Origin of the sequence: Mesorhizobium loti, assembly GCA_014189435.1 — a bacterium.
Lineage (GTDB): Bacteria > Pseudomonadota > Alphaproteobacteria > Rhizobiales > Rhizobiaceae > Mesorhizobium > Mesorhizobium loti_G.
The window spans coordinates 1-57,671 of sequence record CP050294.1; the positions used below are offsets into that span (position 1 = coordinate 1).

Below are 57,671 nucleotides of genomic sequence, written 5' to 3' on the forward strand. Positions count from 1 at the left end.
GATGTGGTGGACGGCCTCCGCTCCCGGCATCGCAATGTGCCAAAGTGTGGCTGTCGAAAATCACATGAGGGAGAGCCGTCCATGGAGAAGATTACCACAATTGGTCTGGATATCGCCAAGCACGTCTTTCAGATTCACGGTGTAGGCGCGTTGGGCGCAGTAGTCGTCCGCCGAAAGCTGCGTCGTGACGATGTAGCTGGCTTCTTCAAGGCATTGCCGCCGTGCCTGATCGGAATCGAGGCGTGCGCGACCGGACACCACTGGGCTCGGGTCCTCATGGCGCTGGGTCACGAGGTTCGGCTAATGCCGGCCTCCTACGTCAAGCCCTTTGTGAAGATATGCTCACCTGACCATATCTTCACAAAGGGCTTCACGTATTGCGGCGCAATCAGGCGCACGTTGTGGCCCAGTTTGCCGATCTCACGCGCCCAATAATGCGCACCACCACACGCTTCCATAGCGACAATACATGGCGATTGCCCGGCGAAAAATTCAAGGAGTTTGTTCCGGCGAAGCTGTTTGCGCAAAACAACCGCGCCAGATGCATCAGCCCCTAACTTCCATTGCGGACGCCGGCGCTGTCACATTGTTTGAAGCGTGGACGCGCGGAAGCCCACAGCTGTTTTCAGGCAATCTGCAACGCCTCGGCCTTCCATTCTGCCATGGCATTGAGGCGGTGAGTTCGGATCTGCGTGGCGGACCTGTTTGAGCGGGAGGGGACAAAGAGATTGCGTATGGCGGAGAAGACGGAGACGAAATGCTGAAGGGAGCCAATGCTGCGGAAGCCTTGCCGAATTCGCTCCCGCTTTCGAAACGGCAGGTGAGAGTTCTCCGCCCGGTTGTTGAGGCCCTTGTGCGACCGGTGCTCGATATCGGGCATGACCTGACGTCTTGCCGCTGAATAGGAGCGCAGCTTATCGGTGACGATACGCTTCGGCGACAGGCCTTGCTTCTTCAGCAGACGAATGAGCAGACGCCTGGCCGCCTTGGTATTGCGGCGGGTCTGCACGATCTCATCCAGCACATAGCCGTCCTGGTCGACGGCGCGCCACAGCCAGCACCGCCTGCCGTTGATGCGCACGGCTACCTCATCAAGATGCCAGACATCGTCTTTCGATGGCGCCTTGCGGCGCAGGCGACGTGCATAATCGGGACTGTGCTTCTTTCCCCAGCGGCGGATGGTCTCGTAGGAGACGACGATCCCCCGCTCCAGCAGCATTTCTTCAACATCGCGCAGGCTCAGCCCGAACCGGTAATAAAGCCAGACGGCATGAGCAACGATTTCGATCGGGAAGCGATGGTTCTTGTAGGTGGCGCATGCTTCGACCATGCCAACCTGACTTATCGTCAAACCGTTAAGCCAAAATCAATGTGACAGCACCCCTTGGCATTGCGACGGCTTTGCACCAACACGTCGAGAACAAACCCGTCCTGATCAACGGCGCGCCAAAGCCAGTGTTTCTTTCCACCGATGGTGATGACAACCTCATCGAGAATGCCATTTGTCGCCGAGCTTGCCGGCCGATCGCTTCCGGATATCATTGGCAAAGTGTCTGCCAAATTTCTCAGCCCAAAGTCGCACGGTCTGGTGAGAGACGATGACGCCACGAGCTGCCAGCATATCCTCGACCATCCGCAGGCTGAGCGGAAACCGGAAATAGAGCCAAACGGCATGGGCAATCACCTGCGCCGGAAATCGGTGGCGACGATAAAGAGGATCACGGGAAATCTGGTCATGCCGCCAGATCCCACATTTTGATCGATGCCCGGTTAACGTTACGGTGCCCGCCCTACGCATAGCTAAAAGCGCTCTGCAGGGTAAGCAAACTTTCCTGTGTCGGATGCTGAGCAAGAATGTCGGAAGCCCGACCAAAAGAGACGAGGACCGGGCCGCCGGTGCGGAGAAGTGGTGCAGCGTATACGGCATGCAAATTCGGCACGCATTTTGCTTCGACTATTCTGTTCACGGCGGGCGGCAATGGCAGATTTCCGATTGGCCTGCAGAGCGGTTCGAGTCGAAGCCCCTCGTGCGGCAGCAAGACAGGCTTGGTCGCCGGATAGAGTCAGCGGCGGTGAGGACAACATGGTGGAGAGATATTCTGATGCGGAAGTCCGTGCGATTCCGGGCCGCGATGCGTCGCGCTGCGGAAACGATCGCCCACGTGACGGTCAGCGCGAGCAAAAATCGCAGGGGCTTGACGGCCATCCCTTTTTGCAGTGCGTCGGATGTCCGCCGGCGCTTTCTTATGTGTGAACAAGCTCACAGCGCTTCACGACATCCCACCGGAACGCAAGAGGCGAGCAAGTACCCGTCCTTGTGTATTGGCGTCCTCTCAATACCGAACCGACGGATTAACACTAGCGCTTAACTTGATGAAGGTCTTGTCATTACAAGCTTAAAGGTGCGTGATGTCGAACCATTTAGTAATTGTCGGATTCGGTCCCGTCTCTGGGTACAAGTATTCTCGGTGCATTCACGCTGCGATAAATTCAGGGATGATCATTGGGTATTCCGTCGTCGATCTGGAGTCGCAACGGGAAACCGTTCTTCAAAGGTTGGCCGGCCTGCCCGCCCAGCCAACGCATACGGTATTTGTTCCCGACGGCGCCGTGCGGGATGACCCTGGGGCCGGCATCGGCTGGGCTGCTCCGTTTCTCGAAGAACGAAACAACGAAAGCGCCGGTACGCTGAAAGTCGTTATTGCAACGGAGCCCCAGGCCCATGAAAGTTATTTACGTCATTGCATATTAGCGAGCTACGATACGCTAACAACGAAACCGCTTTTGATACCCATGTGTGACGGGGTCTTCGATGGCAGCTCTATCTACCAACGCACAAAGGATCTAATTGCATACGGTGAAGGCGGAACTGGGCACCACAGTCTTATTGTTTTGGACCGCCACCACGACGTTTATGAAAAGAGATTTCGTTCGCAACTTGGGATAATGATGGAGAAACTAAACGCTCCCATCACTTCGATCAATTTCAAAACCGCGTCAGGTGTCTGGAATTTGCCCTACGAGTACGCTTTGCGAGAAGATCATCCTTATAAATATGGTTATGGCATGCTCATGCATGGAGCCTACCATTACGTGGATCTCGTAACTCGTCTCTTACAGATGAATCGACGCATATACCCGCACGATGAGCTCGTTTTGCGCATTTCTGGATATTCCGCTTTTCCAGAGGATCAGGGAAAACGAGTGCCTACCAGGCTCATGGAACCATTGCACGGATATTCTGGACATATGGCGGAATTCAATCCGGCCTTCCGATATGGCGAGACAGACGTAGTGGCGACTTTCGCGTTGACTTTCCGGCAATGCAACACCGTGCTCTGCCTGGGCACCATCGCACTAGAGCAGACAACACCAAGCATGCGATCTTGGGGAGACTTCCCTCATATCCCGTACAATATCAATGGGAGATTGCATTGTACCGATGTTGACGTCCGGCTCGGAACACTTTTCTCGATGAATGGGCATGTTGTCAAAATACCAATCTCCTCCAGGAAGGACCAATCGGATCTCAGGGGAAAAAATATCGGTGTCATCACTTCCCGTTCCAATGCACTGGTAACTGGCACACAGGATTTCCTAACCGAAGAACGCGTCACCGCTCCTTATGGGAACTCATTCTCGTACGCAGCTGAATCCGCGCTCTTTCAAGACTGGGTCGAAGGAAACAAGACCCATAGCGAGCTTGACTCCCATTTGGCCACAGCAGCAGTAATGGACGCCCTTGCGCGAGTGATACACAACAACAGCGAGCAGACCGTGATTGACTTTAATTTCGCCGAGCCGGATTGGCCCCCCACGACATATATTTCGGATGCGATCGTCCCCGAGGACAAAGTCATGCAGTTTGCCGCATACCGATAGCCTCACTTGGGACGTGTGAGGGCTATTCGATGCGTAGCGCCTATGGCGTCATCTCCAGATGGGTCAATTCTTCCGTTAGCACACCTGCGACCGCAACGGACCGTATAAAAAAGATTGGAGTTGGCATGCTTGTTACAAGTTCCGACAACGGAATCTCAATTGCGGTGGCGTGTTACAATAGTGGCGCTTATCTGGCCGAGTGTGTTTCATCAATTCTTCATCAGCCATATCGAATTCCGTACGAGGTGATCATTGTCAACGACGGAAGCGACGATCCAACGACCCTAAGAATTCTAAGCGGATACGAGAAGCATGAATTCGTGCGCGTGATCCATCACGACCGGAATATGGGCCTCCCGACGGCACGCAATACAGGTTTGTTCTCCGCTCGCTATGCCTACGTGATGTTTGTCGACGGGGACGATTGCATTAATACGAATGCGGAGGTGCTGAAGAAAGGGTCGTATCTGGACCGTGCTGTGAATGCGCTGAAGTCCAATTCCAGCCTTGCATTTGCGCATTGTGCAACCCTCATGATCGGGGACTGTGGTGGCTTCACGAGTTCAGCCTATCCGCTGACAGAGGCACTAGTGGCAGCAAAGCATCATGTTTCATCATCGATCGTTTTTCGTCGAAATGATGCTGTCGCGTTCGGCGGTTTCGACCCAAAAGTGGTAAAGTGGACCGATTGGTCGTTCGGTGCGTCATTGCTGTCATACAGGATTGGCAATGATCAGGCGAACAAGATCGTGTATTTCTCTGGTCCATATTATTTGTATCGCACGTACACAGATCCACACCGGCTTTCCCAGCAGCCGATCTCCGAGTCGGAGATGGTTCGAGTGACAGTCGAAATCTGTCGGCCGCTGTTCGATAAGTACTATCCAGATGTCAATGAGGGCGACATTGCGGAGGCTGTTATGGCAAAAAAACCAACGCTGCTTGACTGTCTCACACACATTGCGAAGTCGGATTTGATCCGCGCAAGGCAATTCATCCGCGATCGCGATTTGCACTGTTTGACAGGGACTCGAAGCGTCGCGTTGGCGCCGTAAGCGAAGCGAGCAAGAAAAATGGCAAGGGTCGCAGTCGTCGGCGGTGGGATTTTTGGCTCAACCGTTGCACTCTACGCTGCACGCAATGGGCATAACGTTGTTCTCATTGAATCGAGGCATAATTTGTTGGAAGCGGCGTCGGCAATCAATCAATACAGATTGCACAAAGGCTACCACTATCCACGAAGCGTCGAAACTGCGAAAGCGGCGGCACGGGCGTATTCGTCGTTTGTCCGCGAGTATGCTGCTGCACTCGTTGAGCGCGACTGCCACTATTATGCAATTGCAAAAGAAAACAGTTTGACCACGGATCAGCAATATGAGGCATTTTGCCAAGTCGTTGGCCTGTCGTATAAACGCAACAGGGACAATCCCCTCCTAAATATGTCTAACATAGCGGCCGTGTATCTGGCTTGGGAGGCGCGTTATGACCCAGTACTTCTGCGGGATCTCATCTATCGAAAACTACGAACCGCCGGGGTGCAGCTGGCACTTGGCAGTGCCGTCGATCACGATATTCGCAACGACTACGACATCGTGGTTGTTGCTGCCTATGCAAAGAATAATGAATTGTGCGTACACTTTGATGTTCCAACGTGCCTCTATCAGTACGAAATATGTGAGAAACCCGTTGTGCGATTACCAGCGATGTTCGCCCGTCAGAGCATCGTGGTATTGGACGGGCCCTTCATGTGCCTGGACCCGTTCGCCAACACGGGCTTGCACGTATTGGGAAACGTGACCCATGGCATACATCACTCAAACATAGGCTATGCCGCAGCGGTTCCTCCGTTACTGGAGCCGCTACTGAACCGTGGTGTCGTGTCCACCCCAGACGTGACAAATTTTGCGCGCTTTATCAGTTCTGGAACCCCCTACATTCCCGGCTTGGCCGAAGCAGAACATGTTGGGTCCATGTACACTATTCGTACCGTACTTCCGCATCGAGACTCGGACGATGCGCGGCCGACGGCTGTGGACAAAGTTGCCGACAATGTGCTGCGGGTGTTTTCTGGCAAGATTGTCAACTGCGTTGATGCGGCGAACACAGTCGTTGGGCTTATCGCTGGGAAGCACTGAGGGTCCCCATGCGAGCGCTGATAGGTTGTACCGGCTTCGTGGGTCAAAATCTCCAGTCTACAATGGAGTTTGACAGACTGTATAACTCCAGGAACATAGCGGAAATTCGGGGCGAGGCATTCGAGCTGATCGTCTGTTGTGGTGCACCGGCGGAGATGTGGCTGGCCAATAATTGGCCAGATGCCGATCGGTCAAATATCGCGGGTCTCATTGGCCACCTTAGGAGTTGCAGCTTTCGCGATCTTGTCCTCGTTTCAACCATAGCCGTTTTAACGAATCCCGCTGCAGGATACGACGAACGTACCGCTCGATACGGGTCAGAGTCGCCGTATGGTCAGAACAGGCGCTTCCTAGAGGAGGCACTTTCAGCAGGTCCGGGTAATATTCATATCGTTCGTCTTCCCGCTCTGTTCGGCCGCGGGCTGAAAAAGAACTTTCTATTCGACATTCTTAATCCAATTCCTTCATTTCTGAAGAGAAGTGCCTTCACTGCCTTGTGGGAGCACCAATCGAAGCCGATCTCAACCCTTCTTGATCACTATTTCATTTACGACGAGGGTCTTGAAATATACCGTTTCCGTCGAGCGAACGCTGACGCGGGAGACTGCCAGCGGCTCGTCGACGTGCTGCAGCAATCGCGTCTTACTGCAATTCATTTTACCAACAGCGGCAGCGTTTTCCAGTACTACGACCTCAATTCGCTGTCTGCCGACATCGAGCGCGTGCTGGCTGAGGGTATACCAGTCATGCATTTAACCTCCGAACCGATGGAGGCCACAGGCATTCACCTCGCGTTAACGGGACGCCAGTTTGACAACCCCCTTCCGCGCATACATGTCGAAGACATGAGGACCCGTCATGGAGCGGCATGGGGCGTGGGCGGATCGTATATCTATTCAGCTGATCAAACACTTAAAGCCCTCAGGAAGTTTTTCGCCGAGAGAGGACGGTTAAGTGAAGCTCGCAGTCTCTAATATCGCTTGGACCGCAATGCTAACTCTAGATGCCTACCGTATCCTCGCGGAGGCAAATATTGGCGGGTTAGAGATCGCCCCCGGTGTTCTATTTCCACAGTGCCAAAATCCCCGCATTCCGGATAATGACACATTGGCTGCCGAGGTGGAGCGGATGCACGAATACGGATTGGCGCCGATATCTATGCAATCGCTGCTATTTGGAGCGACGGATGCGCAGTTATTTGGATCGCCGCCTGCACGGGAGCAATTTATGAAAGCCATATTCGACGCAATCCGGCTTGCGGAGAGAATGGGCATTTCCAACTTGGTGCTCGGGTCACCCAAGAACCGGTCTATACCGCCTGCCCTTGAGCACTGCGAGGCATGGACATTAGCCGCAGAGGTCTTTTCTTTGTTGGGAGACTATGCAAAGGAGCGCGGTTGCTGGATTGCTCTCGAGCCGCTACCGCCTGGATATGGAACGAACTTCCTAAATAATATTGAAGAAGCGCTGAATTTCATCAACTTCGTTGGAAATTCCGCGATCACTCTGAACTTCGACATCGGCGCGACGCGGTTGTCAAATACGCTCATGGAGGTCGAGGAAATGCTTTCCCATTCGCGAAGCCGTATCTCCCACATCCACATGAGCGAGCCGTACCTAGCGCCCGTTGGAAGCGACAAACAGGAAGTGCGAGACCGGTTCGAAATGCTCAGGCGGGCAGGCTGGAAAGGCTATGTTTCTATTGAAATGCGATGTAAAGCGATGGACATGGCTTTGGAGAATCTCCGCTGCGCTGTACTGAACTGCAGTCAGGCAATGACCTAAAAGGCTTCTCTGCTTGGGTTCGCCGAGGTCGACATCATCGGGGTGACAAAGCCAGGAGACGTCCAATCGGTGCTACGGCCTGACTATGTCCAGAACCCTCAAGGGCAACGAAAGGGGCAGGTTCAGAAGCAGCGTGTAGATCGTACGCGATCCCCAATAGGGCAGCCTTCGCCGTCGAACTGCACGCCGCATGCGCTCAGCACGACGTGACGGCCGCGCTGCCCCGGCCACTGCGCGATCTTCTTTCTGAGAGGTGGATGCAACACCCACGATCTTTTCAGAAAGGATGCGTCTTACGCGACCTCGTGTTTCACTCCCCGCCCGCGGCTTCGTTCAATCCACTTGGTCAACATAGCCTAATCGCGTACCAAGAACCCGTGCCCACAGTTGATGTCTCTAAAAATCACCAGAGAAGAAAATTAGCCCAAAAATGCTCGACAAAACCTATGATTCCGCCACGGTCGAACCGAAGATCGCCCAAAAATGGGATGAGGCCGACGCTTTTCGCGCCGGTGTGAACGCCAAGCCGGGCGCGGAAACCTTCACCATTGTGATCCCCCCGCCGAACGTTACCGGTTCGTTGCACATGGGACATGCGCTGAACAACACGCTTCAGGACATCATGGTGCGGTTCGAGCGCATGCGCGGCAAGGATGTGCTCTGGCAGCCCGGCATGGATCATGCCGGCATCGCCACGCAAATGGTGGTTGAGCGTCGGCTGGCCGAGAGGCAGCAGCCGGATCGCCATAGCATGGGCCGCAAAGCCTTCATCGAGAAGGTCTGGGAGTGGAAGGCGGAATCGGGCGGCGTAATTTTCAAGCAGCTCAAGCGTCTCGGCGCCTCCTGCGACTGGTCGCGCGAGCGCTTCACCATGGACGAGGGCCTGTCGAAGGCCGTCCTGGAAGTCTTCGTCACGCTTTACAGGGAAGGCCTGATCTATCGCGACAAACGACTGGTCAACTGGGATCCGAAGATGTTGACCGCGATTTCGGATATCGAAGTCGAACAGCACGAGGTTCACGGGAACCTGTGGTATCTGCGCTATCCGCTGGAGCCGGGCGTCACCTATCAGCACCCGGTTGCTTTCGACGAAAACGGTAAGCCCACCGAGTGGGAGATGCGCGACTATCTCGTCGTCGCGACCACCCGTCCTGAGACCATGCTCGGCGATACCGGCGTTGCGGTAAATCCGGATGACGAGCGCTATAAGTCCATCGTCGGCAAGCATGTGATCCTGCCGATCGTCGGCCGCCGCATCCCGATCGTCGCCGATGAATATCCGGATCCGACGGCTGGAACGGGCGCAGTGAAGATGACGCCGGCGCATGATTTCAACGACTTCGAGGTCGGCAAGCGTCGCGGCCTGCGCGTCGTCAACGTCCTCACGCCGGATGCGCGCATCGCCATCAAGGACAATGAGGATTTCCTCGAAGGTCTCGATCGTCCCGCCGCCCTGCATGGCGCCTGGGATGAACTGGAAGGCAAGGACCGTTTCGAGGCTCGCAAGATCATCGCCCGCATCTTCGAAGAGGCGGGCCTGCTCGACAAGGTCGAGCCGCATAAGCACACGGTCCCGCATGGCGATCGAGGCGGCGTGCCGATTGAGCCCAGGCTGACGGAACAGTGGTTCGTCGACAATAAGACTTTGGGACAGCCTGCCCTGGAATCGGTGCGCGAAGGAAGAACCAGGTTCGTACCCCGCAACTGGGAGAACACCTATTTCAACTGGCTGGAGAACATAGAGCCGTGGTGTATTTCCCGCCAGCTTTGGTGGGGTCACCAGATCCCGGCATGGTATGGACCGGATGGCCACGTCTTCGTCGAGAAATCCGAGGAAGACGCGTTGAGTGCCGCGATCGAATATTATCTGGCGCTCGCAGGGCCGTGGAAGACCTGGGTCGAGGATAGGCTCGAGAATTTCAAACCGGGCGAGATCCTGACGCGTGACGAAGACGTGCTCGACACATGGTTCTCGTCGGCGCTCTGGCCGTTCTCGACGCTCGGCTGGCCGGATCAAACGCCGGAACTCGCGCGCTACTATCCGACCAACGTGCTCGTTACCGGCTTCGATATCATTCCCTTCTGGGTCGTTCGCATGATGCAGATGGGTCTGCATTTCATGAAGGACGAGAATGGCAGACCGATCGAGCCTTTCAACACGATCTATATTCACGCCCTGGTGCGCGACAAGAATGGGCAGAAGATGTCGAAGTCGAAAGGCAACGTCATCGACCCGCTCGATCTCATCGACGAGTACGGCGCCGATGCGCTGCGCTTCACGCTGACGGTGATGGCGGCGCAAGGCCGCGACGTGAAGCTCGATCCGGCGCGCATCGCCGGTTATCGCAATTTCGGCACCAAGCTGTGGAACGCGACACGCTTCGCCGAGATGAACGAAGTCGCCCGCAATGACGATTTCTGGCTGAACGACGCCAAGCTTGCGGTCAACCGCTGGATCCTCACCGAACTGACGCGGGCCGCGCGTGACATTACCGATGGGATAACGTCCTACCGCTTCAACGAGGCGGCGGGGGCCGCCTACCGCTTCGTCTGGAACCTGTTCTGCGACTGGTACCTGGAGCTGCTGAAGCCGGTGTTCATGGGCACCGACGAGGCGGCCAAGGCAGAGAGCCGTGCCTGCGTCGCCTTCGTGCTGGACGAGATCTACAAGCTGCTGCATCCGATGATGCCGTTCATGACCGAGGAACTGTGGGCGCAGACCGCAGGCGAGGGCCAGGAACGCGCCTCGCTGCTGTGTCATGCCGCGTGGCCGTCGCCGGACTTCGAGGACGCAGAGGCTGCCGCCGACATCAACTGGCTCGTCGATCTCGTCTCCGGCATCCGCTCGGTACGCTCCGAGATGAACGTGCCGCCGGCGGCAATCGCGCCGCTCGTCGTGGTCGGCGCCAACAACGTGACACGCGAACGGCTCATTCGCGAGGACTCGGCGATCAAGCGGCTGGCGCGCGTCGGCGACATCTCGCTCGCCGATGCAGCGCCGAAGGGCGCGGCGCAGATCGTGCTCAACGAGGCGACGATCTGCCTCCCGCTTGGTAGCCTTATCGACCTGTCTGCCGAAAAGGCCCGTCTCGAGAAGGCGATTGCAAAAACCGAGCAGGAGACCGCTCGTATCGCCGGCAAGCTTTCGAACGAAAAGTTCGTTGCCAATGCGAATCCCGATGTGGTCGCCGCCGAACGCGAGCGTCTCGGCGAACTGGAGAGACAAAATGCCAGCCTCAAGCTTGCGTTAACGCGAATCAGCGAGGCGGCCTGAGGAAGCTTCAAATTAAAAAATCAGGCACGGGGCGATAGTCGCGTGCCCGTTCTTGATTTATGCCAGCAAAAGTAGCCAAGTGCTTGGTGCTGTCACATTGATTGAGCGGTAAGGAAATTGAGGTAGCAGCGCGCCCATGACCGTGAGTGCACCGACCTACAAGAACCACCGCTATCGATCGAAATCGTGGCCCGTGCTGTCTGGCTCTACTTCCGCTTCAATCTGAGCCTGCGCGATGTCGAGGAAATGCTGCTCGATCGCGGGATCGTCGTTTCCTACGAGACCATCCGCCGATGGTGCCGAAAGCACGGCCCTGATTATGCGCGCCGCATACGCCGCAAGTCGCCGACGAAAGATGATGTCTGGCATCTGGATGAAGGTGCGCCACGAAGGCGCGAAGGAGGAGCTATGATTTAGGCACTTCCCAAGCAGCCATGCTGCACAGGAGATGAGGGCTGGCCCCTCGAAGCCGGCTTGCAGGAGCGGGTTTCAAACCACCTCAAGCTGCTGTCGTAAAGAGCGATGGTGGTGAGCGTTGAGGAAAAGGCCGGACTTGATCCGGTCAGGTAAGATGCAAGGAGACGAGCGTGAGCGAACCGCTGACGACGTGTCGAAAAGTGCATAGATGGCGTCAAAACCGGGTGGGCTTCGTTAACCCGGGAGAAGTCTGGGAGATACCTGTCTACTGCCCAGATGGCGTCCGGCATGAAGGCGGCGTGACCTTGCTTCAGGCTCTTGTGTGGAACGTGGGAACCTGTCGCCCCGATGCGAAGGGAGACATCCAAGTGGAAGCACCATGAGGAGCCGAGTACCGATGCGGGGCACAGGGACGGAGTTGCGTGTAGTAGTGAAGAAGGTGCTGTAATGGCGTTGGAGCGAAGGCGCAACACTGTCCAGCTTTATCGAAAGGTCAACCGTCATGCGGGAGGAGCCTTTGGGTAAAGCAAAGCCGTTCGATATTCCTAAACGGGCTGTTTGGGAGGCTTATCAACGGGTAAAGGCGAACCGGGGTGCAGCCGGGGTCGATGATCAGTCGATCGAAGATTTTGAGCGGGATGTGAAGAACAACCTGTTCAAGCTCTGGAACCGATTGTCATCTGGCAGCTACTTTCCGCCGCCAGTCAAACGGGTCGCGATCAAAAAGCGGCAAGGTGGTACAAGGCCGTTGGGCATTCCCACGGTCTCAGACCGGATTGCGCAAGGGGTGGTGAAGGCATACCTGGAACCGGAACTGGAAAGACATTTCCATCCCGATTCCTATGGGTATAGGCCCGGCAAGTCGGCACTCGAGGCCGTGGGTATGGCAAGGCAGAGATGCTGGCGCCATGACTGGGTTCTCGATCTCGACATTCAGGCCTTCTTGGATCCATTGTCATAATACCCCCTGGTTCACGGTATCTGTTCGAAGAGGCTGGGATTTTGGTCTATCGTCTTGATCCATAGGCCTTTTCTCTGTCCACGCACGACATGGACGGCTTCGAGTTCGCCGCGTTTTACTCGCTGCAACACGACCTGGCGCGACAGGCCGAGGTTCTCCATGGCGTCGCGGATGGGCTCAAAGCCTTCGCCAGGCGTGGCCAGGAAGCGGGCCTTGAGTTCGGCGGTCAGGCGAATGCGCCATGGCGCACCGGGTGTCACCTGTTCGCCCGGGATGAGGCCGTCGTTGACATGGCGGTGAAGCGTCGATGGCGCCACGCCGAGCGCGGCAGCGGCCTGACGGACGGTGACGATGTCGCCGTCGGCGGCTGGTGGCTTGGCCTTGCAGGCGGGAATCTTCCAGTGCTTACGCAGATAGCCGACGCGGTTGGCGTCAAACCGGTGGCCGTACGCCGTTCGGCGGCCCTGGCGGTTGAGGACGCCGGCAATGACCGCGTCGGGATAATGCGGTGCCAGCCGCCGCAGCAGCGCCAGCGTGTCCTCGTCGGTACGAACCGTCGCCGGCCGCGAGCGCGGCAAGGCGACGGTGAGGCGACTCGTAGCGTCGCCCTTCCAGCGCAGGACGAGAAGCGCCGCTGCCTCGTCGCGATCGACATGGAGGGTGACCTCATCGAGGAGCGTGCGCAGCAATTCCTTGCGGTCACGCGGCGTGGTGGTGGGCGCGTACCAAACGCTCGCCAGATCGGCCCCGAGGGCAAGCAGCTTTTCCCGCTCCGTGGCCGACAGGACGCGCGGACGCTGCTCCTCGCGCCGCGCCAGTTCCGCCTTTGCCGCCTCCAGGGCGCGCAACGCCTCCTCCCACTCCTGCTCGAGCCTGCGGGCGACCAGGCGATTGTCGGGATCGACGGCGCAATAGCGGCGCTCGGCGCGGTTGACGGCGAAGGCGGCGCGCTCCACGTCGAGCCGCCATTGCTTGAGTGCTGCGTCGCGATCGTTCTCCAGCCGCTCGGCCGCTTCGAGCGTGGCGGTCAGGCGCACCGGCTCCAGCGCCTCCAGGAAGGCCGCCACCACGGCTTCATCGATCTGCCCGCCGCCAACATTGAGGCAATGGACGCCTCTGCCCTCGACGACCACCTTGCCGGGACAATGGTAGCCCGGCGTCACGGTGCGGCCGCGATAATGGGTGTGCAGCCGTCGCCCGCAGTGGCCGCAGCGGGCAATGCCCTGCAGCAGGGCGCCACCCTCTCTGGCGGCGCCACCGGCCTGTTCCTGCGCCTTGGCGTGCGTCCGGGGTTGGGTGTTGGCCGCCATGCGCTCTCGATTGGCCTCGAAGGTGGGCCAATCGATATAGCCCTGGTGGTGGTCCTTGATCAGCACTTGCCAGTCTTCCATCGGCAGCTTGCGTATCCGCTTGCACCGCGCGCCGGTTTCGTCGAGCACCGTCTCTCGGCGATACTTGCCATAGACATAGGCGCCGGCATAGACTGGATTGGCAAGCACGCTGTGAACCGCGTGGTAGCTGGCCTCGCCCCAGCGCAGCTCGGTGCGTGCATTAAGCCACAGCGGGAACTTCATCGCTTGCTCGCGGAACCACAGCCACACGCGGCGCGCCGAGCCGAGCTCGGCAAAGCGGGCAAAGACGGTGCGGATGGCATGGGCGACGGCCTCGTCGGGATGGATCAGGATCTCGCCGTCCGCCTCGCCCCAGACGAAGCCGATCGGTAGGCCGCGGCGCAATTCACCGCGCGCTGCCTTGTTGCGGATGCCGCCATTGAGGCGGGCGCGCAGGACGTGCAATTCGGCCTCGCTCATGGCGCCTTTCAACCCGAGCAAAAGCCTATCGTTGAACAGAGCCGGGTGGTAGATCCCGTCGGCATCGCCAATCAGCGTATCGGTCAGCCCGGCCAACTCGATCAGCCGGTGCCAGTCGGCATTGTTGCGCGCCAGCCGCGAAACCTCCAGGCCAAGCACGATGCCGACCCGGGCCAGCGCCACCTCGCTGGTCAGCCGCGCAAAGCCGGCGCGCATGACGCTGCCGGAGCCGGACAGGCCAAGGTCCTCGTCGATGACCAGGACACGCTCGTCCGGCCAACCCAGCTCGCGCGCCCGACCGGAGAGCGCGTATTGCCGCTCGGTCGATTCACGGTTGTTCTCCACCTGTGAGGCGCTCGACTGGCGCAGGTAGACGACAGCCAGCCGGGCCTGGTGACCGGCGGCGATTTTGCTGTGTTCAGTCATGACCGGCCTCCCTCACTGTCAGCATGCGCGCGATCACGAGGGCGAGCCGGCGCAACGCCTCCGCCCGCGCCTCGGCGTCCAGCGTCTCCCAGGTGGGTGGGTCGGGAGGCCGCTTGCGGTCTTCCTCGGCGAATCTCAGCTTCAGTTGCATGTCGCTCCTCCTTGTCATCGGGCGGCGACTCGCCGCGCCGTTCAAGAAGAGCGTCGGTCAGAAAGCGCAGATGCAGAAGGTCTGAAAGCCGCCCAATGCTGGAGTGATTAGCCGGCGAGGCTGTGGAATCACCCCCCAGGCCCCCGAGATCCGTCCACGCGACGGGAATGTAGGTCCGGCTGCCGTCCGGCAATTCTAAAAGCAGCGTTGGCTCGCCGCGGCGTTTGAGGCGGCTGATTACGGCCAGAGGCCGCCCTTCAAAGGCGTGGCCCTCCCGCATGATCGTTGCCGAGGCGGGAAGGTCCTGGTGATGGGCAGTCTGGAGATGTTTCCTTCGACACCATTCCACACGACCTGTTGCTACGGGCGGTGCGAAAGCACACCGACTGCACGTGGGTGTTGTTGTACATTGAACGGTGGCTGACGGCTCCCGTGCAACTGGAGAACGGCACTTTGGAACCTCGGGAGAGGGGAACTCCGCAGGGGTCAGTTATCTCACCCTTGCTGGCGAACCTCTTTTTGCACTATGCGTTCGATCGGTGGATGGCCAAACACCATCCTGAGATTCCGTTTGAACGCTTTGCCGATGATGCCGTTTGTCATTGCAGCAGCGAGCGTCAGGCCCAAAAGTTGCAAACGGATCTTGAGCAACGGTTTGCTGAATGCGGACTGAAGTTACATCCAAACAAGACACAGATCGTGTATTGCAAGGATAACGTTCGGCGGGGGCATTGCCCCAATCAGAAGTTCGACTTTCTCGGCTACACCTTTCGACCGAGACTGGCAATGAACCGATGGGGCAAGACCTTCGTCAATTTCAGTCCGGGTATCAGCAACCGAGCCGCGAAAGCCATCCGTCAGACAATGCGGGACTGGCAGCTTGACCGCCGTATCGACAAGCGCATCAATGATCTGGCCAAGATGTTCAATCCGATCCTTCGTGGTTGGATGAACTACTATGGTCGTTACCACAAATCGGCACTTTCCCGAGCATTGATGCACCTCGATCTGCGCCTGGCACGCTGGGCCATGTCGAAATATCAGACGCCTGAGACGCCATCGTCGGCGTGCGCGGTACTGGGTCCAGGACGTAAGGCGTCGGGAGCCAGCGCTGTTTGCACATTGGCGATTGCTGTATCGGGCAACGGCTGGACGGTAGGAGCCGGATGAGTGGAGACGCTCACGTCCGGATCTGTGAGAGCCTGGGGGTGAAATTCCCCCGGGCCACTCGACTCGCGGTGCGCATCAACGGTCAGAAGTGCTGGTTGTGGAGAGCGGTTGATCAGGACGGATATGTGCTCGACGAGATTGTCCAGACGCGTCGCAACAGCAAGGCCGCCAAGCGCCTGCTGACGCGACTTCTGAAGAAGCAGGGTCTGCCGCCAAAGCGTATGATCACCGACAAACTGCGCTCCTACGGGGCGGCCAAACGCCAGCTCATGGGCGTTGATGGTGTAGACGCCCGCGACGACCGCAGTGTGTGGCAAAGTGGAGTTGTTTAAACCACCATTGGAGATGGGCATCATGAGCGAAGTTCGTACGATCGGTTTGGATTTAGCCAAGAACGTGTTTCAGGTCCACGGGGCTGACGAAACAGGTGCTGTTGTGTTTCGCAAGCAATTGCGGCGCGGGCAGGTTTTGAAATTCTTTGGTGGCCTGCCACGGTGCCTGGTTGCGATGGAAGCCTGCGGAAGCTCGCATTTCTGGGCGCGTGAGATAGGGCATTTGGGACACGAAGTCCGTATGATCCCACCGGCCTACGTGAAGCCCTTTTTGAAGCGGCAGAAGAACGACATGGCTGATGCTGAGGCGATCTGCGAGGCGGCGCAACGACCAACGATGCGCTTTGTTGCCGTGAAGAGCGAAGAAAGACAAGCCGCAGCAGTGGTGTTGCGCACCCGCGATCTGCTGATCCGGCAGCGCACGCAGACCATCAATGCGCTGCGCGGCCACCTTGCGGAATTTGGTGAAGTCGTGCCGCAGGGTTTAAGCTTCGCTTCGAAACTGATTGCGATGATTGAGGATCCGCAAACGGCTCTTCCAGAAACTGCGCGGACTGCTCTGCGGTTTCTGACAGCAAGCTTGTCCCAACTGAATGATCAGATTCGCGTGCTGGATGCACAGATTGTGCGCCGGGCTCGTGAAGATGAGACCGCACGCCGGTTGATGACAGTTCCCGGAATTGGCCCATTGATTGCCACCGCACTGGTGGCTCTGGCGCCATCGCCTGAAACCTTCAAACGTGGGCGGGACTTCGCCGCATGGCTTGGGCTTGTGCCGCGACAACATTCGACAGGCGGCAAACAGCGTCTCGGCTCCACGACGAAGATGGGGGATCGATCTCTGCGGCGGCTCCTGATCATAGGGGCCAATAGCGAGCTTGTGTGGCGCGCCCGCCCGCAAGGGTGCAACACCAGGCACGTGGCTGGCCAAGATGCTGGCGCATAAACCACCGATGCTGGTGAGGGTGGCGCTTGCCAACAAGATGGCGCGAATGATCTGGGCTATCATGGCCAAGGGAGGAATATACAGAGCTCCGGTTGCTGCGGTCTAAAGCCAACGTAACCGAGGGGACGTCGCAGCGAGAGAGGTCATCGGAAGTATGGCGCAACGGTCGTGAGACGGGATCAGGAAAACCAGTGTGCACCAAAGTGTCTCAAGAGCACGCGGCGTTGATTTGGACCTGACCTGCGAACACCATAAGGGCCCGCGGCATGTGTGAAAGCCGCATCACAGGCCGGACACATGTCAGCACCCGACAACGCGCAATGCCAACTAAAGATTCCTCTTGCCAAACGGGCGTCTACACATGGTGCATGGGTCCGGACTTGAGCGGATGTCGATCTTTGAAGCGGCAGACTATGCCGTGGCCGCCTTGCGGCGGGCGGATTTCGGGCGTGCGCAGGCAAGCATGCGGTTGAGGACGGCGCAGCCGATGGCGACTTCGGTCTGCTGAACGGGAAGCGACCGTGCCCGCAAACGCCGCCCGATGGTGGACTTGTATCGCCCTATGGCGGTCTCAACCAGCGAGCGTTTGCCATAACCGTTGGAGACCTGCCATTTCATCCGGCCGTCTCTGCCGATTGCGGCGATATGCTGCTCCCTTTGGCCGGCAGGTCTTATCGTCGAATGGTTCGACCGTAAGCGCGTAGGCATCCCCACGTAGCGTGCAGGCGGTTGATCGCTCATTTTCAGCATGAATCATGCGGAGAATCCTATGAGCGACAGTATGAGCCATCATCGAACATTCGAGATTTTGACGGCGGAGCCTGTGCCGTCCCGACGCAAGCCGCGCCATCGGTCGGACGAAGAGAAGGCACGGCTTGTCGCCGAAGCGTTCTCGCCAGGGGGCAATGTCTCGGCGGTTGCGCGTTCCGAGGGGCTGGACCCCTCGCAGCTCTATGCGTGGCGCCGCAAGGCGCTTTCGTCGGGCATGGTTGCGCCACTGACGGAGGGAGCGAGCAAGCCGGCGAAGTTCACGCGCTTTGAAGCGGTGGGCAGCGACACGGTGGAAATCGTCATTGGCGACGCAGTGGTGCGCGCCGGCGGCGATGTCGATCCCGATCGCCTGGCGAGGATCATCCGCGCGGTTCGTAAGGCATGATCGCTTCCGGTGTGGTGGTTTACGTGTCGTGCCAGCCGGTCGACTTCCGCAAGGGCGCGGCATCTTTGATGGCGCTGGTCAGGGATGGCGGCCTGGACCCATTCTCGGGGGCACTTCACGTATTCCGTTCGAAGCGTGCGGACCGGGTTCGCATCGTGTGGTGGGACGGCAGCGGGGTTTGTCTTTATTCGAAGACTCTGGAAGATCACAGCTTCTGCTGGCCGGGGATATCGGCCGCGCGCATGCGTCTCGACCACGCCCAGTTGATGGCGCTTCTGGCCGGACTGGACTGGAAAAAGATTCGTCCGGCCAGGGTCAGGCGGCCGTTATCGACGGGCTGAAACCGGCCTGCGGCAAGATGAATCATGCGGCTGGAACGGTTGGGAAAGCGGCTGTTTTTGTGCTCTGTTGCTTGCCATGGTTCTACCGGGTCTTGCCCTTCCCGACGACGTTGATGCGCTGAAGGCGATGATCCTTTCCATGGCTCGCGAGCAGGCTGCAAGCGAGGCCCGGATCGCAGTCGCCGACGCTCGGATCGCAGCATCTGAGGCGGAGGTCGCCCGGCTGAAAGCTGTCGAGAAAAGCGCCAGCGAGCGGATCGCCAATCTCACGTCAATCCTGAAAGTTTTACAGCGCACGCAACATGGCACGCGTTCCGAGCGGCTACGCCTGGCCATCGACGACGAGCAGGCCTCCTTTGCCTTCGAAGAGGTCGAGACCGGCCTTTCGGAAATCCGGAGCGAACTCGACCGCGCGGTCGGGAACAAGCCGAAGCGCGCCCCGCGTCCGCGCAAGGGCTTTGCTGCCCACCTCGAACGCATCGAGGAGGTCGTCGAGCCGGAAATCCCGGCCGACTGCGAGGGGCTTGAAAAGGTTCTGATCGGCGAGGATCGATCCGAGCGGCTGGACGTCGTGCCGCCGAAGTTCCAGGTCATCGTCACGCGCCGTCCCAAATACGCCTTCCGGGGCCGTGACGGCGTGGTCCAGGCTCTGGCGCCGGCGCACATCATCGAAAGCGGCCTGCCGACGGAGCGGCTGCTCGCCTATATCGCCGTCTCCAAATACGCCGACGGCCTCCCGCTTTATCGGCAGGAGGCGATCTATCTGCGCGACGGCGTCGAGATCAGCCGGTCGTTGATGGCGCAATGGATGGGGCATCTGGGCTTCGAGCTGCAGATGCTTGCTGATTACATACTGGAGCGCATCAAGGAGGGCGAAAGGGTCTTCGCCGACGAGACGACCTTGCCCACCCTTGCCCCTGGTTCCGGGAAAACCACGAAAGCCTGGTTGTGGGCCTACGCACGGGATGACCGACCCTATGGCGGAACCAGTCCGCCAATGGTTGCCTATCGTTTTGAAGACAGCAGAGGTGCGGATTGCGTGGCGCGCCACCTCGCCGGATTCAGCGGTATCCTGCAAGTGGATGGCTACTCGGCCTATACCAACCTGGTCAAGGCACGGGCCAAAGCCGGCAGCAATGAAACAATCCGGCTCGCCGGGTGCTGGGCTCACCTGCGGCGCAAATTCTACGACCTGCACATCAGCGGGGTCTCGCAGGCCGCGACGGATTCGATCATCGCCATGACCGAATTGTGGAAGGTCGAGGACGAGGTTCGCGGCAAGGATGCCGGAAGCCGCGCCGCGCTGCGTCAGGAAAAGTCCGTGGCCATTGTCGCGAGCCTCTTCGATCTATGGGAAGCGGAACTGGGCAAGGTCTCCGGAAAATCCAAGACCGCCGAGGCGATCCGCTACGCGCTCACCCGGCGGGAGGCGCTGGAACGCTTTCTGATGGACGGTCGCATCGAAATCGACTCCAATATCGTCGAGCGTGCAATCAGGCCCCAGACGATCACGCGAAAGAATAGTCTATTCGCCGGCAGCCACGGCGGTGGACGAACCTGGGCGACGGTAGCCACCTTGCTGCAAACCTGCAAAATGAACAGCGTCGATCCGCTCGACTGGCTCTCGCAGACCTTGACCCGCATCGCTCAAGGCTGGCCGGCATCCGAAATCGAAATGCTCATGCCTTGGAACTTTAGGCCTGACGTTATCGGCTGACCGCTTACGTTCGACCGCGTTGGCACGAGGCGGAATGACGATTGCGGCGGCAGCGCTATGATCGATGACTGCGTCGTAAGTCGGGTTTCCGTCATAGGCGCCGTCACCAGTAAACTGTCCGATCGGACCGCCAATCTGGTCGAGTAGTGGCTCAACTTGAGAGACATCGCCAGTGTCCTGATCAGTCAGGGTATGGGCAATGATCTCGCCGCTGTCGGCATCCAGTGCCAGATGCAGCTTGCGCCAACTGCGACGGGATCTGGCGCCGTGCTTCTCCTCCAGCCACTGACCCGCGCCGTAGACCTGCAGGCCGGTGCTGTCGACAAGAACATGCACTGGTCCCTCCGGCGGAACCTGGCGATCATGCCGTTTGTTGGGCGATTGCCATGTCCGCGCCCGACGGCTCAGGGTGGTATGATCGGGGACAGCGAGCGCCAGCCCCATCAGTTGCAGCGGTTCACAGCCGACGGAGCCTATGACGGCAAGCCAACCTATCGGTCTATCCTGCAGCACAGCGCAACCGCGAACATCGTCATTCCACCGCGTTCCACGGCGGTGGAAAGCGGTGATACCGGACCGCCTGGTCAAAGGGACAAGCACATTGCCGCAATCGCAAGCGACGGTCGGCTGAAATGGCAGGCAGCCACCGGCTACGGCAAGCGGGCGCTGAGCGAAACAGCCATCGGACGATACAAGGGGCTGATCGGACGGCGCCTGCGAGCACGCTCTCTTCCGGCTCAACAGACCGAGGTTGCCATCGGTTGCATCGTTCTCAACCGCATGCTGGCATGGGCACGCCCGGAGTCTATCCGGCGTCAAGTCACGCAGGCATAACCAACTACATTAATGATCGAAATGCGTTCGATTTCATATCCGCGCACCAACGCCATGGTGCGTTCGAAGTCTTTTGCCAGTCTTCGGCACCTGCCGAGCCAACGCACCGACAACTCAAAGGCAAACTTGGCAACATTGTACAGCGGTTCACTACCCATCGGCGCGGCAGGATCTGGAAACCTTTGGGCTTGTCCGTGCGCTTGACGATCTCGAGCGTGAACTGTCCGACTTTTTGCAGCGCGCCACCGCAGCTTCGGCCCGGCATAGCCACCATCGGCGAAGATATGGCGCAGCCACGGCCAGCGTTTGAGGATGGCTTTCAGGGCCGCCGGGACGCCATCGCGATCCTGGATATCGGCGGCGTGGACGACGAGGCCGACCAGCAGACCGAGCGTGTCGACAACGATGTGGCGCTTGCGGCCCATGACCTTCTTGCCGGCATCAAATCCCCTTATTCCGCCGCTTTCGGTGGTTTTGACCGACTGGCTGTCGATCACGCCGGCCGTCGGGCTCGCTTGCCTGCCCTCTTTCTCGCGCGCCGCCATCACGAGTTCGTTGCTGATCGTGCGCAGCAGGCCCTCGTCGCGCCAACGCCAGAAATATTTCTGCACCGTCGAGAAGGGTGGAAAATCCTTCGGCAACAGCCGCCACGCGCCGCCCGAGGAGGCCATGTACAAAAGCGCATTCACGACTTCGCGCAAATCCGTCTTGCGCGGCCGGCCGATGCCGTTGGGCCGCGGCATCAGTGGCGCAATCAGCGCCCATTCCGCATCCGTCATGTCGCTTGCATAGCGCGCACAACGCCGCTCATAGTTCGGGCGGGTGATTTCAGTCCAGGGCATCGTGATCTCCGTTGAATCTCAGCAATCCGACTGAATCATAACCCGCTGAAATCACTCACCTCTTTTTGGAGCGGACACTTACAGAAGACCGCACTCGATCACCACTCCATAAGGATCAAAAACTTCTTGCATCACAGGCGGCAACCACAGAAGAAATTACCGGTCTCCTCGACGAGCTCACCTAAAATCAAAAATGCAACTGTAATCTAGTGGCCAACCGCGAGGCGGCTTGCATTGTGCGCGCTCAATGTAGCAGGGCCTCCCCATATTTCGCCCATAGGAGCTCGCAGTCTCTGGCCCTGAGGCTCGGCGTTCCCCATTCGCCGTATATGACCATAGCGGCTCGGATATCGTAGCCCAAGATCGGCGCATTGGCGACAAACCGGATGGCCTCACCTAACCGACGGGAGTCAATTGCCGCATCGGTTTTGTTGGTGAGATCGAACACACCAAGGATCTGTGCGTCCTCATTCCTGGCCGCCCAAGCAGCGGCCATAGCCTCTTCGGTCACCGCGTTTACCCGAGTTCAATCAAACCAATTCCCATAGTGTAGACAGTCAGTCCCATTAGGTCTTCAGCTTTCGTCCCGGAAGTCCAGCAACGATGTATGCCGCAAGCGTTCCACGGAAGTGCTTCACGCGGCCGATTAGCCGCGGCTTGACCCATTGGGTTGCCGACGGCGTTTTGAGCAGGGCGGGACGAAGAGATTGTGCAAAGCCGAGAAGATCGAAAAGAAGCGTTGCAGTGCTCCTGGTGATCGGAAGCCTTGCATCGTCCGGTCCCGTTTTCGCAGCGGCACATGTGCATTCGGTTCTGTCGCAAACTTTTCGGAAAGGTCATTTGCTGCAAGACGCTTGCTCTTTTTTCCGGGAGTTTGTCATGTTCAAAAGCCGCCATTTTGATCGATCCGTGATCCTACTGTGCGTTCGCTGGTATCTTGGCTCTGTCGCAAACCTTTCGGTAAGCGGAGCATGGCATGGAACGCTCCTCAGCTGTGGAGGAGCACGTGATTGTTCAAGGGCCGCCATTTCGACCAGTCGGTGATCCTGCTGTGCGTGCGCTGGTACCTGGCCTATAATCTGAGCCTGCGCGATCTGGAAGAGATGATGGCCGAACGAGGCTTGAAGGTCGACCACTCCACCGTGCATCGCTGGGTCGCCCACTTCTCGCCACAGCTGCTGGAGCGCTTCAACCGGCGCAAGCGTACCGTCGGCAGCAAGTGGCGTATGGACGAGACGTACATCAGAGTCTGCGGCCAATGGATGTATCTCTATCGTGCTATCGACAGCCTCGGCGACACGGTCGAGTTCTTCTTCAGCGAAAACCGTGACCTGGTGGTGGCCAAACGCTTCCTCCGCAAGGCGCTGGCGCGCCATGGCCGACCGGAGCGCATCGTCATCGACGGCAGCCAGACCAATCACGGGGCGATCAAGCGCCGCATTCGATCCATGCTCGGCTTCAAGTCGCAGCCGAGCGCCGTGGTTATCCTCTCCGGCATCGAGATGATCCACATGAAGCGCAAGCGACAGGCGAGGTATGCCTACAATCCCAGTCCGTCGATCGCCGAGCAGTTCGATATCCTCGCTGCCTGACGGACAGGCTGTCACTACCCCATTTCCAAGTTTGCGACAGGACCGGTCGCGACAGCAGGCGAGTTTTTGCGCGCGATAGCGATTACCGAGGAATCCGTAATAGCGGATGCGATGGAAGCCCCGGGCAGGACGTGTAGCAGGAAGCGGCGAATGAACTCGTCAGACGCGACGGTCATGACCTTCTGCCGACTGCCGTGCCGATAGTCCTTCCAGCGGAAGGCGACTTTGCCATCCTCGATGGCCACGAGGCATTGTTGGAAATGGCGACGCGGTGCGTTTAGCGTAAGGCAGCCACGGCATAGTCTGCCGCTTCAAAGAGCGCCATCCGCTTAAGTCCGGATCCATTGCAGCAAAACCCTGTCATTTACCAACGTTTTCTATCCGCTCAGGAGCGCGGCGCCGGCCGCACTCCCATTTCCTTGAGCAACCGGCCCGCGCCGTCGATCTTGTCCATGGTCCAGATCATGAAGCGACTGTCGACATGGATGCTGCGATTGCGGTCCGCGTCGGGGGCCCAGTCCGAGATCACGCCCTCGAGCGTGCCGTCGAACACGAGACCCACGAACTCGCCACGCCCGTTCAGCGTCGCCGAGCCACTGTTGCCGTTGGTGATGTCAACCGTGGACATGAAGTCGACCGGCAACGTGCCCAGCGCCGGCGCGACATATGGGCCATAGTCCTTGGCCCGAATCGCGGCAACCACGGCATCCGGCGCATCGAACTCGCCCCTGCCAGTGTGCTTGGCCAGAAGTCCCTCGGCCGTGGTGAAGGGCGTCCAGATCTGCCCATCGCGCGTTCGCCCTGCCACCTTGCCCCAAGTGATGCGCAGCGATCCATTCGCGTCGGGATACACTGGCTGGCCGATTGCCTGCCGATAGACACGCAGACCCTGCATATAGGTCGCGCGGGGCGCCTGCGTACGGCCGGCGCGGTCCTTCTTCGCGACCTCCGCAGCTATGTCGCCGGGATAGAGCGCGACCGCCAGCTTGATGAAAGGATCATCCGACGCCTCGAAGGCAGTAGCCGGCTTACCGAGCCAGCCGAGCCGCGTGGCCGTGTCGGCGAGTTTGGTGTCCGCATAGAGTCGGTCAAGGCCGATTTGGTCCAGAGCGGTCTCGAACGCAGTATCGCGATCCTTTGCGTCCAGCCGACGATATTCATCGAGCGCGGCCTCGAAGAGCTTGCGATCGATGTCGGGCAGATAACGGAGTTCTATCTGCGTCAGTTGATCGACGGTCTCGTTAAGGTCACGATCCTGAAAGCCGCTTTCACGGTCTTCATCGGGCTTCTCGTGCTCCTTCGCCCAGCGATAGAGAGTGCGCGCGGATGAGAGGATTTGCGCGCGGTCCAGCAGCGCCTGCCGCAGCCCCTTGAGTGAGGCCCGGCTATTCTCGGCCACCATGGCGTCCAGTTCGCGGATTGCTGTGTCATAGCGCGCCTGCCGCGCGGGATCGTCAGCGACCCAGTCGCGATAAGCTTTCTCCTCGTTGGCCTTGCGAGCATCGAGCCCAATCGCATCGGCGCCGGCGAGATCGCCCGCTAGTTTCTTCTCGTAGTTTTCCGCGCCTTGCAGGATGGCGGCGTAGCGGATCTGCGCGTCACGATTGCCTGCCGTGGCTCGCTTGATCTGGGCGGCATAGTCCGACAACAAACGCTGCAGCAGCGGTTCGTAGTCCGCGAAGTTGAACTGGACTTCGCCAGCGGTGCGCAACCGATTGGTCGTCCCCGGAAAGCCGGCGACCATCACGAAATCGCCTTCTTGAACACCTTCATGGGCGATGCGCAGCCAGCTCTTCGGCCGGTAGGGCACATTGTCGCGCGCATAAGGCCGGGAGGAACCATCAGGAGCGACATAGGCGCGATAAAAGCCGAAGTCGCCTGTGTGGCGCGGCCACATCCAATTGTCCGTTTCGCCGCCGAAGTTACCGATGCCGAGCGCGGGCGCATAGGCGAGGCGCACGTCCTGAATTTCGAGCTTCTGCTCGAGATAGTAGGAGTCGCCGCCATAATAGCCCTCCACGTCGCAGCGGCGATTGGGCTGTGCTTCACATGCAGCGATGAGCGCCTTGCGGTTCGTGTCGAGCCGCTCATAGCGGGCAAAGCCGTTCAGCTTGTCCGAAACGCCCTTGAGCATGTCGGCGGTCACATCCCGCATATCCTCGATCACATAGATGCGGCTGCCAGGCGCCGCGGGCAATTCTTCACCCAGGCTCTTCGCCAGAAAGCCGTTTGTGAGATAGTCCTGTCCCTCCTTGCTGTTGTACTGGATAGATCCGAACACGCAGTGATGATTGGTTGCGACCAGCCCTTGTGGACTGACGAAGGAGGCGGAGCATCCGCCCAGTGATACGATCGCGTTGAGCGGGCCAGTGTCCAGACGGCGCAACAGGGCGGGATCGATCTGGAGCCCATCCACGCGCATGGCCGCGCCCACGTCCGCAATCTGGCCCGGCATCCACATACCTTCGTGCGCCGACGTAGCGCTGACCTTCCAGAGCAAGGCGATGGCAGTTGCTTGGGCCAAACATTTCAAATTCGAGTTCATGCTGATCTCGCTCTCATCCTGCTTACTGTTCTACGCAGACCGGATCGATGACTATCGGGATGGTCGGCGTCCGCCCGCGCGGCTGGCACTCCGTCACGACTGAGTGGACCGTTGACGCTCACCTCTCATCGTATCGGTGGCGTGCATGCTTGCGGATCATCCGCAGCACCAACCGTGCCAAAGGAATAAAACCTTCAATTACAACGTGGTGAGCCGCCCCATCTGTGTCCGATCTCCCGCATCGTCGTAAACCCGACAGAATTAAATGGAAAACGACACCTGCGTAACGCCGCCATGCAAATCTGGAACAAATCGCGTGTGTCGCCGCGGCACGACAGCCGTCCCCGCCAGCTATCGCTGCATCAAGCCGCTGATAATTTTACAGTGCCCGCACTCCTCCTCGTGCGCCAACGGTCAGTCTGGTGTCGCGAATTGAGGCGCGCTAAAGCCGTCCGGCTCAGCCGATCATGGCGCTTCGGTTGCCGGGTTCGAGGTCGTGGCCTCTGCCGCTGCGCGATTCTAGCATTTGCGCCTTGGAGAGCTCTGCTTCAGCCTCGGCGAGAGATGGCTCGGCTGCGGTTCTCTGCCGCAGAAGGTCCGATTGCGAACTCTTGAGGTTGTCACGACGCAGGCGGGCGGCCTTGGCGAACGTCGGGTAAGCGAAATGATTGATATCGGAGATGCCAGCCTTCGTTTCCTCGGCGTTGATCTGGAAGTCCAGTTCTCGCGCCATGCGTTCGAAATCGGCAATCATCATGTCTAGAGCAGATTCGACTTACTCCGGGTCATACCCGGCTGCCTCGAAGTAGTTTCGGCATTCGGCGGGTTTGAAGGCGTCGAGGCAGTCGGCGATGACGGACCAGAGTTGATCGATGGAGCGGGCGGCTGCTTTTCTGAGTAGGGCTTTGAGCTTCGAGAACGCCATCTCGATGGGATTGAAGTCGGGCGAATATGGCGGCAGCAACAGAAGCCGTGCGCCGGTCCTTTGGATGGCCTCGCGAACGCCGGTGATCTTGTGAGCCGGCAGGTTGTCCATGACGACGATGTCGCCGGGAGAAAGTTCAGGCGCGAGCACCTGTTCGGCATAGGCCAGGAAGGCGGCGCCGTTCATCGGCCCGTCGAGCAGCATCGGTGCGGTCAGGCCGTTCAGCCGCAGTCCAGCGGTGAAGGTCGTGGTCTTCCAATGACCATGAGGAACCGGCGCACGGCAGCGTTCGCCACATTTGGCCCGCCCGCGCAGCCGCGCCATCTTGGTGGAGGCCGCAGTCTCATCAATGAAGATCAGCTTCTCGGGGTCGAGATCGAGCTGGCCGTCGAACCAGGCGCAACGGCGCGCCTTGACGTCGGGGCGCTGTTGTTCGCTGGCATGCGCCGTCTTTTTTTAAACGTGACGCAGCGCCTGTCGAGAAACATCCAGATCGTCGAAGGAACCACGCGCACGCCATGCCCGGCCGCCAGCCTCTCGGCAATCTCCGCCAGAGTGATGTCGGGCGTCTCCTCGATCAGGCCGAGGATGAAGGCTTCGTGAGGATCAAGCTTCGAGCGCGACGGTTGGCCCTGCTTGCGTGCCGCCATCTCACCCGTCTCGCGATAGCGGCGATACCAGTTCCCCGCCGTAGCAATCCCGATCCGGAACCGGCGTGCTGCCTCCCGCGTCGAAACACCCTCCGATATAGCCAAAATCACCCGACCGCGAAGGTCCGCACTCAAGCTGCGTGTCATCGTCATCTCCCTGCAAATCACAGGGAAAATGAAACAGACTTCCGCCACCGCGTGAATCCCAAATGTGACTCGGCGTTCACGGAAAATGCTCTAGCTGCTGCAGCTGTCGCCGCTTCTCATTCACCTGAAATTGCTTAAGTCGGACCAGATTACCTCGTGGCTTCATGACTCGGTACTCCCGTACACATTTCGTCCGATCAAACCGCTCTCCTCCCAGCCCCTTAACGTTAGGCCTACAGCGACTCTCACGGTTTCCGCTGCGACAGGAAACATATTGTCCAAAATCCTTGGCCGATGGCTATGAGTTCAATGGCATCGACAAGCATGCGGGCGAGGGACTTAAGGGGCGGTAAAAAAGGTGAAATAGGGCGATGTCACGCTGTCTGCATATGAACCCGTTGAGACCTGGCGGCCGCTGATGTCAGCAGACCATGGCCACGGCTTTCCATTTCGCCATGGGCCGCGTCTCTCTGCAGCGCGATCAAACCGGCATAGGTGTCCACAAAATTCCGAAGCGGGGATTCGTTCTCGGGGACTTTGCGACAGCCGTTTGTGCGCTCTTCCAGGAGCTTGCGACAAAACCGGCATCAGTGCCTCAATCGGTTTTGCACCAGTTCCCGGGCGCCATCCACCACATAGACGCCGCAATCATAGCTGTTGCGCTGCTGCGCCATGCCGGGTTGCTCCACGCGGCCTTCGTGAGATGCGTACGAAGCAACAGCGGTTAGCAGGTATTCAGTGCCCACTCGCTTTTAACAACGCTAGACTAGCACTACTTTGGCAGATTTTTAGTTCTGGGAGCGTTTTGAGGGGATGTCACATTAACTCAGTAAAGAGTTCGCCCTGAAAAACTCTTGGATCCCTTGCGTTGCAGGGATTCCCATCGGGTGTGAAGTATTGGAGAATGCCGGAAACCACCTTCGATCCCGTCGTTTCCCGGTGTTTTTGCAATGCTTCCAGCCCGTCCGTCGTCCGGTAAGAATGATTTGTTCCGCGAGCGCCTCGATGCCATCATCAATCCGCGCCATCCGCTGGTCCGGTTGTCGGCATTGATGCCGTGGTCGCGCTTTGACGAAGCGTTTGGCGGGTTTTATCGCCCGGTCGGCAGGCCGGCCAAGCCGACGCGGCTGATGGTCGGTCTGCATTACCTCAAGCACGTCCACGACCTGTCCGACGAAGAAGTGGTGGAGCGTTGGGTTGAGAACCCGTACTGGCAATTGTTCTGCGGCTTCGAGTTCTTCCAGCACGAGCCGCCGATCGATGCCAGCACGATGACGCGCTGGCGCAAGCGGATCGGGTCCGAGGGGCTGGAGGAAATGCTGAAGGCAAACGTCGACGTCGCACTCGATACGGGGACTGCGAAGCCCGGTTCGCTGGAGCGGATCACCGTCGACACGACGGTGCAGCCGAAGGCGATCGCCCACCCCACCGACAGCCGGCTCTACCTCAAGGCAATCCAGATCCTGGTGCGTCAGGCCAAGCGGTGCGGCATCGAGCTCAGGCAGAGCCACACGCGGCTGGCCAAGGCAGCGGCAGTGCGGGCAGGTCGCTATGCGCATGCCCGGCAGTTCCGCCGGATGCGTCGCGAACTCAAGCGCCTTCGCACCTATCTCGGCCGGGTGTTCCGCGACGTCGGCCGCAAGATCGCCGGCAATGCCGGACTCGAGGCCAGATTTGCCCGGTTGCTCGGGCTCGTCGAGCGGCTCTTGGCGCAGAAGCCGAAGGACAGGAACAAGATCTACTCCCTGCACGCGCCCGAGGTGGTCTGCCTCTCGAAGGGCAAAGCCCGCAACCCTTACGAAGTCGGCTGCAAGGTCGGGATCGCGGCAACCAATCGCGAGGGCCTCGTGCTGGCGGCCAAGGCGTTCGAGGGTAATCCGTATGATGGCCACACGCTTGCAGCAACGGTCGATCAGGCGGTGGAGATCGGCGGCGTCGATCCGGACCGCATCTACGTCGACAAGGGCTATCGCGGCCACGACTATGCCGGCTCGGGATCGGTGATGATCGCCGGCCGCAAGCGTGGCCTGACGGCCACCATGCGTCGGGAACTGAAACGACGATCGGCCATCGAGGCCACCATCGGTCACATGAAGACCGACGGCCGACTGGACCGCAACTTCCTACTCGGCCATGATGGCGATGCGATCAATGCGCTGCTCGTCGCCGCAGGCCACAATCTGCGCCTGATCCTCACGGTTCTCGCTCTTTGGCTTGCCTGGTGCCTGCAAGCACTCCAGCCGAAAACGGCGAAATCGGATGCTTTCACCCGTCTTCACGCGTTCGGAATATCAACGCCTTAGCCGTTATTCAGGGCCGACCCATTAAATTACCGGGTAAAGGCGTCGCAAAACACAACAATGCCGGGATCGCTCTCCGCTACGGGAAAAGCATAAATGCGTCGAAATTGTAAAGGGCGCGCGCCACCATTTATCATAATATTAACACATCAAATTATTTGTACGATCATATACTGTGCTACAGTCCAGATGTCCTTTTGCACTTTTCAAACGGAAGATGCGTGTTGCATTGCCGCCTTAGTGGCACACGGTAGAGAAGATACCGGTTAGCGAACGAAAACTAGGTGCTGGCTTGCCCACGGCAAAAGGAGCCCTCGTGCAATGCAAAAAAGAGCATGCGCACCTCAGAGAGATCGTCGACCTGAAGGACAACGAAATGACCAAGACCGAAGATCACGACGTCGAAACCATCCACTTCCCGGCATTAGACCTTGCCAAAGCCGTCGACCAGATGCGTGTAGTCGCCGAAAAGGCGGGCGAGCTGTCGACAGGAGTTCCTGTCAGATTCGCGTCCAGTGCTGAGGACGCCCAGAAAATGCTCGAATCCATCTTCGAAAACACAAAAACGGTCGGTGCCGAACTGTCGCTGAAGACGATCGCTGCATTGCGGGCCAATGCCGAGGCAGACCTCTCGCATCTACAGGCGTTGGTTGGCGCCAAGTTGCCGTCCCAAGTTATCGCGCTGCAGTCGAGCTTCTGGCGCAAGCGGGTCGAAATGTATGTGGAGCAGGCCAAGGAATTCCAGGCCCTCAGTGTACCAAGGGAGTGGCCGCCGTCACCAAGCCGATCAAGGACGCCTTGGACAGGGCGCTGACCGACGCCAAGGCGGCATGATCGTCCCGGAAACCAGATGGGTGGTCCCCTTGGCATCGGTCGAGGGCTCTATCCGGAGCGCGGTATCTTCAGGACCGGACCACGCAACATACATCACGGCGCCGTAAAGTTAACCGACGGCTGATGAAGATGTGCGTACATGGGGCATGTCAGAAGTTGCTCGTGATCCGCTCTATCGTCGCCACCGCTTTCCCGCCGAGATCATTGCGCACGCGGTATGGCTCTACTTTCGCTTTCCGCTCAGCCTGCGCATGGTTGAGGACATGCTGGCGGCCCGCGGCATTATCGTCACGCATCAGACCATTCGAAGCTGGGCGGAGAAATTCGGACGGCATTTCGCCCGGGAGATCACGCGACGGTCAGCCAGCTGCCTGGGCGACAAATGGCATCTCGACGAATGTGTGGTGGCCATCAATGGCAAGAAGCAGTGGCTCTGGCGTGCCGTCGATCAGGACGGCTTCGTCCTCGAAGTGCTGGTGCAAAGCCGCCGAAATGCCAAGGCCGGCAAAGCGTCTGATGCGCAAGTTGCTGAAGGCTCAAGGGCAGACAGCACGGGTCATGAGCACCGACAAGCACCGGTCCTATGATGCCGCCAGGCGCGACCTCATGCCCGGTGTCGAACACCGGTCGCACAAAGGCCTCAATAATCGAGCGGAAAATTCGCACCAGCCGACCCGACAACGGGAAAGGACCGTGAAACGCTTCAAGTCGGCACGCCAGCTTCAGCGGTTCGTTTCCATCCGTGATCCGATTGCCAACCTGTTCCACCTTCCCCGCAATACGCTGTCATCGGCTCAACATCGAGACCTGCGTAACGCCGCCATGCAAATCTGGAACAAAATCGCGTGTGTCGCCGCAGCGTGACAGTCGTCCCGGCCAGCTATCGCTGCATCAATCCGCTGATAACTTTACTGTGCCTTCGAAAGTCATGGCTACGCTACAAAGGCTACTGCGGTTGCCGCTTCCCTAAACCCAGATCAATAAACGATCCGTGCACCATGTGTAGACGCCCGTTTGGCAAGAGGAATCTTTAGTTGGCATTGCGCGTTGTCGGGTGCTGACATGTGTCCGGCCTGTGATGCGGCTTTCACACATGCCGCGGGCCCTTATGGTGTTCGCAGGTCAGGTCCAAATCAACGCCGCGTGCTCTTGAGACACTTTGGTGCACACTGGTTTTCCTGATCCCGTCTCACGACCGTTGCGCCATACTTCCGATGACCTCTCTCGCTGCGACGTCCCCTCGGTTACGTTGGCTTTAGACCGCAGCAACCGGAGCTCTGTATATTCCTCCCTTGGCCATGATAGCCCAGATCATTCGCGCCATCTTGTTGGCAAGCGCCACCCTCACCAGCATCGGTGGTTTATGCGCCAGCATCTTGGCCAGCCACGTGCCTGGTGTTGCACCCTTGCGGGCGGGCGCGCCACACAAGCTCGCTATTGGCCCCTATGATCAGGAGCCGCCGCAGAGATCGATCCCCCATCTTCGTCGTGGAGCCGAGACGCTGTTTGCCGCCTGTCGAATGTTGTCGCGGCACAAGCCCAAGCCATGCGGCGAAGTCCCGCCCACGTTTGAAGGTTTCAGGCGATGGCGCCAGAGCCACCAGTGCGGTGGCAATCAATGGGCCAATTCCGGGAACTGTCATCAACCGGCGTGCGGTCTCATCTTCACGAGCCCGGCGCACAATCTGTGCATCCAGCACGCGAATCTGATCATTCAGTTGGGACAAGCTTGCTGTCAGAAACCGCAGAGCAGTCCGCGCAGTTTCTGGAAGAGCCGTTTGCGGATCCTCAATCATCGCAATCAGTTTCGAAGCGAAGCTTAAACCCTGCGGCACGACTTCACCAAATTCCGCAAGGTGGCCGCGCAGCGCATTGATCTGCGTGCGCTGCCGGATCAGCAGATCGCGGGTGCGCAACACCACTGCTGCGGCTTGTCTTTCTTCGCTCTTCACGGCAACAAAGCGCATCGTTGGTCGTTGCGCCGCCTCGCAGATCGCCTCAGCATCAGCCATGTCGTTCTTCTGCCGCTTCAAAAAGGGCTTCACGTAGGCCGGTGGGATCATACGGACTTCGTGTCCCAAATGCCCTATCTCACGCGCCCAGAAATGCGAGCTTCCGCAGGCTTCCATCGCAACCAGGCACCGTGGCAGGCCACCAAAGAATTTCAAAACCTGCCCGCGCCGCAATTGCTTGCGAAACACAACAGCACCTGTTTCGTCAGCCCCGTGGACCTGAAACACGTTCTTGGCTAAATCCAAACCGATCGTACGAACTTCGCTCATGATGCCCATCTCCAATGGTGGTTTAAACAACTCCACTTTGCCACACACTGCGGTCGTCGCGGGCGTCTACACCATCAACGCTATAAAGAAGGTGTCGTCGGTCTGGCGTTTGACGACCGTACTATCCGACACTGTTCTGTCGCCTTTGTTGGGTCCGCGACACAGGCCTATTTCGCTGAGCTCGTGTCTGGCCTCGGCTAATCCGCTGAAAGGCAATCACAACAATCACAATGTTTTTCTTCTGCTGGGTCGGCCGAATTGGCACGAGTTTTGAAACTCGTTCGTTGCGAGCCCGGAGCCGCCGACCGACCTTCATTTCGTGGATGACACCGCGATCGATGGAACGAAGAAAGAAAAGCAGAATGTCAAATCCGCATCAGATAAGCGTTGGTGCATGGATCCTTTGTCAACGGTTTGGCGATAGGCAGGCAGGATCGAAATCAGCTTGATTTGAGTGCCATGCCGTACAAACACCACGCAGATCGTCGTCATCACGTCGGAAAGATGAAATTCAGGGTGACGAATTGGCGTGACTACGAAGCAGGTCTGCGCCGGCGTGGTAGCCTGACCTTATGGGTAACGCCGGAGGCACTGGCGGGATGGCGCGCTCCGCGACGCAAGACCCGCGGCGGCCAAGCCCGGTATTCCGATCTCGCCATTGAGACAGCGCTGACGCTGGGTTGCGTCTTCGCAATGCGGCTGCGCCAGACCGAGGGATTGCTCCACTCGCTGCTGGATCTCATGGGGCTGAAAGTCCCAGTTCCAGATCATACGACGCTGAGCCGTCGGGCACAGAAGTGGGAGCCATCAGCCCGACGAAACCCGCCGCAGCCGGACGGCCCGCTGCATGGGCTTGTCGATAGCACGGGATTGAAAGTCTACGGCGCCGGGCAATGGCTGGAGCAGAAACATGGCGCCAGATCACGTCGCAACTGGCGCAAGCTGCATCTGGCAGTGGATGCCAAAAGTGGCGCGATCATTGCCCAAAGGCTGACAGATCAGGACACGGATGATCCTTCCCAGGTGGCACCGCTGCTCGATCAGATCGACGGCGAGATCGACCAGTTCACAGCCGACGGAGCCTATGACGGCAAGCCAACCTATCGGTCTATCCTGCAGCACAGCGCAACCGCGAACATCGTCATTCCACCGCGTTCCACGGCGGTGGAAAGCGGTGATGCCGGACCGCCTGGTCAAAGGGACAAGCACATTGCCGCAATCGCAAGCGACGGTCGGCTGAAATGGCAGGCAGCCTCCGGCTACGGCAAGCGGGCGCTGAGCGAAACAGCCATCGGACGATACAAGGGGCTGATCGGACGGCGCCTGCGAGCACGCTCTCTTCCGGCTCAACAGACCGAGGTTGCCATCGGGTGCATCGTTCTCAACCGCATGCTGGCATGGGCACGCCCGGAGTCTATCCGGCGTCAAGTCACGCAGGCATAACCAACTACATTAAAGATCGAAATGCGTTCGATTTCATATCCGCGCACCAACGCCGGCCAAACATGTCGGCGGCCATGTTCCGATTGGCCGCATCGGCGTACCGGATGACATTGCCGGCGCAACGCTCTATTTGCAGCCGGGCCGGCAGCTATGTTACTGGCGCCATCCTGCCGATCGATGGCGGGCAGTCGGTGCAGCATGGGCTGACGCTGTTCAAGGAATGATACGTCCGACCGGAACGCCGGCGGGTGAAGTGGAGGAACTTCAGCTTGGAACCGATCAGTCTCGATGTGCTTCTGGCCAGCGTCGGCAAGGAACTCGGCGTCTCCCCATGGCGGGCGGTTACTCAGCGCATGATCGACCGGTTCGCCGACGCCACCGACGACCACCAGTTCATTCATTGCGATCCGGAGCGCGCCATGCGCGAGACGCCGTTCGGTGGCACCATCGCCCACGGTTTCCTCTCGCTTTCGCTGTTGTCGGCGATGACCTTCGAGACCATGCCGCCGTTCGAAAACAGCAAAATGGGCGTCAACCACGGCTTCGATTCGCTGCGCTTCATGGCGCCAGTGAAGACCGGTGCGCGCATCCGCACCCGCTTCGTGCTGGCCGACGTCAAGGTCAGGCCGTCGGGCTGGGTGCAGACGGCGCATGACGTGACCATCGAGATCGAGGGCTCGAAGAAGCCGGCGCTGACCGCGCGCTGGCTGACGCTGACGCTGATCGAGCGCCAGCCAGAGACCGCATGAGCGACGCGAACGCGCTCGACACGTCGGCGCTTGCGCTCGACCAGGCAGCGCTTGCGCCCTACCTCGAGGCGGAAATCCCTGGTTTTTCCGGGCTTCGCTCCATCGAAAAATTCAAATCTGGACAGTCGAACCCGACCTATTTGCTAGCGGCAGCTAGCCCGGAAAATTCAGTGCGCCCCGATGGGGCGTATCACCAGTGGAGGAAGGTTCCACCCAGATAGTAGTCGATTGGTCTGGTAGCTGACGAGCGGCTCGGTCGGGCAACTGGCCGGGTCGAAGCCTCGTGACAAAGGCCGCCTTGGGCGGTTGAGCAATCCGATGGGCCGTAACGTGAGTGAAGCCTGAGCAGGCCTCGAAAGTGATGATGTGGATGCCGACCCGCCTGAATTTCGGGGAAGGCCGCGCGAACGGGGAAGCAATCGACATGTGCACCCGTTCGATCCGCCGGGGTAATGGGCACGGCACGTCGGAAGGGTGATACGGGTAACGGGGGAGACCCGCTCGGCATGAGGGTAGCGGCCTCAACGCAGCCGTCAGGGCGGCGGTGCCGGTGGGAGTCGGACAGGGTCATAATACCGCTGAAGCCGGGTAATGCCGGTGGAGGGAAGGGCCCTGACTTCTGGTGTGCTTTTGACGTTGGTGAGGAGGGGGTGATTGGCGATGAGCCTCGAAACACCCGAAAAGATCAGGAACCTTCAGAGGAAGCTGTACCGTAAGGCGAAGGCGGAGCCCGCTTTCCGCTTCTACGTGCTCTACGACAAGATCTGCCGTGAGGACATGCTGCGCCATGCCTATGCGCTGGCCCGCGCCAATGCGGGTTCGCCGGGCGTGGACAATGTGACCTTCGCGAAGATCGAGGCGGAAGGCGCGGAGAGGTGGCTGGCGGGCCTGCGCGAGGAACTTGTCTCGAAGACCTATCGGCCGCAGCCGGTGCGACGGGTGATGATCCCGAAGCCGGGGGGCGGCGAACGTCCGCTCGGCATCCCGACCATTCGGGACCGGGTGGTTCAGACCGCCGCGAAGCTGGTGCTGGAACCGATATTCGAGGCGGACTTCGAGGATGGTGCCTATGGCTATCGGCCCAGACGCAGTGGGACCGACGCAATCAAGGAAGTGCACCGGCTTGTCTGCCGGGGCCACACGGACGTGGTAGACGCCGATTTGTCGAAATACTTCGACACGATTCCGCATTCGGACCTCCTCAAATCGGTGGCCCGACGCATTGTCGACCGGCACGTGCTGCGGCTGATCAAGCTGTGGCTGAAAGCGCCGATCGAAGAGCGGGACGGTGACGGGAAACGGCACGTGAGCGGTGGTAAGAGCAGCACGCGCGGCACGCCGCAAGGTGGGGTCGCAAGCCCGCTGCTCTCGGTCATCTACATGAACCGGTTCCTGAAACATTGGCGGCTCACCGGACGCGGCGAGGCGTTCCGTGCGCATGTCATCTCCTATGCCGATGACTTCGTCATCCTCAGCCGCGGGCACGCGGTCGAGGCGCTGGCGTGGACGCGGACGGTGATGACGAAACTCGGGCTGACACTCAACGAGGCCAAGACCTCGGTGAAGGATGCCCGCACGGAGCCTTTCGACTTCCTTGGCTATACGTTCGGACCTCACCGCTACCGGAAAGACGGCCATTGGTACCTGGGTGCGAGCCCATCCAAGAAGAGCGTGCAACGGATCAAAACGAAGATTGGCGATCACTTGGTAAACGGTAACAAAGAGCCGTGGCCCGTGGTCTGCACCCGGCTGAACAGGCTTCTGCGCGGCTGGTCAGGCTACTTTGGCTATGGAACACGCTTGCCGGCCTATCGAGCGGTCGACAACCACGTCTATGACCGTGTTCGCACCTTCCTGCGCAAACGGCACAAGGTGCAGGGACGCGGCACACAGCGTTTCTCCGACGACATTGTCTTCGGAAAACTTGGTGTCCTGCGTCTTCGACGCGTGCACATTGGACCGCCGCCGTGTGCCTCACGATGAAACCAGTCGGAAAGCCGGATGCGGGAAATCCACACGTCCGGTTTGATGAGCGGGGAAGGGAAACGGAGCGATGCCAACACGGCCCAAGCCACCGCGCCCTTCCTCGACTCTACTGGTGGGTTGGCGGATGTGGAGCAAACCGTTGAAATGACGTAGGATTTGGTTGCTAAAGCCGATCCGAATCATTTCCCGGAGACCACACCCGCCATGAATGATCTTACCCTGCCGCTGAGCGGTTTGTCATCAGTGGGCGGCAAGTCCGTCGTCGCCCGTTTCGACGGCGGCATGTTGTCCTCCAACTGTGGCGTTCTGGCGCTGGCCGAGGTGGAAAAACGACTGCGGGTGGCCGACCGTCTGGCGCGTTGCATCGATGATCCGCGCTGCCCGGACCAGGTCGTCCACAGCCTGGCGGACATGATCGGCTTTCGCATGAAGATGATCGCCGCCGGCTATGAGGATGGCAATGACGCCAACCGGCTGCGCTCCGATCCGGTCTTCAAGATGGCCCAGGATGCGCTGCCGTCGGGTCGGGATCTGGCCTCCCAGTCGACGATGTGCAGGCTGGAGAACCTGCCCGGCGTGCGGGAGCTGGTCGCCATGGGGCGAGCGATGATCGACCTTTACTGCGCCTCCTTCCGGCAGGTGCCGAAGCGGATTGTGCTCGACATCGACGACACGTTGGATCCATTGTCATAATACCCCCTGGTTCACGGTATCTGTTCGAAGAGGCTGGGATTTTGGTCTATCGTCTTGATCCATAGGCCTTTTCTCTGTCCACGCACGACATGGACGGCTTCGAGTTCGCCGCGTTTTACTCGCTGCAACACGACCTGGCGCGACAGGCCGAGGTTCTCCATGGCGTCGCGGATGGGCTCAAAGCCTTCGCCAGGCGTGGCCAGGAAGCGGGCCTTGAGTTCGGCGGTCAGGCGAATGCGCCATGGCGCACCGGGTGTCACCTGTTCGCCCGGGATGAGGCCGTCGTTGACATGGCGGTGAAGCGTCGATGGCGCCACGCCGAGCGCGGCAGCGGCCTGACGGACGGTGACGATGTCGCCGTCGGCGGCTGGTGGCTTGGCCTTGCAGGCGGGAATCTTCCAGTGCTTACGCAGATAGCCGACGCGGTTGGCGTCAAACCGGTGGCCGTACGCCGTTCGGCGGCCCTGGCGGTTGAGGACGCCGGCAATGACCGCGTCGGGATAATGCGGTGCCAGCCGCCGCAGCAGCGCCAGCGTGTCCTCGTCGGTACGAACCGTCGCCGGCCGCGAGCGCGGCAAGGCGACGGTGAGGCGACTCGTAGCGTCGCCCTTCCAGCGCAGGACGAGAAGCGCCGCTGCCTCGTCGCGATCGACATGGAGGGTGACCTCATCGAGGAGCGTGCGCAGCAATTCCTTGCGGTCACGCGGCGTGGTGGTGGGCGCGTACCAAACGCTCGCCAGATCGGCCCCGAGGGCAAGCAGCTTTTCCCGCTCCGTGGCCGACAGGACGCGCGGACGCTGCTCCTCGCGCCGCGCCAGTTCCGCCTTTGCCGCCTCCAGGGCGCGCAACGCCTCCTCCCACTCCTGCTCGAGCCTGCGGGCGACCAGGCGATTGTCGGGATCGACGGCGCAATAGCGGCGCTCGGCGCGGTTGACGGCGAAGGCGGCGCGCTCCACGTCGAGCCGCCATTGCTTGAGTGCTGCGTCGCGATCGTTCTCCAGCCGCTCGGCCGCTTCGAGCGTGGCGGTCAGGCGCACCGGCTCCAGCGCCTCCAGGAAGGCCGCCACCACGGCTTCATCGATCTGCCCGCCGCCAACATTGAGGCAATGGACGCCTCTGCCCTCGACGACCACCTTGCCGGGACAATGGTAGCCCGGCGTCACGGTGCGGCCGCGATAATGGGTGTGCAGCCGTCGCCCGCAGTGGCCGCAGCGGGCAATGCCCTGCAGCAGGGCGCCACCCTCTCTGGCGGCGCCACCGGCCTGTTCCTGCGCCTTGGCGTGCGTCCGGGGTTGGGTGTTGGCCGCCATGCGCTCTCGATTGGCCTCGAAGGTGGGCCAATCGATATAGCCCTGGTGGTGGTCCTTGATCAGCACTTGCCAGTCTTCCATCGGCAGCTTGCGTATCCGCTTGCACCGCGCGCCGGTTTCGTCGAGCACCGTCTCTCGGCGATACTTGCCATAGACATAGGCGCCGGCATAGACTGGATTGGCAAGCACGCTGTGAACCGCGTGGTAGCTGGCCTCGCCCCAGCGCAGCTCGGTGCGTGCATTAAGCCACAGCGGGAACTTCATCGCTTGCTCGCGGAACCACAGCCACACGCGGCGCGCCGAGCCGAGCTCGGCAAAGCGGGCAAAGACGGTGCGGATGGCATGGGCGACGGCCTCGTCGGGATGGATCAGGATCTCGCCGTCCGCCTCGCCCCAGACGAAGCCGATCGGTAGGCCGCGGCGCAATTCACCGCGCGCTGCCTTGTTGCGGATGCCGCCATTGAGGCGGGCGCGCAGGACGTGCAATTCGGCCTCGCTCATGGCGCCTTTCAACCCGAGCAAAAGCCTATCGTTGAACAGAGCCGGGTGGTAGATCCCGTCGGCATCGCCAATCAGCGTATCGGTCAGCCCGGCCAACTCGATCAGCCGGTGCCAGTCGGCATTGTTGCGCGCCAGCCGCGAAACCTCCAGGCCAAGCACGATGCCGACCCGGGCCAGCGCCACCTCGCTGGTCAGCCGCGCAAAGCCGGCGCGCATGACGCTGCCGGAGCCGGACAGGCCAAGGTCCTCGTCGATGACCAGGACACGCTCGTCCGGCCAACCCAGCTCGCGCGCCCGACCGGAGAGCGCGTATTGCCGCTCGGTCGATTCACGGTTGTTCTCCACCTGTGAGGCGCTCGACTGGCGCAGGTAGACGACAGCCAGCCGGGCCTGGTGACCGGCGGCGATTTTGCTGTGTTCAGTCATGACCGGCCTCCCTCACTGTCAGCATGCGCGCGATCACGAGGGCGAGCCGGCGCAACGCCTCCGCCCGCGCCTCGGCGTCCAGCGTCTCCCAGGTGGGTGGGTCGGGAGGCCGCTTGCGGTCTTCCTCGGCGAATCTCAGCTTCAGTTGCATGTCGCTCCTCCTTGTCATCGGGCGGCGACTCGCCGCGCCGTTCAAGAAGAGCGTCGGTCAGAAAGCGCAGATGCAGAAGGTCTGAAAGCCGCCCAATGCTGGAGTGATTAGCCGGCGAGGCTGTGGAATCACCCCCCAGGCCCCCGAGATCCGTCCACGCGACGGGAATGTAGGTCCGGCTGCCGTCCGGCAATTCTAAAAGCAGCGTTGGCTCGCCGCGGCGTTTGAGGCGGCTGATTACGGCCAGAGGCCGCCCTTCAAAGGCGTGGCCCTCCCGCATGATCGTTGCCGAGGCGGGAAGGTCCTGGTGATGGGCAGTCTGGAGATGTTTCCTTTGACGCCGTACATGGCGGCCAGCAATTGCGCCTGTTCAACGCGCATTACGACGAATACGGCTTCCAGCCGATCGTAGTGTTCGACGGTGCGGGCCGGTTCGTCAGCGCGATCCTGCGACCGGCCAGTCGGCCGAGCGGGGCTGAGATCTGCCCCCATCTGCGCCGCCTGGTGCGGGCGATCCGGAGCAATTGGCCGAACACACGGATCCTGATCCGGGCCGACAGCCACTATTGTAGTCCGCAGGTCATCGACTGGTGCCGCGCCAACGATGTCGACTTCATCCTCGGCGTGGCGCCCACCACGACGCTGCGCAAGCATGTCGCGGACCTGGAAGCCCGCACGATGGCGCGCTTTGAAGCGTCGAAGACGAACAAGGTCCGCAGGTTCAAGGAGTTTGTTGACGGGGCCGCCAGCTGGAGCCGCGTCGAGCGCATCATCGCCCGCGTCGAGGTCGGCGCCCAAGGAGCCGACACCCGCTTCATCGTCACCAATCTGGCCAGTGGCAAGGCCAAGGCGCTCTACGAGGACCTCTACTGCCGGCGCGGCGCGGCCGAGAACCACATCAAGTCCTGGAAGACGCATCTTGCCGCCGACCGCACATCCTGCACAAGAGCGACGGCCAACCAGTTCCGGCTCTTCCTGCATGCCGGCGCCTATTGGCTGATGTGGAGCCTGCGCGCTGCGATGCCGAAACGCTCGAGCTTTGCCGTCGCCCAATTCGACACGCTGCGATTGCGCCTCATCAAAATCGCCGCGCGGGTGGTCGAGATGAAAACGCAAATCCGCCTGCACCTGCCGACATCATGCCCCGACCAGCGCATCCTGCGCATCGTCCTCGATCGCATCCCCCAACTCGCGACATAACGATGGGGCGCAGGCGCCCGAAACGAACCCGTCGACCGCAACCTGCAAACCCCCGCCTGCCATCACGACGGAGCAATCCCGGCGCCTGACGGGGCGCGTGGAAAAGCACTGCAACGGCGACCACAGCGTCGCTTCAGGCCGTCAAAAGCTTATCGCCGTGCATTAAGGCGGCTAGTGGATGTATCTCTATCGCGCCATCGACAGTGTCGGCGACACCGTCGACTTCTATTTCAGCGAGCAGCGCGACCTGCCGTCGGCCAAACGCTTCCTCCGCAAGGCGCTGGAGCGTCATGGCCGACCTGATCGCGTCGTCATCGACGGTAGCCAGACCAATCGGGAGGCGATCCTGCGACACCACAAATCGCTTGCAGGATGGCTCCCGGCGCTGGCTGAAGCCGATCCGGATCCGCAAGAGTAGATACCTGACGGATGTATTTGACAAGGGCCGTTCTGCTCTGATGTCCTGGAAGTGTGCTCTCAGGGCGTTCTGTCCCGGCAGACGGTCGAGACCGCGGCGCGCGCAGCAAAGTCAGGGCTGACCGGCATCGAAATGATTCACATGATGCGCAAGCGACAGGCGATGTACGCCTTTCAATCCGAATCCGTCCCTGGCCGAGCAGTTCGAAATCCTCGCCGCCTGATTGACCTCGCATCAGGGCCTCTCTGCGCCCCTATTCAGCCGTTGCAACAAAACCAGATGCTGTGGTAGAGCTTTGGACAATTATGGGGGATGATTTTTTGCGATCCAACCTGATCTAATACCGGCTCTGTATCTACGGTAATTCTCAACACTCGCCCGCGATAGCCGGCAGAGTTTGAGCAGATCAACAGTATTTTGGCTGCGAAACGCGTAAAAAAGGCTTTTTAGCTGGGACGTGGCCATCTTTATTGTAGGTAAGATATGGATCGCAAGTCTCCAATTCCTTCCGAGAACGTTACTGTCGCATCTCTAACGGCCATTATTGTGGCTTATCTCAATCGAAACGATATATCGCCGGCCGACCTTCCGCCGCTTGTGGCGCGTCTTCAGCACATTCTCAGCAAGGGTCATGACGATCCTTCCCTTGGTCTTGCGGAAAACGGCACCATGCAGCTAGGGTCGATTGTAAAAGAGGAAGGATCAATAAATGAGGAATATCTCATTTGCCTGGAGGATGGTAAACGTTTCAAGTCGTTGAAACGACATTTGCAGACGAAGTACCAGATGACACCTGATGAATACAGGCAGAAATGGCACCTCCCCCGGACTATCCAATGGTCGCCCCTGCTTATGCACGAGCCCGATCTAAAATCGCCAGAGACGTCGGATTGGGAGTAACGATCTCGAAGCGCCGCTGCAGTACCTAGACGTAAGTTAGAGGGGGGCAAAACCTCCCTCTCTCTTTCATGAGAATGGCAGCGGCTCCAGCCTTCCGGTCCCCGGCGCGCAGAACAGATTGATCCAATCATTCTCATTGTTATTGCCCACACCAGGGCTCATGTGAACAAAGAAGTCGGGGGAGACGACACGGCAGAACCACACCTTTGCGCCGGAGACCGTGATGGCCTTCTCGTAGACGTAGATGTTGTGAGAGACCGAGAGCAGGCTATCTTTCAGCGTTCCTTTTTCGATTTCGGGGCCGATGTGGAGGGGGGCAACCCGCACCTCTAGTTCGAAATCCGGCCTGTTGGCCGCCCTGAAATCTGCTTTTAGTTTGTCGCTTCCATACTCGTGCATGCCAAAGAATTCCATCTGCGGAAGCAACAGCGAGGTCTGCCACACCTCAGTAAACGCCTTCAACACCGCGGTCTCTGCGTCGTAGTCTGCGGCACAGCCGCATGCGAAATTGATAATGTCGTCCTCCTTGCGTGACCGGTACTCGGCAAACAGCACTGAAACGCCCTTCAAAAACGAGATGTCGTACACTGTAACAGAACCCTCCCGCGTCATCTGCCGGCAGGTGGTGCCGGCTTTGCCGCGGCCGAGGAGATTTTCGTAAAGGGGCGCCATCTTGTTGCAGCGTCGCGACACCCACATAGCGGTTGTACATTGCCGTTCAACGAATTCTAACAACGCCGATCGGAACGCCGTGGCGCGATCCGGGTGAATAGCACTGCCGGAGGTGTCGCGCACCGGCAGAAAATCAGCGTCGCGACAGCCGCTGAACCTGTGCAGAGAAAGATAGACGGCAGGATATAGGCAACGTTCGCCCGTCGAAAACCGCTGCACTTCGACAAGGTTAAAGGCGTGTTCCACGAGATCTTCTTTGGAGATATCGGGTTGGCAGGTCTGCAGCAATACACCTTGGAGGGCCACTTGCTCCGCGTTTGAAAGTCCCATCTCGTGTAACCGCCCGGTATGGGTCGGCTGAATGGTACGAAAAGCGGCGTACCGTTCCAAATATTCCCCAATTGCCTTGATATGTGCGTCGCCATCAAAACCAAAACCATGCCCGTTGACCGCAAGATGGTCGACAGCGGAGAAAACGGCAGGTTCGTAAATAGAGGCAGGGTAGCTTGCCGACAGGCGGAATCTCGGCGTCTTTAGGTCGAAATTGCGGAAGCTATTGGACATTCGCATCTCCCGGAAAACCAAAGGCTTGAATGGCAGCGGGGAGAAGCAACCTGCTGTCCAGGCCACAGGTCTTGGTAAACTCATACTCGGAGAAGCCGGCCAAGACGCGCGAAGCAATCCCGTTTTCCTGAGCTACAGTTGTGATGTGATGATACATCGAACCGATCTCTAGTAAGGCAAGCCGGTAGCCCCGCGACCTGTATTTGAAGGTCGCTTTCTTCAAATTGATGAAGTAGGCGACGTAGAAAACGGCCCCGTTAATGGTGGCGATGGCATTGTACCGATCCTGATCAAATTGCGCCGGCAGCAGTTCGAAGCGGTTGCTGCCCGGGAGGTAATGCGCGACAGAAAATGGAGGTATACCCTCAACCATTTCGCTGGTTACTACGATGGCCTCAGCGCTATAGAGCGCGCCGCCGGATGGATATGGCCTGCGCCCTAAGCCATCCGCTCCAATTGCCTGGCCCAGGATCGAGGCAATCTTTTCGAATTCCACAATACCAAGCTGCCCTTCCTTCAGGGACGGCCAGCGTGAAACGGCTGTCTGCGTTGAGGTGGAGTGGCCGGTGACGATGTGACTGAAATGAGAAAATCGAGATTCCTTAGTCTCTGCGAGAAGTAGAGTTTCCTTCGAAAGAAACGGCGCACTGATGCGTTGTTCCAGAGTGGACCCTGCGCAGGTAAAACAATGATGGTGAAAGGTGCGAACAGTATGTTCGACGTCAGGGTCGACGAATTGGCTGGTAAAACCGATCTGGTTCAAAGCTGATATGTCGTTGGTCGGCATGGCATCTGCTCCCTCGTTCAAATGGTTCGCGGTTCCGCACTGTAGGTGGAATGGGCTCCTCGATGGCGCTCAATGCGACCCGTATCCAGATTCATCTCAATAATGGTGCTGAGGTCATCGGGGAAAAGCGGCGCAACGCCGTCGGCAAGGAGGGGGCGCAGGCGCGTGTATAGGAGGTGTAGTGCTGCTGCCGCTTCTATCTCTAACGCAGCGAACGTTGGAACTGAGAGCGAGTTGAGGGCATAGGGGTCAGAAAGGAAGAAGTCGGCCCAACTGGTTGGCTTGAAGCCTGGGTTTCTGTCGAGACCGGCCAGGTTATGAAGGCCACTGAAATGGTCAGGCAAGCCCATCGACGCTGAGTAGAACCCGTCAATGACAAAGTGTCGAAAAACAAAATATGCGTGGAGTACGATGCACTCAGGGCTCCGCGCACATGCGGCGTAGATTTCCCGCGCCGTGGTTGACGAATAGGCGGCTTGAATCGCAACAAGGAAGGTCGGATTGCCTATGAGCGCCAGGTCGTCAATCGAAGTGCAGGTTATGGCGTCGTTGTTCTCAATGCACTTCCCCAAGGATCGCGAAATCTCATCCGAAGCGCAATAGATCACAACGCTTTCATCGGATTTCATGCGACGCAGAACTTTGAGCTTGGTCAGGAACTGCTCCGCTGCATCGATGGGCAGGGCATTGCGCTCCAGAATTTCCGAGACACAGTGTTCATCGATGTACGGCCGTATCGATGAAAATTCCCGCAGAGCCGCTGCAAGATTGGCATCGCTAATCGAAGCGGCCCCGGTCGGCGTGAACAGTTTGCAAACCCCGTCAATGTCGGCGGGCTCAAGCACAAACGGCGATATTGTGTACATAGTTTCCGATCCTAGAATGGCGACAGCGGTACCGATGCAGTCAATTGTTCTGCATGCGTGTGCTCGTGGTCACCCCGGCGCTCAGGATGCTGGCGCCGGGGTGGGCCTGGTCAGATCAGGCGGTCTGGCCGCAACGCGACGAGCCGGAAGACTTGCCCGATGCGCCGCTGCGGCTGGAGCTGTCGCAACGTGAGCATGCTGCTGCCGAGGCGACGCCCGGAGTGGCGTCTTCGTCATCGAGGAATTCGATTGCCGTACCAAACTGCGGAGGGTTCAGGTTCTGATTCATAGGAATCTCCTTCTGTTAGCGCACCGCACCTCGCGGTGACGGTCGATTCATAAGATATAACTCCGATTTGTCAATGTGTATGTTTCGATGTATATTGTGATTCTACCAATCTGTGTTTAGCTATACATTGGTAGTTATTCGGTTGTACATGGTAACGGTGGTTAGATGACAGATCTATCAAAGGTACTACAGGTCGTGTTCCTGGTAATTGCGCAAAATCGCAGGCAAAAGGCATTGCTTGCGCTGGTGATCCTAACCATTGCGGCGACAGCGGTAGGTGCTGCGATCTTTCCGGTGTTCTTTTCACTGGGTATTGATGCCCTCACAGAGGGTAACGGACGGATCAATGCTGCTGTTACCTACATCCTCTCCTTCGGCATAGGCTTAACGCTGGTTGGAATCCTTGAACAAATCCAGTGGCTTACCTTCGGGCCCATGAATCTGAGGCTCCAACGCAACTTGACTACCCATGTCTTTCAACATGCCGTCTCGTTACCTTACTACCGTCTCAAGACCTACACGACCTACGAGATCGGCCGTACGATAGAAAAGGGTTTGGATGCCGTCAGAGACATTACGTCGAATCTGACGTTCTTTCTGATCCCAACGATCATCGAACTGGGAATCGCGGCGTCGGTGATTGCCTTCATGATTGATTTTTGGATCGCAGGGTTTCTTGTCGTCGCACTGTTCTTGTACGGGTTCATCGCAAACATCGCTGCCCGGCGCATTCGCTCGTCGACGGAAGAAGCCATGGAAAGCGGCATCGATGCCTGGAGCTTCGGCCTCGACGGGGTGGCAAATGCCGAGCTGGTTCAACAATCGAATTTGGGTTCCGAATTCACCAGCAAACTTGACGACAAACTGAAAGTGAACGATCGGGCCTGGGCAATAACGTTCCGACAGAGGGCCTACTATGGTGGTCTCCAGGCGCTCGTCTTCGGCTTGGTCGTACTTGGCGTATTGTGGCGCGGCGGTGTCAATGCCGGTGAGGGTATTCTCAGCATCGGGGAACTCGTCCTGCTGAATACCTACATTATTCGACTGCTGCAGCCGGTCGAAACGTTTGCACGCGTTTATCGTGACGTGCATGCGGCCCTCGGGGAGGCCCGACTTCTTGCCGATCTGCTGGCAGTCGACGTTCCGGCACCAACGAAGGTCCTGCTGCCGGCGGAAAAGCAGCCTTTCACCCTGGAACTTCGCCATGTTTCAATTGATGTCGCTGACCATCCGGTGTTGTCCGGCCTTAGCTTCAGTGTTCAGCCGAAGGAACCGCTCTTCATCGTGGGCCCGTCGGGTGTTGGGAAAACCTCTCTTCTCAAGCTCTTATCCTGCCTTACCATGCCGAGCGATGGGGCGTACATGATAAACGGGAAGGCTGTTTCGGACGAAAATGCAAGCGCGCTGCGGGAAGACATCGCCGTGGTACAGCAGGACTGCCTTTTGTTCGATTGGACGATCCGGGAGAACATTGCCTTCGGCTATTCCGGACCGAAAACGGATATCGACGAGGTGATTTCCATCCTTGGGCTGACAGACGTCATTAATCGGCATGAGGCGCAAGCCGAATCAACGGTGGGAGAGCGCGGCAATCGATTATCTGGCGGTGAGAAACAGCGTGTGTCGCTTGCCCGTGCCCTACTGAAAAAACCGCGTCTGCTTCTTTTGGACGAGGCCACAGCTGCGCTAGACGAAGTTAACCGGAAGCGCGCTCTGGCTGCCATTGAGACGCTTCAAAAAGACAACTCCAGCGTGTTCATTACCCATGACCTCTCGTTGATAAAACCAATGTCACGCGTTCTCTTTCTTTGCGCGTCCGACACGGCCTTTTACGGCATGCAAAACGAATTGCTGGCCGAAAATCCGACATATCGTCAGTTCATAGAAGGAATAGAACGCAACAGTGATGTGCCTGCCGGCGTGTCCAAACCCGATAATGGTGAGCGCGCTTAGGCGCGCTCCTGATTGGCGCTGTCACGTTGTTCAGCGTTAACGGATTGACGATAGGCACCGGGCATGTCTGAAGCTGCCGCTACAAGAACCATCGCTTTCCGACCGAGATCATTGCTCACGCCGTTTGGCTCTATTACCGATTTCCCTTGGGCCTGCGCCATGTCGAGGAAAGGTGCTGTCACATTGATTTTGGCTTAACGGTTTGACGATAAGTCAGGTTGGCATGGTCGAAGCATGCGCCACCTACAAGAACCATCGGGCACCGTAAACTTAACGCTGTGAAAACAAGATCTGGGAGTGAGGCTTTGGTTCATTCGGCGTGAAGGCGCGCGATTTGGCGCCATGCTTGCATGGCAGTTGCTCGGAGTTCTCGATGGTGGGTGGATGGAATATCGTGGCGGGGAACGTTAAAGAGGTTGGCGATCGGGTCGTGGACGGAAACGAAACGCTGAAGATGTCGCGCTGACTTGAAGCGCTTCATGATCCTCTCCCGCCGTCGGACGGGTTGATGAGAGTTCTCCGCCCGATTGTTCAGGCCCTTGTGCGAGCGATGCTCGACGCCTGGCATGATCTCCCGCTTCGCCGCACCGTAGGATCGAAGCTTGTCGGTGATCATCACACGCGGCGAACGGCCTTGCCCTTTCAGAAGCTTTCGCATCAAGCGCTTTGCCGCCTTGGCATTGCGACGGCTTTGCACCAACACGTCGAGAACAAACCCGTCCTGATCAACGCGCGCCAAAGCCAGTGTTTCTTTCCACCGATGGTGATGACAACCTCATCGAGATGCCATTTGTCGCCGAGCTTGCCGGCCGATCGCTTCCGGATATCATTGGCAAAGTGTCTGCCAAATTTCTCAGCCCAAAGTCGCACGGTCTGGTGAGAGACGATGACGCCACGAGCTGCCAGCATATCCTCGACCATCCGCAGGCTGAGCGGAAACCGGAAATAGAGCCAAACGGCATGGGCAATCACCTGCGCCGGAAATCGGTGGCGACGATAAAGAGGATCACGGGAAAATCTGGTCATGCCGCCAGATCCCACATTTTGATCGATGCCCGGTTAACGTTACGGTGCCAGCTGCAAGACACACTCACGTCGCGCGCGCAGATCAGCGACCTGAACGCCGGGTTCGCCGATGAGACAGCCGCCGTCATCGGACTCGGTGGCACCGGTGCCTATCTCCTCGACCTGCTGGTCAAGACGCCGGTCCCCAAGATCCGCGCGTTCGACGGTGACATCTACCACGTCCACACCGCGTTTCGTTCGCCGGGCCGTCTCTCCAAGGAGGAACTTCGAACGGCCAAGGCTTCCGTCTACGGCGACCGCTATGACAACTTTCGGCGCGGGCTGACCGTCGAGACCACCTACATCGGAGAGGCCACCGCCGACCGCCTTGACGGTGTCACCTTCGCCTTTGTTTGCGTCGACAAGGGATCCTCGCGCGCCGGAATCTTCGACTTGCTAATCTCCCGCAACATCCCCTTCATCGATGTCGGCATGGGCCTCAACCGAAAGCACGGCCCAATCGCCGGCATGCTGCGGGCCACATATTATCCCGTCGGCGATGGCGCAGCGATGCGCGACCGGAAGCTGGCCGACCTCTCCGACGTCGCCGACGACATTTACCGCTCCAATATCCAGATTGGCGAACTGAACGCGCTCAATGCCTGCCTTGCCATGATTCGCTACAAGCAGGTGCGCGGCCTCTACCGCGACACTGAGGGATATCGGCACATGTTGTTCGGGATCGACGACCTGAGCCTCACCGGAGACACCTATGATTAGGATTAAGGTCGAGCGCGTGCGGACCATGCCGGCGCAGCTCGAGTCGGGCGTGCTCTACGTGTCGGAGGAGTTCGAGACGGCGGCGCACCTGTGCGCATGCGGCTGCGGTTCAAAGGTGCGGACGCCGCTGGGGCCAACCGAATGGCGGTTCACCGATCACCCCGAAGGACCGTCGCTGTATCCGTCGATCGGCAATTGGCAGCGTTCGTGCAAGTCGCACTACTGGATCGACCGGGGCGAGATTGAGTGGTCCACTCAGTTGACACCCGCGCAAATTGCCGCCGGCCGCGCAGCCGAGGAACGCCGGCGCGAACACTATTACGCCGAGCTCTATCCAGACCGGTGGTGGGCACGCGTTTGGCGCTGGCTCAAGTCGATGCTGGGCCATTAGCAAATTCGGCTCGAATATCTCTACGAGGTGAAGTCAGCCCTCGATGAGGGCGGTGGGTTCAAGGTGACTGCCCTCGAGATCGCCGGTAGCGCGAACTTTGAGCGCACGCAGCGATTCAGGACGTTGTAATGCCGTTCGTGTTCAAGCTGGGCTTCCCCGCCTTTTCAGCCTAAAGAACCACCTCGCCTGTCCGAACGATCTGGACAAACCGGACTATCCGGACTATATGTGTGCCACAGAAATGGAGGCCGCCATGGTCGCAACGGTTCGAAAATCTGGAACGGGCGTGCACGTTAATGTGAGCAGCGCGGCCGTCGCCGACATTCTTGAAGTGTTGGCACGGCACAACCCAGGAATCTCCCGATCGGAGCTAAAGGGCAAGAGCAAAATGGTAGCTGCGGTGACTGCGGCAGCTGTCCGGCTTTCGGAGGAGAACCAGCGCCAGATTCTGGTTCATGAAAAGGATCTTGCCCAGGCAATGGAGACGGTGGTCGCGGATCTCGCTGGTCGAGGCGACAGCAGGCCGATCAAGCTCGACGTTGAAAGGCCTGTTGAGGTCAGTCACGGCGCGGGACTCGGCAACGTAGTAGATCTCGAGGAAGGTCGGCGAAGGGTCGCGGAATATGCAACAGCGGTTCGCCTCGAAGACTGGGCAGGGCCGGTTGCAGGGCCGAGTGATATTGAGAGGGCCTTTGGAACAAGAAGATCCACACTCCATGATTGGCAAAAACGGGGAGCCGTCATCGGCTTGCTGAAGGGTGAACGAAAGCATGTCTTTCCCTTGGCACAGTTTCTGGACGGCCGGCCGGTCAAGGGGATGTCTGAAGTCACGAGCATCATCCGCAATTCTCGCGCGGCCTGGCAATGGCTGATTCAGCCGAAGCCCAGTATCGGGGGCGCTCCTCTCGACCTTCTCAAAGCTGGACAGGTGAACGAGGTTGTTGCGGCCGCCGAGCGTGACTTCAGCTGATCGTGAAGCTTGATCCCAAGACAGTCGCGGACCTCGCTCTCGGATTTCAGCCGCGTTCATACCTCCGCGTGATGCGCGCCGCGCATATGGCGACGCCGCTGGGGATGGGTTTTGGACACACACGCTTCTCAAGTCCGGATAGGACGTTTCAACTCGTCTACATCGCCCACGGGCGTTGTCACGTTGTTTGCAATGTGGGCGCGTGAGGCCGATACCGCGCTTTTCAGGCAGGCCGTGCACTCACGGCTTCCCACGCGGCCATGGCTTGGCGTCGATGGGTTCGAATTTGTGCGGCGGAGCGGTTGGTCTGGGATGGGACGAAGAGATTTCGAACGGCGGAGAAGATCGACACGAAATGCTGCAATGAGCCGACCGACCGGAAACCCTGTCGCGTTCGTTCCCGTTTTCGGAACGGCAGGTGAGAATTCTCCGCCCGGTTGTTCAAGCCTTTATGCGAGCGGTGTTCCACGTTCGGCATGACCTGGCGTTGGGCCGCCCCGTAGGAGCGCAGTTTGTCGGTGATCATACGCTTTGGCGGCAGACCCTGCTTCTTCAGAAGTCGCGTCAGCAGGCGCCGGGCGGCCTTGGTGTTGCGACGCGTCTGGACAATCTCGTCGAGCACATATCCGTCCTGATCAACCGCTCTCCACAACCAGCATTTCTGACCGTTGATGCGCACCACGACTTCATCCAGGTGCCAGACATCGTCTTTCGTCGGCGACTTGCGGCGTATGCGGCGCGCATAATCAGGGCCGTGCTTTCGGCACCATCGGCGGATGGTCTCGTAGGAAACGACGATCCCGCGTTCGAGCAGCATTTCCTCGACATCGCGCAGGCTCAGATTGAAGCGGAAGTAGAGCCAAACAGCACGGGCCACGATTTCGATCGGATAGCGGTGGTTCTTGTAGGTCGGTGCACTCACGGTCATGGGCGCGCTGCTACCTCAATTTCCTTACCCCTCAATCAATGTGACACCACCGGCAATGCTGCTCATCCCGGAAGGCCGCGATCAGTCTTCAACAGTCCGAATGTTGGAAAGCGCTGCAAGCATTTCAGGCATTCTCATCTCCTTCAGATCAGCTCGAAGAATCGCATGAAAAGGCTTCGATCACAAGGATATTGCGGTCTTTGGTTGATAAGAGCCGCGTCACGCAAAGGGTGAATCACGAACGCACGCGCCTGCAAACCCCCACCGCCCGGTAATCTGCCCCGGTTACGCAGTGTTAGGACTATCGTATTGCGTGAGAACGATTTCTCTTTTGGCACGGTACATGCATAGTCCTCTACAAAGGCGCATGGACTGAGGAGAAGTCGTCCGATGATCACGCCCACCGGAAACTCAGACGAGACGATATTTGCAGACGTGGAGGCTTGCCCGGCACTTTGGAAAGCGACTGTGGGCGCGGGTACTCCCGAGCAATCCGAACCAATGTGACTGGTTTGGGCCGCTGTGTGGCCCGACGCCGGCCGCGGGAACTGTCCAGCTTGGTGGGTGAACTAAGAAGGGTAGAAGGGGTGGAGATGGCATATCGGTTTTCTCCGGTGCGCGCAGGCGCTTGCTAACCAGGCGTTCGGGATAGGCAACGACCTGCAGCGCGAACAATCTCCCTCCAGCGTGTTTGTTGGCAGTGGTACTGCTTGCTGTCAGCTGCGCTCATCTGGCAATTGTTGCTTGCGGTAAAGATCGAGAGACTGGGTTGGTCGATCGCGGCTCGGCATCTTAGCCGATTAAAAATAGAATCAGATCGAAACGAAGTGATAGTGATCTGTATAAGTAAGTTCTAAAATTCGTTCGTTCAGTTTTGGTAGAAGTAAAGTTTGGCGTTTTCGGCTTTTCAAGCTAGACAGATCTCCGGATCTGGCGCACTATCTTTTCGGAATACAATCTCGAGCTAATATGTAGGGAGGGGACCCATGTCGCGTCCTGGATTGATGGTGCGTGCGCGAATTCTCGCGGGTGTTTTCCTCAGCAGCCTGGGACCGATCGCGGTGCTGCCCGCGGCGGCCGAGATCCTCAATCCACCGGTGCTGCAGGACGAACGGGCGCCGATTGCCAAGCCTGCCCTGACGGAGCTCGCACCGGCTCCGCCACTGCCCGGCAACACGCTGCCGGTGCGCGGCGACCGCCTGCTCAATCTCAAGCTCGACTACATCGACAACCAGATCTACAACCCGTCCACGGGCGGCTACGACAAGGTCCATCTGCGCGGCTACACCGGCAAGGGCGTCGATCCCAGCGCTCCTTATGTCTCGCCGACGATCGAGGCAATTCCAGGCGACACGGTACGCGTCACCCTCGACAATCAGTTGCCGGCAGGACCGCAGCCCGGCGACCCCGGCTGCATGCCCGACGGCCAGATGCCCGACATCCCCCACTGCTTCAACGGCACCAATCTCCACACCCACGGGCTGTGGGTAAGCCCATCGGGAAACAGCGACAATGTGCTGTTGTCGATCAACCCGCAGACGCGGTTCACCTATGAATACAACATCCCGTCGGACCATCCTTCCGGCACGTTCTGGTATCACACCCATCGCCACGGCTCGACCGCGCTGCAGGTGTCGAGCGGCATGGCCGGGGCGCTGATCATCCGCGGCAACCGCTTGCCGACCCCGACCGCGCATGGCGACATCGATACGCTGATCCCGACCTCGGCGATCCCCGAGCGGCTGCTGGTGATGCAGCAGATCCAGTATGCCTGCCGCGCGCCCGCGGCGAAGCCCGGCGATCTCGGCCCGATCAAGCAGGACATCAACGGCCACTATTTCTGCGATCCGGGCGATGTCGGCGGCATCGAGGGCTATGACCAGTTCGGGCCGGGCACCTGGCCGGCATCGGGGCGCTATACCTCGCTCAATGGCAAGGTGTTCAATCCCAACGACCCCTTGAAGGCGACGCAGGGCCAGATCGAGCGCTGGCGCATGGTCCATGCAGGCGTGCGCGACACGATCAGCCTGCAGTTCTTCAAGGTGAATGACGGCAAGTTGAAGCCGGGGGTGAAAACGCTGCTGAATGCCATCACCACCGCGGCGTTCATAAAGGATACGTGCAGCACCACGCCGGTGCCCTATACGCTGATCGCTGCCGACGGGCTGACGATGGCGGCATCGCAACCGACCAAGCTTGCAACCTTCCAGCCTGGCTATCGCTTTGACGCGCTGGTCGTCTTTCCAGAAGCCGGGCGCTACTGCGTGATCGACTCCTCGGCGCCCAAATCCGGTGTGGTCAACGCGCTCGACGTCGGACCGCAACTGCTCGCCTTGGTCGACGTCGCGGCGGGAACGCCGGTCGACAACGTGGAAACCTACGTCAATCGCAAGCTGCTTGCGCTCGCCGAGGCCAACATGCCCGCGGACGTCAAAGCGACTGTCGTGGCCGATCTCAAGGCCGGAACGAAATTCACCAGCTTCACGCCGCATCCCGACATCACCGACGACGAAGTGAAGGGCAACGGCACGCAGGAACTGACCTTCTTCATCGACACGACCGGACCGGACACCAAGTTCGAAGTCGGCAACACGCTCAACACGGCCGACGCGAAGCCCTACGAGGCGACCCGCATCGACCGCTCGCTGCCGCTGGGCAAGGCGCAGGAATGGACGTTGCAGTCGCACTTCGTCAGCCATCCGTTCCACATCCACGTCAATCCGTTCCAGATCGTCTCGATCATCGATCCCAACGGCAAGGACGTCAGCGCGCCGGGCGCGATAGACGACGCCGGCGGTGCGCCCTACGATCCGCAATATGCCGGGCTAAAGGGCGTGTGGAAGGATACGCTGTGGATCAAGAGCCTGATCCCGCAAAACCTGCCCACGGGTTTTTCAGGCATCTACACGATCACGCTGCGCACCCGCTACGAGCGCTATATCGGCGAGTACGTGCTGCACTGCCACATCCTCGACCATGAGGATCAGGGCATGATGCAGAACGTTGCCGTGGTGCTGCCTGACCAGGTGGGCGACGACGCGCAGAGCGACGCCATGCAGATGGATGGGATGCAGATGGGTGGCCACGATGCCCACAAGTAAGGCGCAGGCGCCGGAACCCGATGCGCCGTTTAGATGGAGCGACGTCGAGGCGATCCTAACCGCTGCGGGCGGCAACGATGGACCAGGCAGCCTGACCGGGTTGACGCTGCCGGATTTCCTGACGCTGCAACTGCAGGGCATGCCGCTGATCGCGCCGCTGACCACAACGTGCTGCGGCACGAGCGACGCCAAGGGGCGCGGCGCGCGCTCGGTGCTGGTCCGCGGCTTGCGCGGACTGCCGCCCTTCGACGGCAGGCAGTTCCCCCGCCTGCCCTGGGGCGGCAAGCCGGTCGCCGACGACGACATCGACCGGATCGAGACCTGGATCGAGGAAGGCTGCCCCGGCGAGCTGATCGAGACGGTCGCGCTTGCCGGCGAAGTCAGCGTGACGACCGAGGCCCGCGTCGAGGTGAAGGGGCTTCCCGGCCCCATCTTCGGCCCGGCATCCGATCCCGCGGCATGGCGCTACGCCAAGGGCGAATTGCGCCAGCGCATGGATGTCGATGTGCTCGACGACGCGCAGAAAGAGCGGCTGCGCCATGCATTTCGCGAGCTCTACAAGCTCAACAAATGGGTCGGCGACAAGCGCAGCTACAACAATCTGGCGCTGATCCACCAGAACCATTGCCAGCATGGCTGGGAGCGCTTCCTGCCGTGGCATCGCGTGTATCTCTATGAATTCGAGCAGGCCTTGCAGGATTTCTGCCCCGACGTGACCATGCCGTGGTGGGATTTCCCGGCCGAGCGTTACAAGCCGGACGATCCGGCCAACGGCGCAATCCTTCCTGATGCCTTCAAAGGCTTCCTCACCCAGGACTCGGTGCGCTTCCTGCGCGACAAGGGTTTTCCGGCCAAGATCGACACGCTGGTCGGCCAGTTCTGGGCCAATCCGACGCAAATCTACGACGCGGTCAGCAAGGCATGCGGCAAGGAGTATGTGGCCGGCGAAAACCGCAAGCGGCTGATCGACGCGGTGCTTGAGGCCAATTCGCTGTGGTACCCGCTGCGCTACTCCAGCCAGTTCGGCAAAGGCACGATCAACACCGTCATCCATTACCATTACCCGGCACAGGAGGACATCGACGAGATCCTCAGCCTGCGCACCTTCCGCGACTTCGGCGGCGGCAGCCTCTATGTCGACAGCTTCGGCTTCCTCGACCAGAACCCGCACAACACGATGCACATCTGGACCGGGGGCATGACTGTATGCTTCCAGCAACGCGTTCAACGACATTGGTATCGAGAACGAGGGGCCTCATAGGTGGCGCATGATCTGGAAAATCAACACATTCGGAAGCCTACGGCTATTCTATCAAGATCAGCCTCTTGGGGTACATTTATCGCGAACGTCTAAAGCGTTGATCGGATTGCTTGCGACACACCAAGGTCGCGGCATTCCGCGCGATGAGATCGCGCAGTTGCTTTGGTTAGCCGATTACGACAAAGCTACTCAGCATCGACTAAGCACGATCCTATGGCGACTGCGTCATCTGGGTGATATCGGCGGGCAGGCGGCCGCCAAACAGCTTGTTGTGATCGAGCCGAGCGGAGACATCAGGATCAACGATCGCAATGTCGTCAGCGTCGATCTCGCTGAGTTCGAAGCTGCGGTGGTGCGGTGCCGCATCCGTCGAGATGAGGCATCGCCCGAGGACGTTGCAGTGCTGACGAGGTCGGCAGATTTATATATGGCAGATTTCTTACGCGACGTTGATTTGGAATGGGTGTCGGAAAAGCGGCAGTATCTCCGGCAATGCCACCTGGATATTCTACAGTTTCTGATTGAATGTCACAGCCATCATTGCAAGTACGACGACGTGATTAATTATGCGGATCGGTTTCTGCGAATTGACCCGTATCTCGAGACCGTTCACGTATTTATGATTAAGGCCTGTCTCGCGACAGGGCGGCGATCTATGGCGGCCGCGCACGCCGAAGCGTGCCGATATGCGTTCATGGAGGAGCTTGGTGTGGCCGTCGAACCGGACACGCAGCTGCTGATTTCGTCGCTTACGTCAGCTACCAACCCGCACGTGAGGATACCGGCGAAACGCCAAGTCGAAAGGAGAGCGAGGGCGCGCGTCGACGGCAGCAGCCTCGTTCAATTGAGAGAGGCCTGTTCGCTGGTCGTCG

At 59.2% G+C, this 57,671-nt stretch carries 34 protein-coding genes and 25 pseudogenes (1 of these 59 running past the window's edge); 36 read left to right on the forward strand and 23 right to left on the reverse strand.

Translation table 11 applies throughout. The features are described from left to right. The first annotated feature begins 81 nt into the window (after positions 1-81). Positions 82-336: pseudogene (locus HB777_34760) on the forward strand (transposase). A 20-nt stretch (positions 337-356) separates the two neighbouring features. Here the strand turns inward: HB777_34760 and HB777_34765 are convergent. From HB777_34765 to HB777_34775, 3 genes and pseudogenes are all read right to left on the reverse strand, one after another. Continuing rightward, positions 357-530, reverse strand: a pseudogene (locus tag HB777_34765) (transposase). Between the two features lie 95 nt (positions 531-625). Next, positions 626-1,330 (reverse strand): IS6 family transposase, encoded by a 705-nt coding sequence (locus HB777_34770; protein QND69017.1) that lies wholly within the window; start codon positions 1,328-1,330, stop codon positions 626-628. A gap of 59 nt (positions 1,331-1,389) precedes the next feature. Beyond that, a pseudogene (locus HB777_34775) lies at positions 1,390-1,747 on the reverse strand (IS6 family transposase). Between the two features lie 749 nt (positions 1,748-2,496). Here HB777_34775 and HB777_34780 point away from each other — a divergent pair. From HB777_34780 to HB777_34815, 8 genes and pseudogenes are all read left to right on the forward strand, one after another. Beyond that, positions 2,497-3,882 (forward strand): hypothetical protein, encoded by a 1,386-nt coding sequence (locus tag HB777_34780; GenBank protein ID QND69018.1) that lies wholly within the window; start codon positions 2,497-2,499, stop codon positions 3,880-3,882. A gap of 125 nt (positions 3,883-4,007) precedes the next feature. Further along, the gene (locus HB777_34785; GenBank protein ID QND69019.1) at positions 4,008-4,937 is read left to right on the forward strand and encodes a glycosyltransferase family 2 protein; all 930 of its coding nucleotides are present in this window, start codon (positions 4,008-4,010) and stop codon (positions 4,935-4,937) included. An 18-nt stretch (positions 4,938-4,955) separates the two neighbouring features. Then, positions 4,956-6,017 (forward strand): FAD-binding oxidoreductase, encoded by a 1,062-nt coding sequence (locus HB777_34790; GenBank protein QND69020.1) that lies wholly within the window; start codon positions 4,956-4,958, stop codon positions 6,015-6,017. Positions 6,018-6,025: 8 nt separating this feature from the next. Beyond that, positions 6,026-6,991: an NAD(P)-dependent oxidoreductase gene (locus tag HB777_34795; protein ID QND69021.1), complete on the forward strand. Its 966-nt coding sequence runs from the start codon at positions 6,026-6,028 to the stop codon at positions 6,989-6,991. Then, positions 6,972-7,802: a sugar phosphate isomerase/epimerase gene (locus tag HB777_34800; protein ID QND69022.1), complete on the forward strand. Its 831-nt coding sequence runs from the start codon at positions 6,972-6,974 to the stop codon at positions 7,800-7,802. The genes HB777_34795 and HB777_34800 overlap by 20 nt, the downstream gene beginning before the upstream one ends. A 430-nt stretch (positions 7,803-8,232) precedes the next feature. Continuing rightward, entirely contained in the window at positions 8,233-11,076 is a 2,844-nt protein-coding gene (locus HB777_34805; GenBank protein QND69023.1) for a valine--tRNA ligase, read from the forward strand. Positions 11,077-11,212: 136 nt separating this feature from the next. Beyond that, a pseudogene (locus HB777_34810) lies at positions 11,213-11,454 on the forward strand (IS6 family transposase). 556 nt (positions 11,455-12,010) lie between these two features. Further along, complete coding sequence (locus HB777_34815; protein QND69301.1) at positions 12,011-12,454, forward strand: hypothetical protein; 444 nt, start codon at positions 12,011-12,013, stop codon at positions 12,452-12,454. Between the two features lie 11 nt (positions 12,455-12,465). Here the strand turns inward: HB777_34815 and HB777_34820 are convergent, their stop codons facing one another. Beyond that, positions 12,466-14,691: a recombinase family protein gene (locus tag HB777_34820; protein ID QND69024.1), complete on the reverse strand. Its 2,226-nt coding sequence runs from the start codon at positions 14,689-14,691 to the stop codon at positions 12,466-12,468. After that, the gene (locus tag HB777_34825; GenBank protein ID QND69025.1) at positions 14,684-14,842 is read right to left on the reverse strand and encodes a hypothetical protein; all 159 of its coding nucleotides are present in this window, start codon (positions 14,840-14,842) and stop codon (positions 14,684-14,686) included. Before HB777_34825 ends, HB777_34820 begins: the two co-directional genes overlap by 8 nt. Positions 14,843-15,127: 285 nt before the next feature. On the opposite strand from HB777_34825, the pseudogene HB777_34830 reads away from it, so the two are divergent. The 4 pseudogenes from HB777_34830 to HB777_34845 all read left to right on the forward strand — a co-directional run bounded on the left by HB777_34830 (position 15,128) and on the right by HB777_34845 (position 17,396). Next, positions 15,128-16,001 (forward strand): annotated as a pseudogene (locus HB777_34830) (hypothetical protein). Positions 16,002-16,008: 7 nt separating this feature from the next. Beyond that, a pseudogene (locus tag HB777_34835) lies at positions 16,009-16,083 on the forward strand (maturase). A gap of 9 nt (positions 16,084-16,092) precedes the next feature. Then, a pseudogene (locus tag HB777_34840) lies at positions 16,093-16,284 on the forward strand (IS6 family transposase). Between the two features lie 82 nt (positions 16,285-16,366). Then, positions 16,367-17,396 (forward strand): annotated as a pseudogene (locus HB777_34845) (IS110 family transposase). A gap of 305 nt (positions 17,397-17,701) precedes the next feature. Here HB777_34845 and HB777_34850 read toward each other — a convergent pair. Then, a pseudogene (locus HB777_34850) lies at positions 17,702-17,953 on the reverse strand (IS5/IS1182 family transposase). A gap of 106 nt (positions 17,954-18,059) precedes the next feature. Between HB777_34850 and HB777_34855 the strand changes: the two are divergent. From HB777_34855 to HB777_34865, 3 genes are all read left to right on the forward strand, one after another. Then, positions 18,060-18,446: a transposase gene (locus HB777_34855; protein QND69026.1), complete on the forward strand. Its 387-nt coding sequence runs from the start codon at positions 18,060-18,062 to the stop codon at positions 18,444-18,446. Beyond that, on the forward strand, positions 18,443-18,787 hold the full coding sequence (tnpB, locus tag HB777_34860) for an IS66 family insertion sequence element accessory protein TnpB (protein ID QND69027.1): 345 nt from the start codon (positions 18,443-18,445) through the stop codon (positions 18,785-18,787). Before HB777_34855 ends, tnpB begins: the two co-directional genes overlap by 4 nt. 76 nt (positions 18,788-18,863) lie before the next feature. Further along, a complete protein-coding gene (locus tag HB777_34865; GenBank protein QND69028.1) occupies positions 18,864-20,504 on the forward strand; it encodes an IS66 family transposase in 1,641 nt (546 codons plus the stop codon). Between the two features lie 9 nt (positions 20,505-20,513). Here HB777_34865 and HB777_34870 read toward each other — a convergent pair. Next, positions 20,514-20,984, reverse strand: a pseudogene (locus HB777_34870) (IS5 family transposase). On the opposite strand from HB777_34870, the pseudogene HB777_34875 reads away from it, so the two are divergent. Continuing rightward, positions 20,949-21,338, forward strand: a pseudogene (locus HB777_34875) (transposase). The pseudogenes HB777_34870 and HB777_34875 sit on opposite strands and share 36 nt — an antisense overlap. A 50-nt stretch (positions 21,339-21,388) precedes the next feature. On the opposite strand, the pseudogene HB777_34880 reads toward HB777_34875, so the two are convergent. Then, positions 21,389-22,180: pseudogene (locus HB777_34880) on the reverse strand (IS5 family transposase). Positions 22,181-23,190: 1,010 nt separating this feature from the next. On the opposite strand from HB777_34880, the gene HB777_34885 reads away from it, so the two are divergent. Beyond that, positions 23,191-23,772, forward strand: coding sequence for an IS6 family transposase (locus HB777_34885; protein QND69029.1), 582 nt, complete (start codon positions 23,191-23,193; stop codon positions 23,770-23,772). A 48-nt stretch (positions 23,773-23,820) separates the two neighbouring features. On the opposite strand, the pseudogene HB777_34890 reads toward HB777_34885, so the two are convergent. The 5 genes and pseudogenes from HB777_34890 to HB777_34910 form a co-directional block, all read right to left on the reverse strand. Next, positions 23,821-24,049 (reverse strand): annotated as a pseudogene (locus tag HB777_34890) (IS91 family transposase). Positions 24,050-24,157: 108 nt separating this feature from the next. Then, the gene (locus tag HB777_34895; protein ID QND69030.1) at positions 24,158-26,317 is read right to left on the reverse strand and encodes a S46 family peptidase; all 2,160 of its coding nucleotides are present in this window, start codon (positions 26,315-26,317) and stop codon (positions 24,158-24,160) included. Between the two features lie 457 nt (positions 26,318-26,774). Next, complete coding sequence (locus HB777_34900) at positions 26,775-27,074, reverse strand: flagellar export protein FliJ (protein QND69031.1); 300 nt, start codon at positions 27,072-27,074, stop codon at positions 26,775-26,777. An 18-nt stretch (positions 27,075-27,092) separates the two neighbouring features. Continuing rightward, positions 27,093-28,039: pseudogene (locus HB777_34905) on the reverse strand (IS630 family transposase). A 587-nt stretch (positions 28,040-28,626) separates the two neighbouring features. Next, on the reverse strand, positions 28,627-28,728 hold the full coding sequence (locus HB777_34910; protein QND69032.1) for a hypothetical protein: 102 nt from the start codon (positions 28,726-28,728) through the stop codon (positions 28,627-28,629). A gap of 261 nt (positions 28,729-28,989) precedes the next feature. Between HB777_34910 and HB777_34915 the strand changes: the two genes are divergently transcribed. The 3 genes and pseudogenes from HB777_34915 to HB777_34925 all read left to right on the forward strand — a co-directional run bounded on the left by HB777_34915 (position 28,990) and on the right by HB777_34925 (position 32,037). Further along, complete coding sequence (locus HB777_34915; protein QND69033.1) at positions 28,990-30,342, forward strand: IS5 family transposase; 1,353 nt, start codon at positions 28,990-28,992, stop codon at positions 30,340-30,342. 373 nt (positions 30,343-30,715) lie between these two features. Further along, positions 30,716-31,173: pseudogene (locus tag HB777_34920) on the forward strand (phasin). A gap of 146 nt (positions 31,174-31,319) precedes the next feature. Next, a pseudogene (locus tag HB777_34925) lies at positions 31,320-32,037 on the forward strand (IS6 family transposase). Between the two features lie 391 nt (positions 32,038-32,428). Here HB777_34925 and HB777_34930 read toward each other — a convergent pair. Then, positions 32,429-33,455 (reverse strand): annotated as a pseudogene (locus tag HB777_34930) (IS110 family transposase). Positions 33,456-33,914: 459 nt separating this feature from the next. On the opposite strand from HB777_34930, the gene HB777_34935 reads away from it, so the two are divergent. The 6 genes and pseudogenes from HB777_34935 (at position 33,915) to HB777_34960 (ending at position 38,314) form a co-directional block, all read left to right on the forward strand. Then, a complete protein-coding gene (locus tag HB777_34935) occupies positions 33,915-34,898 on the forward strand; it encodes an IS5 family transposase (protein ID QND69034.1) in 984 nt (327 codons plus the stop codon). Between the two features lie 55 nt (positions 34,899-34,953). Beyond that, positions 34,954-35,122 (forward strand): annotated as a pseudogene (locus HB777_34940) (SDR family oxidoreductase). 45 nt (positions 35,123-35,167) lie between these two features. Further along, positions 35,168-35,647, forward strand: a complete 480-nt coding sequence (locus tag HB777_34945; protein QND69035.1) for a MaoC family dehydratase — start codon at positions 35,168-35,170, stop codon at positions 35,645-35,647. Beyond that, positions 35,644-35,805: pseudogene (locus HB777_34950) on the forward strand (phosphotransferase family protein). Before HB777_34945 ends, HB777_34950 begins: the two are co-directional and overlap by 4 nt. Before the next feature lie 496 nt (positions 35,806-36,301). Continuing rightward, positions 36,302-37,630 carry a group II intron reverse transcriptase/maturase gene (gene ltrA, locus HB777_34955; GenBank protein ID QND69036.1) on the forward strand — a complete coding sequence of 443 codons (1,329 nt, stop codon included), beginning with the start codon at positions 36,302-36,304 and terminating at the stop codon, positions 37,628-37,630. 207 nt (positions 37,631-37,837) lie between these two features. After that, a pseudogene (locus HB777_34960) lies at positions 37,838-38,314 on the forward strand (IS1380 family transposase). 23 nt (positions 38,315-38,337) lie between these two features. Here the strand turns inward: HB777_34960 and HB777_34965 are convergent. Both HB777_34965 and HB777_34970 read right to left on the reverse strand, forming a co-directional pair. After that, complete coding sequence (locus HB777_34965; GenBank protein ID QND69037.1) at positions 38,338-40,563, reverse strand: recombinase family protein; 2,226 nt, start codon at positions 40,561-40,563, stop codon at positions 38,338-38,340. Next, a complete protein-coding gene (locus tag HB777_34970; protein QND69038.1) occupies positions 40,556-40,714 on the reverse strand; it encodes a hypothetical protein in 159 nt (52 codons plus the stop codon). Before HB777_34970 ends, HB777_34965 begins: the two co-directional genes overlap by 8 nt. Positions 40,715-41,044: 330 nt before the next feature. Here HB777_34970 and HB777_34975 point away from each other — a divergent pair. The 3 pseudogenes from HB777_34975 to HB777_34985 all read left to right on the forward strand — a co-directional run bounded on the left by HB777_34975 (position 41,045) and on the right by HB777_34985 (position 43,261). Further along, positions 41,045-41,914 (forward strand): annotated as a pseudogene (locus tag HB777_34975) (IS1380 family transposase). Between the two features lie 175 nt (positions 41,915-42,089). Further along, positions 42,090-42,555 (forward strand): annotated as a pseudogene (locus HB777_34980) (IS6 family transposase). A gap of 260 nt (positions 42,556-42,815) precedes the next feature. Continuing rightward, a pseudogene (locus HB777_34985) lies at positions 42,816-43,261 on the forward strand (MucR family transcriptional regulator). Positions 43,262-43,298: 37 nt separating this feature from the next. Here HB777_34985 and HB777_34990 read toward each other — a convergent pair. From HB777_34990 to HB777_35005, 4 genes are all read right to left on the reverse strand, one after another. Then, positions 43,299-44,468, reverse strand: coding sequence for a hypothetical protein (locus tag HB777_34990; protein ID QND69039.1), 1,170 nt, complete (start codon positions 44,466-44,468; stop codon positions 43,299-43,301). After that, positions 44,458-45,255: a SagB/ThcOx family dehydrogenase gene (locus HB777_34995; GenBank protein ID QND69040.1), complete on the reverse strand. Its 798-nt coding sequence runs from the start codon at positions 45,253-45,255 to the stop codon at positions 44,458-44,460. Before HB777_34995 ends, HB777_34990 begins: the two co-directional genes overlap by 11 nt. A 17-nt stretch (positions 45,256-45,272) precedes the next feature. Continuing rightward, positions 45,273-46,121, reverse strand: a complete 849-nt coding sequence (locus HB777_35000) for an McbB family protein (GenBank protein ID QND69041.1) — start codon at positions 46,119-46,121, stop codon at positions 45,273-45,275. Between the two features lie 115 nt (positions 46,122-46,236). Further along, positions 46,237-46,410: a hypothetical protein gene (locus tag HB777_35005; protein ID QND69042.1), complete on the reverse strand. Its 174-nt coding sequence runs from the start codon at positions 46,408-46,410 to the stop codon at positions 46,237-46,239. A gap of 165 nt (positions 46,411-46,575) precedes the next feature. Between HB777_35005 and HB777_35010 the strand changes: the two genes are divergently transcribed. Continuing rightward, a complete protein-coding gene (locus HB777_35010; protein ID QND69043.1) occupies positions 46,576-48,363 on the forward strand; it encodes an ABC transporter ATP-binding protein in 1,788 nt (595 codons plus the stop codon). Positions 48,364-48,673: 310 nt separating this feature from the next. On the opposite strand, the pseudogene HB777_35015 reads toward HB777_35010, so the two are convergent. Then, positions 48,674-49,389 (reverse strand): annotated as a pseudogene (locus tag HB777_35015) (IS6 family transposase). Between the two features lie 169 nt (positions 49,390-49,558). Next, positions 49,559-49,705: pseudogene (locus HB777_35020) on the reverse strand (CxxxxCH/CxxCH domain-containing protein). Between the two features lie 438 nt (positions 49,706-50,143). Here HB777_35020 and HB777_35025 point away from each other — a divergent pair. Together HB777_35025 and HB777_35030 are read left to right on the forward strand one after the other, a co-directional pair. Then, on the forward strand, positions 50,144-50,539 hold the full coding sequence (locus tag HB777_35025) for a hypothetical protein (GenBank protein ID QND69302.1): 396 nt from the start codon (positions 50,144-50,146) through the stop codon (positions 50,537-50,539). Between the two features lie 253 nt (positions 50,540-50,792). After that, positions 50,793-51,509, forward strand: coding sequence for a hypothetical protein (locus HB777_35030; GenBank protein ID QND69303.1), 717 nt, complete (start codon positions 50,793-50,795; stop codon positions 51,507-51,509). A 223-nt stretch (positions 51,510-51,732) separates the two neighbouring features. On the opposite strand, the gene HB777_35035 is transcribed toward HB777_35030, so the two are convergent. Continuing rightward, entirely contained in the window at positions 51,733-52,437 is a 705-nt protein-coding gene (locus HB777_35035) for an IS6 family transposase (GenBank protein QND69044.1), read from the reverse strand. A 986-nt stretch (positions 52,438-53,423) separates the two neighbouring features. Here HB777_35035 and HB777_35040 point away from each other — a divergent pair. The 3 genes in view from HB777_35040 to HB777_35050 are tightly spaced (at most 7 nt apart) and all read left to right on the forward strand, a layout consistent with a single transcriptional unit that may run on beyond the window. Next, a complete protein-coding gene (locus HB777_35040; GenBank protein ID QND69045.1) occupies positions 53,424-55,538 on the forward strand; it encodes a multicopper oxidase domain-containing protein in 2,115 nt (704 codons plus the stop codon). Continuing rightward, positions 55,525-56,799: a tyrosinase family protein gene (locus HB777_35045; protein ID QND69046.1), complete on the forward strand. Its 1,275-nt coding sequence runs from the start codon at positions 55,525-55,527 to the stop codon at positions 56,797-56,799. Before HB777_35040 ends, HB777_35045 begins: the two co-directional genes overlap by 14 nt. Positions 56,800-56,806: 7 nt before the next feature. Continuing rightward, positions 56,807-57,671 carry the 5' portion of a hypothetical protein gene (locus HB777_35050; protein ID QND69047.1) on the forward strand. 95 nt of this gene lie beyond the right edge of the window, so the window shows 865 of its 960 coding nt (coding positions 1-865); the start codon lies at positions 56,807-56,809; the stop codon falls past the right edge of the window.

What these genes read in the sequence shown, in the direction of transcription:
- HB777_34770 (QND69017.1), bottom strand. Translation starts at nt 1,330, where the DNA reads ATGGTCGAAGCATGCGCCACCTACAAGAACCATCGCTTCCCGATCGAA.
- HB777_34780 (QND69018.1), top strand. Translation starts at nt 2,497, where the DNA reads ATGATCATTGGGTATTCCGTCGTCGATCTGGAGTCGCAACGGGAAACC.
- HB777_34785 (QND69019.1), top strand. Translation starts at nt 4,008, where the DNA reads ATGCTTGTTACAAGTTCCGACAACGGAATCTCAATTGCGGTGGCGTGT.
- HB777_34790 (QND69020.1), top strand. Translation starts at nt 4,956, where the DNA reads ATGGCAAGGGTCGCAGTCGTCGGCGGTGGGATTTTTGGCTCAACCGTT.
- HB777_34795 (QND69021.1), top strand. Translation starts at nt 6,026, where the DNA reads ATGCGAGCGCTGATAGGTTGTACCGGCTTCGTGGGTCAAAATCTCCAG.
- HB777_34805 (QND69023.1), top strand. Translation starts at nt 8,233, where the DNA reads ATGCTCGACAAAACCTATGATTCCGCCACGGTCGAACCGAAGATCGCC.
- HB777_34820 (QND69024.1), bottom strand. Translation starts at nt 14,691, where the DNA reads ATGACTGAACACAGCAAAATCGCCGCCGGTCACCAGGCCCGGCTGGCT.
- HB777_34825 (QND69025.1), bottom strand. Translation starts at nt 14,842, where the DNA reads ATGCAACTGAAGCTGAGATTCGCCGAGGAAGACCGCAAGCGGCCTCCC.
- HB777_34855 (QND69026.1), top strand. Translation starts at nt 18,060, where the DNA reads ATGAGCGACAGTATGAGCCATCATCGAACATTCGAGATTTTGACGGCG.
- tnpB (QND69027.1), top strand. Translation starts at nt 18,443, where the DNA reads ATGATCGCTTCCGGTGTGGTGGTTTACGTGTCGTGCCAGCCGGTCGAC.
- HB777_34865 (QND69028.1), top strand. Translation starts at nt 18,864, where the DNA reads ATGGTTCTACCGGGTCTTGCCCTTCCCGACGACGTTGATGCGCTGAAG.
- HB777_34895 (QND69030.1), bottom strand. Translation starts at nt 26,317, where the DNA reads ATGAACTCGAATTTGAAATGTTTGGCCCAAGCAACTGCCATCGCCTTG.
- HB777_34900 (QND69031.1), bottom strand. Translation starts at nt 27,074, where the DNA reads ATGATGATTGCCGATTTCGAACGCATGGCGCGAGAACTGGACTTCCAG.
- HB777_34915 (QND69033.1), top strand. Translation starts at nt 28,990, where the DNA reads ATGCTTCCAGCCCGTCCGTCGTCCGGTAAGAATGATTTGTTCCGCGAG.
- HB777_34935 (QND69034.1), top strand. Translation starts at nt 33,915, where the DNA reads ATGCCGTACAAACACCACGCAGATCGTCGTCATCACGTCGGAAAGATG.
- HB777_34965 (QND69037.1), bottom strand. Translation starts at nt 40,563, where the DNA reads ATGACTGAACACAGCAAAATCGCCGCCGGTCACCAGGCCCGGCTGGCT.
- HB777_34970 (QND69038.1), bottom strand. Translation starts at nt 40,714, where the DNA reads ATGCAACTGAAGCTGAGATTCGCCGAGGAAGACCGCAAGCGGCCTCCC.
- HB777_34990 (QND69039.1), bottom strand. Translation starts at nt 44,468, where the DNA reads ATGTCCAATAGCTTCCGCAATTTCGACCTAAAGACGCCGAGATTCCGC.
- HB777_34995 (QND69040.1), bottom strand. Translation starts at nt 45,255, where the DNA reads ATGCCGACCAACGACATATCAGCTTTGAACCAGATCGGTTTTACCAGC.
- HB777_35000 (QND69041.1), bottom strand. Translation starts at nt 46,121, where the DNA reads ATGTACACAATATCGCCGTTTGTGCTTGAGCCCGCCGACATTGACGGG.
- HB777_35005 (QND69042.1), bottom strand. Translation starts at nt 46,410, where the DNA reads ATGAATCAGAACCTGAACCCTCCGCAGTTTGGTACGGCAATCGAATTC.
- HB777_35010 (QND69043.1), top strand. Translation starts at nt 46,576, where the DNA reads ATGACAGATCTATCAAAGGTACTACAGGTCGTGTTCCTGGTAATTGCG.
- HB777_35030 (QND69303.1), top strand. Translation starts at nt 50,793, where the DNA reads ATGGTCGCAACGGTTCGAAAATCTGGAACGGGCGTGCACGTTAATGTG.
- HB777_35035 (QND69044.1), bottom strand. Translation starts at nt 52,437, where the DNA reads ATGACCGTGAGTGCACCGACCTACAAGAACCACCGCTATCCGATCGAA.
- HB777_35040 (QND69045.1), top strand. Translation starts at nt 53,424, where the DNA reads ATGTCGCGTCCTGGATTGATGGTGCGTGCGCGAATTCTCGCGGGTGTT.
- HB777_35045 (QND69046.1), top strand. Translation starts at nt 55,525, where the DNA reads ATGCCCACAAGTAAGGCGCAGGCGCCGGAACCCGATGCGCCGTTTAGA.